Genomic DNA, 55,260 nt, shown 5'->3' with positions numbered 1-55,260 from the left:
ACGAACTGGGCCGCCCCGATCCGCTCCTCGCCGGTCTGAGGGTGCCCGGGACCGCCGCGGCCACCGGCATGCACAGCGGCGGCGCCGCTCCGCACGACCAGGGGCACGACCTCGCGGACGTCGTGGGACAGCGCTCGGCGCGCACGGCGGTGGAGGTGGCCGCGGCGGGCGGGCATCACCTGTTCCTGGAAGGCCCCCCAGGCGCCGGCAAGACCATGCTCGCGGAGCGGCTTCCGGCCGTGCTGCCCCGGCTGAGCCGGGAGGAGTCCCTCGAGGTCACGGCGATCCACTCGGTCGCCGGGCTCCTTCCGCCGGGCAAGCCCCTGATCGACGTTCCCCCGTACTGCGCCCCGCACCACTCGGCCACGATGCAGGCACTCGTCGGGGGCGGCGCGAACATCGCCCGTCCCGGGGCCGTGTCGATGGCTCACCGCGGGGTGCTCTTCCTGGACGAGACTCCCGAATTCAGCAGCCACGCCCTCGACGCCCTGCGGCAGCCCCTGGAGGCGGGGCACGTCATGATCGCGCGCAGTGCGGGTGTGGTGCGGTTCCCCGCACGGTTCCTGATGGTGCTGGCGGCCAACCCGTGCCCGTGCGGGCGCTTCTCGCAGCGGGACACCCTGTGCGAGTGCCCGCCCTCGGCGATCCGCCGCTACCAGGCCCGGCTCTCCGGGCCGCTGCTCGACCGGGTCGACCTGCGTGTCGAGGTGGACCCGGTCAGCAGGGCGGAGCTCGCCCACCGCGGGCCCGGGGGCGAGTCCACGGCGACCGTCGCCGACCGCGTCCGTGCGGCACGGGAACGTGCGTCGGCCCGGCTGGCCGGCACGCCGTGGCGGACCAACAGCGAAGTGCCGGGACGGGAGCTGCGCAGCCGCTGGCATCCCGTGATCGGCGCGATGGACGAGGCCGAGCGGAACCTGGAGCGGGGGGTGCTCACCGCCCGCGGTCTGGACCGCGTCCTGCGTGTCGCCTGGACCGTCGCCGACCTCCTCGGCCACGACCGGCCCGACGCGACGGACGTCGCCCTGGCGCTGCAACTGCGCACGGGAGTGCCGCGCGGTGTACCGATGGCGCTCGGGGCGCTGACATGACCGGCACCGACGGGCCGGACGGGGAACGGCCGGCCCGGGTCTTCCTCACCCGGGTCCTCGAGCCCGGTGACGAGGTCGGCGGGCAGTGGGTGCGCGAGCGCGGGGTCGCCGAGGTGGTGCGCCGGCTGCGGGACGACGGGGAGCCGTTGCCCGGGGTGACCGCCAAGCGGTGGGCCGGGCTCCTGGCGCGGGCCGAGGGGGCCGAACCCGAGCGGGACCTGGCCGTCGCACGGGAGGCGGGGGTGCGGTTCGTGTGCCCGGGGGACGCCGAATGGCCCCGGCCGCTGGACGACCTCGGGGACGCCCGCCCCCTGGGGCTGTGGGTCCGGGGCCGGCCCAGTCTGCGGATGTGGGCGCTGCGGTCGGTCGCGGTCGTCGGCGCCCGCGCCTGCACCGAGTACGGCGCGCACATGGCGGTCACCCTCGCCGCCGGCCTCGCCGAGCGCGGCTGGGTGGTGGTCTCGGGCGGTGCCTACGGCGTCGACGGCGCCGCCCACCGGGGCGCCCTCGGCGCGGGCGGCGCCACCGTCGCCGTCCTCGCCTGCGGGGTCGACCGGCCCTATCCGCGCGGCCACACGGAGTTGATCAACCGGATCGGGGAACAGGGGCTGGTCGTGGGGGAGCTGCCGCCGGGAGAGCACCCGACGCCGAGCAGGTTTGTCCTGCGCAACCGGGTGATCGCCGCGCTCACCCGGGGCACCGTGGTCGTCGAGGCGGCCCACCGCAGTGGCTCGCTGGTCACCGCGCGTGCGGCGCAGCGGCTGGGCCGGCACACGATGGGGGTGCCCGGTCCGGCCACCAGCGGCCTGTCGGCGGGGGTTCACGAACTTCTGCGGGGGGAGGCCGCGCTGGTCACGGACGCCGCGGAGGTCGTCGAGCTGGTCGGCGCCATGGGAGAGCTGGCCCCGGAGCGGCGCGGGCCGGTGCTGCCGCGTGACCTGCTGGAACCGGCCGCCCGACGCGTCCTGACCGCCCTCCCCGGCCGCCGGGCCGCGGTGGCCGGGGAGATCGCCCGCGAGGCCGGGACCAGCCCGGACGACGCGGTCGCGAGACTGTACGAACTCAGGGCACTCGGTTACGTCGAACGACATGGCGACAGCTGGAAGTTGACACGCCAGGCGATCGTCTCCGTGCGAAGGGGGCGACGCCCGTGTTGACCGAGGGGGTTCGGCCGTCCGGGGGAACGCCGAAGCCCTTGGAAATACCCGCAGTTGACGCGTCCCCGCGGTCACCCCGGGCGATCGCAGTGCCCCGGCGGGGCGGTCAGCGGAACGTATCTGCGCACAGGTCGGGCCACGCCCTTCGCGCACCGCGACACTCCAGTCACGCTACGCTCACGAGGATTCCCCCACAGAGAACAGCAACTCGACACCAGACCGACAGCCCACCCAGGCACCCCCAGTTCACGTACTTCACGGCAGAACGGCACAAGGCGACGAATGCCCCAGCACACCTCCGGGTCCGACCGGGCGGCGATCCCCCCAGCCGCCCGCGACGGTGGCAGCGTGCGGCCGCCCGCTCCCTCGACGCTCGACGAGCTGTGGCGGTCGTACAAGGCGACGGGGGACGAGCGGCTGCGGGAGCAGCTGATCCTGCACTACTCCCCGCTGGTGAAGTACGTGGCGGGCCGGGTGAGCGTGGGGCTGCCGCCCAATGTGGAGCAGGCGGACTTCGTGTCCTCGGGGGTGTTCGGGCTGATCGACGCGATCGAGAAGTTCGACATCGACCGGGAGATCAAGTTCGAGACGTACGCGATCACCCGGATCCGGGGCGCGATGATCGACGAGCTGCGGGCGCTCGACTGGATCCCGCGGTCCGTGCGGCAGAAGGCGCGGAACGTGGAGCGGGCCTACGCGACGCTGGAGGCGCGGCTGCGGCGGACGCCGTCGGAATGCGAGGTCGCCGCCGAGATGGGCATCCCGGTGGACGAGCTGCACTCGGTGTTCAGTCAGTTGTCGCTGGCCAACGTGGTGGCGCTGGAGGAGCTGCTGCACGTCGGGGGTGAGGGCGGGGACGGGCTCAGCGTCATGGACACGCTGGAGGACACCGCCGCGGACAACCCCGTCGAGGTGGCCGAGGACCGGGAGCTGCGGCGGTTCCTGGCACGGGCGATCAACACGCTGCCCGACCGGGAGAAGACGGTTGTGACGTTGTACTACTACGAGGGGCTGACCCTGGCGGAGATCGGGAACGTGCTGGGGGTGACCGAGAGCCGGGTCAGTCAGATCCACACCAAGTCCGTGCTGCAGTTGCGCGCGAAACTGGCGAGCTTCGCTCGGTGACCTGGCCGGATGCCGACCGTGCGGGCCGGGTCACTCCCGTCCGGGGTGCCGCGTCCGTACAGTGGTCGTCGTGCCAAGGATTCGAGCGGCCTCCGTGGCCGAGCACCGGTCGATGCAGCGAGCCGCCCTGCTGGACGCGGCTCGTTCGTTGCTGTCCGAGGGTGGGACGGAGGCGCTGACCTTCCCCGCCCTCGCCGAGCGGACGGGGCTTGCCCGGTCGTCCGTGTACGAGTACTTCCGGTCGCGGGCGGCCGTGGTCGAGGAGCTGTGCGCGGTCGACTTCCCCGTGTGGGCGGCGGAGGTCGAGGCGGCGATGGCCGCGGCGGAGGAGCCGGAGGCCAAGGTCGAGGCGTATGTGCGGCGGCAGCTGGCGCTGGTGGGGGACCGGCGACACCGGGCCGTCGTGGCGATCTCGGCGAGTGAGCTGGACGCCGGCGCGCGGGAGAGGATCCGGGCCGCGCACGGGGGGCTCGTGGCGATGATCGTCGAGGCGCTGGGCGAGATGGGGCACGCGGAGCCCCGGCTTGCGGCGATGTTGGTGCAGGGCGTTGTGGACGCGGCTGTGCGGAGGATCGAGCTGGGGGCGGAGGAGCCTTCGGCGGTGACGGAGGCGGCCGTGGGGATGGTGCTGCGGGGCGTTCGGGTGTAGGTCGCCGCCGGGCGGGGGTTGATCCGTCGCCCGGCGGCGGTGCTGGGGGTGGGGCGCGCAGCCCGGCGCTCGAGGGTGCCGTCCGCGCCCAACCTCCCCCCACTCTCGGCTTCGCTGGAGCGGGGGACCCGCATCGCCCCAGGCGGCACCATGGGCCGCGGCTCACGGGTGCGTACGACCCGCGCGACCCGGCGCGTGCGGGTGCCGCCCTGTGCCCTGACGGGCGCTGAGCGACGCGCCACCGAGCCCGCACGCTACGGCAGCGGTACCCCCAGCACCGGCAGCAGCCTCGACGGGGCTCTGCGCAGGAGCCACGGCGGGAGCAGCGACAGTGGGTCCAGGTAGGTCCCGCCTCTCAGCAGGCCCCAGTGCACGCACGTGACCGTGCAGTGGGAGCCCGTCGGTTCCACTTCGCCGATCACCTGGCCCGGGGTCACCTCCTCGTCCTTGGTGACCGTCGGCCGTACCGGCTCATAGGTCGTTCTCAGGGGTGGCTCACCCGTTCCTGTCAGTTCCACCGAGACGACCCCCTTGCCCGCCACCCGGCCCGCGAACGACACCCGGCCGGCCGCCACCGCGCGCACCGGGGCGCCCGCTGGCGCCGCGAGGTCCACGCCCCGGTGGCCGCGGGCGTACGTCGTCGCCGGGGGTTCCCAGGCGCGGACCACCGCCGGGCGGGTTCCCACCGGCCAGGTCCGGGCGATGGCCGGGGCTGGGAGCGGGGCCGGTGGCGCCGGGTCGGCAGGGGTCGGGGGCGTCGGAGTCGCCCGGGCGGCGGTGGCCGCCGCCATGAGGAGGAGGCCCGACAGCAGGGCCCCGTATCGCTGTCCACGCATGCCGGAAACCGTCCCGCACCTGCGTGGATGACGGCCGCGACCTGTGGACCACTCCCCGGTTGTGGACAGCGGCGTCACCCGCCGCCCCGCCGGTCCCGTACACTTCTTCTGGCGATCCGGGTCACCGGGTCGACTTCGCACGCCCCGGTACCGGGGCCGACACCGCTCGGTCTCCCGGTATCTGCGCCCCTCGGTCCTTCGTGGCTCGGCGCACCGCGGGCGTCAGGCGCGGGAGCCGTCCGGCCCCCGCGGCACAACCGAGAAACTCAAGGAGAACGGCCATGGCCGTCGTCACGATGCGGGAGCTGCTGGAGAGCGGCGTCCACTTCGGTCACCAGACCCGTCGCTGGAACCCGAAGATGAAGCGCTTCATCTTCACCGAGCGCAACGGCATCTACATCATCGACCTGCTCCAGTCGCTGTCGTACATCGACCGCGCCTACGAGTTCGTCAAGGAGACCGTCGCCCACGGCGGCACGGTCATGTTCGTCGGCACGAAGAAGCAGGCGCAGGAGGCCATCGCCGAGCAGGCCACCCGCGTCGGCATGCCCTACGTCAACCAGCGCTGGCTGGGCGGCATGCTCACCAACTTCTCCACCGTCTACAAGCGTCTGCAGCGCCTCAAGGAGCTCGAGCAGATCGACTTCGAGGACGTCGCCGCGTCGGGTCTGACCAAGAAGGAGCTCCTGGTCCTCTCCCGCGAGAAGGCCAAGCTGGAGAAGACCCTCGGCGGTATCCGCGAGATGTCCAAGGTCCCCAGCGCCGTCTGGATCGTGGACACCAAGAAGGAGCACATCGCGGTCGGTGAGGCCCGGAAGCTCAACATCCCGGTCGTCGCCATCCTCGACACCAACTGCGACCCCGACGAGGTCGACTACAAGATCCCGGGCAACGACGACGCGATCCGCTCCGTCACCCTGCTCACCCGCGTGATCGCCGACGCCGTCGCCGAGGGCCTCATCGCCCGCTCCGGCGTCGCCGCCGAGGGCAAGGGCGAGAAGGCCGCGGGCGAGCCGCTCGCCGAGTGGGAGCGCGACCTGCTCGAGGGTGAGAAGAAGGCCGAGGAGACCCCGGCTGCCGAGGCTCCGGCTGCTGCCGAGGCGCCCGCCGCTGAGGCGCCGGCCGCCGAGGCCCCCGCTGAGGCGCCGGCCGCCGAGGGCGAGCAGGCCTGACCGTCAGCGTCCGTGGGTGACGGCGGGAGCGCCGGCATGAAGTCCGCTCCCGCCGTTCACCCGTAGGTCAGCGGTGAGTCAGCGATCTACACGGATCCACCTCTACAAGTAGACCGCAGACCCCGGATCTCCGATCTCCCAGACTTCGAGAAAGACTCACAGACTCATGGCGAACTACACCGCCGCCGACGTCAAGAAGCTCCGCGAGCTCACCGGCGCCGGCATGATGGACTGCAAGAAGGCCCTGGACGAGGCCGAAGGTGACGTCGACAAGGCCGTCGAGGCGCTCCGTATCAAGGGCCAGAAGGGCGTCGCCAAGCGCGAGGGCCGCTCCGCCGAGAACGGTGCCGTCGTCTCGATCATCGCCGACGACAACTCCTCCGGCGTCCTCGTCGAGCTGAAGTGCGAGACGGACTTCGTCGCCAAGGGTGACAAGTTCCAGGCCGTGGCCAAGACCATCGCCGAGCACGTCGCCAAGACCTCCCCGGCCGACCTCGAGGCCCTGCTCGCCTCCGAGATCGAGCCCGGCAAGACCGTCCAGGCGTTCGTGGACGAGGCCAACGCCAACCTGGGCGAGAAGATCGTCCTGGACCGCTTCGCGCAGTTCGCCGACGGCTTCGTGCTCGCCTACATGCACCGCACGATGCCCGACCTGCCGCCGCAGATCGGTGTCCTCGTCGAGCTCGACAAGCCGAACACCGAGGTCGCCAAGGGCGTCGCTCAGCACATCGCCGCCTTCGCGCCGAAGTACCTCTCCAAGGAGGACGTGCCGGCCGAGGTCGTCGAGTCCGAGCGCCGCATCGCCGAGGAGACCACCCGCGCCGAGGGCAAGCCCGAGGCCGCGATCGCCAAGATCGTCGAGGGTCGTCTCAACGGCTTCTTCAAGGACGCCACGCTGCTCGGCCAGCCGTACGCGCTCGACAACAAGAAGTCGGTCCAGAAGATCCTGGACGAGGCCGGTGTCACCCTGAAGCGCTTCACGCGCATCAAGGTCGGCATCTGAGTCCGTACCGCGACGGACGCCCGGCCCCGATAGGGTCGGCAGCAGTCGTCCGGATACATCGTCACTGGACGTGTGACGGACGACAGCAGATCTGACGAGGAGGCCATTGCCGCGCATGGGATGCGAACGACACCCCACCGGCAATGGCCTTCTTCGCATGTGCACCACGTGAAAGAGGCGGGATCTCCCATGACCACCAAGGCCCAGAAGAGCGACGACGGCAAAGTACGCGGCCGGTTCCTGCTGAAGCTGTCCGGAGAGGCATTCTCCGGCGGTGGGGGCCTGGGCGTGGACCCCGACGTGGTGCACAAGATCGCCCGTGAGATCGCGGCCGTCGTGCGTGACGGGGCGCAGATCGCGGTCGTCATCGGCGGCGGCAACTTCTTCCGCGGCGCCGAACTCCAGGTACGCGGCATGGACCGGGCCCGCTCGGACTACATGGGCATGCTCGGCACCGTGATGAACTGCCTCGCCCTCCAGGACTTCCTGGAGAAGGAGGGCATCGACAGCCGGGTCCAGACCGCCATCACCATGGGGCAGGTCGCCGAGCCGTACATCCCGCTGCGCGCCGTGCGCCACCTGGAGAAGGGCCGCGTGGTCATCTTCGGCGCCGGTATGGGCATGCCGTACTTCTCCACCGACACGACCGCCGCGCAGCGCGCCCTGGAGATCGACGCCGAGGCGCTGCTGATGGGCAAGAACGGTGTGGACGGCGTCTACGACTCCGACCCCAAGACCAACCCGGAGGCGGTCAAGTTCGACTCGCTCGGCTACGGCGAGGTCATCACCCGCGAGCTGAAGGTCGCCGACGCCACCGCGATCACGCTGTGCCGCGACAACAAGCTCCCGATCCTCGTCTTCGAGCTTCTGGCCGAGGGCAATATCGCGCGGGCCGTCAAGGGTGAGAAGATCGGCACGCTTGTGGGTGACGAAGGCAGCCGGGCCTGACCGGCGACACCCCCGGTTCGACCGGTGAAAACCCGGGTTCGCACGACAAGACCTGACCGGGGGACGGACCCTGGTCGGGGGATGGACAATGTCCTGCCGGTCGGGAACCGTGCAGGAAGAAGACGCGACGCAGCCGGCCGCCGCCCCCGCAAGGAACCGCAGCCGGGCCTACTCAAGACACGCAGGAGCAAGTGGTGATCGAAGAGACCCTCCTCGAGGCCGAGGAGAAGATGGAGAAGGCCGTCGTGGTCGCCAAGGAGGACTTCGCCGCGATCCGCACCGGCCGTGCGCACCCGGCGATGTTCAACAAGATCGTGGCCGACTACTACGGCGCGCCGACGCCGATCAACCAGCTGGCTTCGTTCTCCGTGCCGGAGCCGCGCATGGCGGTCGTGACCCCGTTCGACAAGAGCGCGCTGCGCAACATCGAGCAGGCGATCCGCGACTCCGACCTGGGCGTCAACCCCAGCAACGACGGCAACATCATCCGGGTGGTGTTCCCCGAGCTCACCGAGGAGCGCCGCCGCGAGTACATCAAGGTCGCCAAGGGCAAGGGCGAGGACGCCAAGGTGTCCATCCGCTCCGTCCGCCGCAAGGCCAAGGACGCGATCGACAAGCTCGTCAAGGACGGCGAGGTCGGCGAGGACGAGGGCCGCCGTGCGGAGAAGGAGCTCGACGACACCACCGCGAAGTACGTCGCCCAGGTGGACGAGCTCCTGAAGCACAAGGAAGCGGAGCTGCTCGAGGTCTGATGAACGACTCTTCCTGGGGCGCTCCGCCGCATGCCGGTTCTCAGGCCGGGTACTGGGGCCCCACCGACCGGGGACCCGCCCAGGGGGTTGCCCCGGCGGGTCCCGCGTACGATGCGCCTGAGGCGCAGCAGACTCGCCCCATGCCCATCGTCCCCGACGTACCCGCTCCCGGCGGAAACCAGGATGACGACCGGGGGGCCGCTCGGCCGGGCGGCCCCCTGTTCCGAGACGAGACGTTCCACGGCGGGACGTCCCCGCACGAGATGTACCGCGACGAGACCCCGTCGGCGCAGCCCCATGCGGCGGTGCCGCAGAATCCGGATCCCATGCCCGACGCCTCACAGCCGGCTCCCGCACCGCAGAAGAAGAGCGCGGGCCGTGACCTGGGCGCGGCCATAGGAGTCGGGGTCGGGCTCGGTGCGGTGATCGTCGCCTCGCTGTTCGTCGTCAAGGCCGTGTTCGTCGGCGTCATAGCGATCGCCGTCGTCGTGGGCCTGTGGGAGCTGACCAGCCGGCTGCAGGAGCGCAAGAGCATCAAGGCGCCGCTCGTGCCGCTCGCGCTCGGCGGCGCGGCGATGGTCGTCGCCGGGTACGTCCGGGGCGCCGAGGGCGCGTGGGTCGCCATGGCCCTGACCGCGCTGGCCGTCCTGGTCTGGCGGATGACGGAACCGCCGGAGGGCTACCTCAAGGACGTCACGGCCGGTCTCTTCGCGGCCTTCTACGTCCCGTTCCTGGCCACCTTCGTCGCCATGATGCTCACGGCCGACGACGGAGCGCAGCGCGTACTGACGTTCCTGCTCCTGACGGTCGTCAGCGACACCGGTGCGTACGCCGTCGGCTGGCGCTTCGGCAAGCGCAAGCTCGCCCCGCGCATCAGCCCCGGCAAGACCCGCGAGGGCCTGCTCGGGGCGGTGTCGTTCGCGATGGTCGTGGGCGCGCTGTGCATGCAGTTCCTGATCGACGACGGCACCTGGTGGCAGGGCCTGCTGCTCGGCCTGGCGGTCGCGGCCAGCGCCACGCTCGGCGACCTCGGCGAGTCCATGATCAAGCGCGACCTGGGCATCAAGGACATGGGCACCCTGCTCCCCGGCCATGGGGGCATCATGGACCGGCTGGACTCGCTGCTGCCTACCGCTCCCGTGGTGTGGCTTCTGTTCGTCCTTTTCGTGGGATCCGGCTGACCAGCACCGGCTGACCAGCACGTATGCGGCTTGAGCGGGCCTCCGTCCCTTTCGGGACGGGGGCCCGTTGTCGTGGGCACGGTTGGTCTCCCGGGCGGACCAGTGGGACGATTCTGCTGCAACCTCTTACAGGGGGGATCTCCTGGAAGGGGGCGGGCATCATGTCCGACTTCCGTGAAACGATCGACGTCGACTGCACCCCCGACGAGGTCTGGACGTACGTCATCGAACCCTCTCACCTGCCCGAATGGCAGGCGAGCGCGGTCTCGGCCGAGCGGCTCGACGAAGGGCCGATCGGTGTCGGCTCCCGGGTCCGGGTCACCCGCCACGTCGGCAGCCGTGAGATACCGATGACCATGGAGATCACCGAGTGCGACCCTCCGCACGCCTGGGGCATGCAGGGCATCGACGGCCCGGTGCGCGGCCATGTCCACGGTGAGATCGACCCGCTCGACGACGGCCGCCGCTCCCGCGTGACGCTGGAACTCGACTTCGAGGGCCACGGCCTCGGCAAGGTCCTCGTGCCCCTCGTCGTCAAGCCCCAGACCCGCAAGGAACTGCCGCGCAACGAGCAGATGCTGAAGGAGCGCCTGGAGCAACAGGGCGGCGGCATCGGGGCACCCTAAACGATCTGCGACACTTGAAAGGCTATGCCTAAGCCCGGAGAACTGATGTACTCCGGGCACGAAGAAGCCCCCCACCAGCGATGTTGTCGCCAGTAGGGGGCTGTCTTGTGCCCGCTGGGCCGTCTCTGGGCCGTCAGGGCTCCTGGGCCGTGCCGAAGACGCCGTCCAGGGCCCGGCGGGCTCGTTCGCTGCTGGTGGGCATCAGGTGGGCGTACACCCGCAGCGTCATCGCCGGATCGGAGTGCCCGAGGTATTCGCTCACGGCCTTGATGCTCTCGCCCGCGTCCAGGAGGACCGAGGCGTAGAAGTGGCGAAGCGCGTGCATTCCATGCTGCCGGGCGGATGCGTACGGCTTGCCGGGTTCGGGTGTCGGGATGAGGCCGGCGGCCGCAAGGGCGGGCTTCCACTCCTGGACGTTGAAGTTGCTTCGCCAGACGATCCCGTCGGCTGTGTTGGTGAAGATCAGGCGCCGCTCGGTGAGCGGGCCATCCGGTCGGATCCACGGCAGCTTGATGGCCACGGGCGGGTGACTCTTCATGTGCCGCCGCAGGGCGGAGGCAACCGAGGACGGCAGCGGTACGTCCCGTTCCTTGTTGCCTTTGGGAGGAGCGAAGACGGCGACGCCCCGGATCAGCTTGACCTGAGTGGTGACCCGAAGGGTGTCGCTGCCGAGCTGCAAGGTGTCTTCGGCCAGACCGATGATCTCGCCCTGTCGGAGACCGCAGCCGCTGCCGACATCGACCATGGCTTGGTAGCGCTCGGGCAGGGCATCGCGGACCGCACGCACCTGGGAGGGGAGCCAGGGCACGACTCGGGCGGAGGAGGCGGCGGGCGGGCGGACCGACGCAGCCGAGCACGGGTTCCGGGCGAGGTGGCCGTCATCCACGGCGGCCGAGAGCACCGCGCGGACGTTGGCGTAGATGTTGCGGGCGTAGGTGCCGCCGATCGAGTCGTTCTCCAGGTCGCGCACGAACTCACGGATGTGGACCGGACGGAAGGACCCAAGCGGACGCGCCCCGATGCGAGGGAAGGCGTGCAGCCGAAGGCGGGTCTCCGCTCCGATGCGTGTGTTCAGGTCGGTCGTCAGCCCGGCGAGCCAGCGTTCCGCGTACTGCTGGAAGGTCGTTCGGGCGGCCCTGGGGTCGACGTACTGACCACGGGACATGTCGGCAGCAGTCTCGGCCAACCACTCTTCCGCCCGCCGCTTCTGACGGTCTGGGAAGGATCGGCTCTTCTCGGTGCCATCGGGACCGACGTACCGGGCTCGGTAGCGGAGACCATTGCCGTAGCGGTCGCTCTTGACCTTCACCGGCTTGCCGTCTGGGCCGGGAACGCTCTTGTACCAGCGGTCTTGGATGTGCCCAGCCATCAGGCAGCCTCCCCAAGCTGCGAATCCACCCAGGCCCGTATGTCGCTCGGGTCGAAGCGAAGGTGCCGGCCGACTCGGAAGCCGCGGGGGCCGGTGCGCTTGCGCCGCCACTGGTAGACGGTCTCGACGCTGGGAAGCTCGAACATCTCGACCAGGTCCTCAGGCGTCAGGAAGCGGTTGGGCAGCTGTGAGGCCATGGTCAGCACTCCCTTTCGCAGGCGAGCTGGTCGCGTAGGGCTTCGCGGGCGGTTTCGCGGTTGAGTTGGAGGTCGCGGGCGATGGTGGCGGCGAGGGCGGATTCGCCGGGGGTGTGGCCGTGTCCGGCGTACTGCCAGTCGGCCAGGACGAGGACGGTGTCCGGCTCCTGGTCCTCGAGGCCGAGGGCGGCGTGTTCCTGTGCGGCCCGGAAGTCGGCGCGGGCCTGGCGGAGTTCGCCGAGGGTGGTGGAGTAGCGGCGCGACTTGGAGGAGAAGTGGCCCCGGAAACCGAGCATGTGAGCCCAGGCCCACAGGCGCCGGTCCGGGTAGAGGGGGTCGAGTTCCTTGCAGGCCTTGATGAGGCGGCGGGTGTGGTCGGGCACGTGGTGGCGGTCGAGTTCGGAGAGTTCGCCGATGCGGCGGTCCAGGGTGCCGGTGGTCTCGGCGGCTTTGGTGGCGTACTTGGCGACGTAGGCGGCGACGGCCTGTTCGGTGATGTCGGAGCCGTCCCCGAAGGCCTTGACCGGGCGGACGTCGAGCTGGGTGCCCCAGCGGAAGGTCCGGGCGGGCTGGTCCTTGGCGGCCGGGACGGAGACTGAGGTGTAGGAGTGGGCGGCGGCGGCCTGGATGGCGTCGGTGAGGAGGTCGGCCGTTGCCCAGGCTGGGGGCGGGGTGGCCGGTCCGTCGGGGCCGTCGATGCGGATCACGGCGTGGAAGTGCAGGGCGCCGCGCTTCTGGAACTCGGCGACCTTGCCGTAGGACAGGCGGGCGGCTTCCTTCAGCTCTCGCTGGGACAGGTCGGCGCGGGCGGCGATCTCACGCCGGAGACGGTTGGTGAAGCGCTGCCAGAGCTGCCCGGCGTGGTTGTTGAACAGCACCGCGCCCGCGTAGTCGTAGATGACCGGGTCGAGGGCGGTGCCCAGGGCGGGGTCGTCGGCAGGGTGGCGGGTGCCGCAGCGGCAGGCGCCATGGTCGGGGCGGTTGTGGACGCGGCCGAAGGAGGGGGCGGTGAGGGTGGCGAAGACGCGGGGGTGGTCGCGAACGGTGGCGGGGATGTCGCGGCGGTCGTCTCCGGCGAGACCTGCGCGGATGAGGTGGTAGGTGTCGCCCGCGTACGTCCACGCGCAGGAGGGGCAGCGGGAGGCGCGCCGGTTGCCGCAGGCAAGGCGCAGGCGTCCGCCGGGCTCGTGTTCGGTGGAGTAGTGGTGCAGGGTCTCGCCGGTGGTCTTGTCCTTGGTGAGGGTCCAGCCGGTGAGGTGGATGGGGTCGGAGCAGCCGCCGGTGCGGCGGATCTGGTCTTCCCAGCGGGTGTAGTCGGACGCCGCAGCCACCCTCAGCAGATCGCCGAGGGTGGTCGGGTCGAGCAGCTGCTCAGGCACGGGCACCCTCCCGGTTGCGACGGGTGCGGGCGGTGCCGGTGCCCTGGCAGGCCGGGCAGTGCGCGGTGATGGTGCGCAGGTGGCCACGGGCGTCGCGGCCGCCGAGGGTGATGGCGACGGAGGCGAAGCCGTCGCAGGCCGGGCAGATCCTCGGCGAGGTGGGCGGGTGCTGGGCCATGATGGTGGTTCCTTTCGATTGCGGTTGGAAGGAACGGCCCCGGGTGGCGGCGTGCTTGGCGGCTTGTGCGCCACCCGGTGGCCTTTCAGTGAGAGGTTCGGGAGCCCCGGCGGGTGCGGCCCTTGGCCGCGTACATGGCCGCGTCGGCGGCGGTGAGCGCATCGGTGAGGGTGGGCACCGGGAGTTCGGCGATGCGGCAGGCACCGATCGAGGCAGCCAGCGGCAGCGAGACACCCTCGTAGAGCAGCGGCCGGTGGAGTGCGGTGGTCAGCGTGTCGAGGTCGGCGGCGGCCAGGTCCCGGACGACGGCGACGAATTCGTCTCCGCCCAGGCGGCCAGCGGTGCCGTTGCGTCCGCACCAGGTGCGCAGGCGGTCGGCGGTCTCGGCGAGCGCGGCGTCCCCGGCGGCGTGGCCGTGGGTGTCGTTCAGGGTCTTGAAGTGGTCGAGGTCGACCAGGAGGACGGCGGCGTGCGGGTGCCGGCGGAGGAGGTGTTCGGCGCGGGCGGTCCATCCGGCGCGGGTGTGCAGGCCGGTGAGCGGGTCGCGGCGGGCGGAGGCGAGGCGGCGGGTGAGGATGCCGCCGTGTACGGCCCAGCCGAGTAACGGCAGGATGCTCGCGGCTATGTGCGCTTCCATGGCGTTCTCCTTGGCGATGGCGGTTGGCTTGCGGAACCCGGCCCAGGAGCGGCGGCGTGCTTGGCGGCTTGTGCGTCGCCCTGGGAGCCGGTCAGCGTCGCTTGGCTTCGGCGGTGATCAGGGAGCGGATCACCAGGGCGCAGATGGCGATGGATGCGCCGGTGATGGCGACGGCCAGGAGCATGGAGACGAGGACGGCGCCGACGACCAGGACCACGGCCGTGCCACCGCCGACGAGGGCGAGAGCGGTGCCCGGGGTGAGCTGGACGGTGGGCCGCAACGGGGTCTGTGCGGCAGGAACCGGGGCCGGGGCGGGCGTGGTGGGGGTGTGCTGGACCACGGTGGTCGGCTCGACGACGGCGGGCGGAGAGACGAGCCCCGTCGGGGTGGGCATGGTGGGGATCTTCGGGCGGAACATGGCAGTTCTCCCTTCCGGGCTGGTTACTTCGTGATGGCGGTGTCGATGGCGGGGGCGAGGACGCTGTCGGCGAGGAGGTAGCCGCCGAGGAGGAGGACGGCGACGAGCCACCAGGGCGGGCGGAGGAACTTGACGCCGAGGTAGCCGACGACAGCGAGGGCGAACCAGAGCGGGACATCCATGGCGGGGTCTCCTAGCGGACGCGGCAGCGGTGGGTGCGAGCGGCGAGCTGGGCGGCGGAGGAGCTGGAGTAGTCGGCGGACCAGCCGCAGCGGTCGGCGGTGCACACGGCGGCGTGCTTGGTGCGGCCGTGGCGGTCGCGGTGGGTGCCGATCTGCACGGGGCCGATCCGCATCACGGAGTGGAAGTTGTCGCGGGAGGGCATCAGTGGTTCTCCTTCCGGGCGGTGGTGGGGTCGGGGAAGCTGGCACGGATACCGGCGGCGGTGGCCGGGGCGGCGGTGCGCCGGGCGGCTTCCTCGGCGAGCAGGTGAGCGAGGTAGGGCCGGTCGGCGGCGGCCATCTCGCGGGCGCCGTCGAGGTAGTCGGCAGCGGTCAGGTCGGCGGGGTCGGAGGTCATCTGTCCTGCCTTCCGGGTCAGGCGAGTTGGGCGGCGATGGCGTTGGCGAGGTGGGGCGGGACGCCGAGGCGGGTGCGCAGGGTGTCGGTGTCGATCGGGGCGCCGGTGCGGTCGCGGTACTCGGCGGCGACCTTGCGGGCGTGGTCGACGAGGACGGCGGGAACCGTGGGCGCCGGGTCGGCGGGCGGAAGCGCCGGGGGCTCTTCGGCCGGGACGGGTTCTGGCTCCGGTTCACGTGCGGGCTCAGGCTCAGGCTCGGGGTCGGTGGCGGAGTCGGGTTCCGGGGCCGGGGCGGGTGCCGGCGGGGCGGGGGTCGGGTGCTTGGCGGAGTGGGCGAGGAGGGTTCCGCCGAGGAAGGCGAGGGCGGGCCAACCGGCGATGCCGAGGCGGAGCAGGGCGGGCGGGTCGGCCAGGTCGAGGAACCCGGCGGTGGCGACGTTGGCGCCGAGGGAGGCGAACAAGGCGATCAGGAACCAGCACCAGGCCAGCCGCGACGGGCCCTCGCTGCGCAGCCGTCGCCAGGCGGCGACCAGGAGCAGGTCCACGCTGATCGGGTAGGCCCATGCCTTCCAGCCGTCCTGTCCGGCAGCGGCGGCCAGGTCGTGCAGGTGGGCGAAGGACAGGGCTCCGGCGATGACGGCCTGGACCAGGACGGCGTCCACACGCAGGCCGTGACGGGCGGCCATCAGGATCCCTCCGCGATCGGCGGTTCGGGGAGGGAAGCGGCCAGGGAGGGGCTGACGGCTTCGACGAAGTCGAGGTCGGCGCCGGTGGTGTCGGCGTAGAGGGCGAGCTGGCCGAGCAGCAGGACGGTGCGGGCGAAGTCCTCGCAGTCGGGGCACATGGCGGGTCAGTCCTCCGGGGTGTCGTCGGCGGGCGTGTCCTCGTACCAGGGGCAGTCGCGTTCGTCGTGGTCGATGCCGGTCTCAGCGCCGTCGAGGTCGCCGCAGTGCTCGCAGAACATCGGGGGTTCCTTCCTGTGATCAGGCATGGCGGGGGTAGGGACCTGGCGCGAAGGCGGTCGCGCCGACCGGGATGCGGGAGAGGTCAGGCCGTGGCTGCGGCCGTCTTGGACAGCGGCACCGGGGCCTCAGAAGGACTGGTCAGCTCGGGCCGGAAGGCGGCCAGCTCGGGCAAGGCCGGGGTTCGGTCGGCGTGCCGGTTGCAGGTGTTGACGGCCTGGCGCAGGGAGGTGTGCGGGGCGCGGATGCGGTGCCAGCCCCCGGTCGAGTCCCCAGCGATGGCGATGCCGCGCAGTTCGGCGGGGATCTGGATGGCGGCCAGAACGGCGTCCGGGGAGATGTCCCCGAAGGCCATGTTGGCGCTCGTTTCGTCGTTGACGCGGTGGGCGGTACGGCCGGTGAGCTGGGCGCGGAGCATGGTGATGCCCTTGCCGAGTTCCGAGCCGAAGCGCTGCCCGCAGATCTCCAGGTAGATGCCCGCTGCACGGCCGAGCTGGGCAAGGCGGACCAGGGCGGTGATGATGCGGTCCCGGCGCTTCTCCTCGTCCTTGCTGGCGAAGAGGGCGAGTTCGGCGACCTCGTCGACCAGGACCACGACCGGGGTCGGCCGCAGGTGTTCGGGCAGATCCCAGATGTCGGCGGCTATCTCCGCATCCGGCACGTCAGCGGTGATGCGCTGCTCGGCGCGGATGAGCTGATAGACACCCTCCATCCGGGACACCAGCGCATCCAGCAGCTCGGCGGCGGTGTCAGGGTTGTCGGCCAGCGCGGAGAACCGGCGCGCCAGGGGAAACAGCTCAACCCCCCGCTTGCAGTCGATCCCGACCAGGGCGACGTCCATCGGGGCGAGCCCGACAACCAGGTTGCGCTGGTACACGGACTTGCCCGACTCCGTGGCGCCCAGGGTGAGGGCGTGCGGGACGGCCCGGTAGTCGCGGTAGTGCACCGAGCCGTCCTCACGCAGGGCGACCGGCACGCGCATCGGGCGGGTGTCGAGCTTGGCGGGCATCTGCACCCGCTTGAGGACGTCGTAGCCGGTCATCCGCACTTCCACGACACCCGAGCGCACCTCACGCGAGGTGACCCCGTACATCGAGAAGGAGTGGCGCAGCCGGTCCGAGGCGGCGGCGATGTCGAAGGCGTCCTGTCCGGGGCGCAAGCCCAGCCGCAGGACCAGGCCGGTGCGGCTCGGGCGGAAGCGCAGGATGCGCGGCGGGCGGGACTCCGGGATGGGCCGGTTGGTTACCCGGGCTAAGGCCAGGCGCCAGCGCGAGGGCGGAACCGTCAGCCCGCAGGCGTCCATCACGGAGGCGTAGCGGATCAAAACCCGCAGGCTCGCCAGGGTGACGCCGAAGGTCATCCAGCACCAGGCGGGGCGCCGCCACCGCAGGAGACCCGCAGCGGCGACGACCAGCACCAGGCAGACCGTGAAAGCGGTCATGATCAGGCCGCCTTGGGCTTCGCGGCAGCCTCCACGAGCGAGGTGACGGCGACCGCGCGGAAGGCGATGCCGTGCCGCTTCTGGCCGTTGAAGTCGTTCTCCCACGGCCGGGCGATCAGGCCCGTGAGCGCGACCGGCGTGCCCATGGCCAGCTCGCCCGTGATGCCCGGCTCCGGGACGGTGATGGACAGGATCTCCACCTCATCGTTCGCCGCAAACATCACGTCCACGGTCATCAGCTTCGCGCCGCTTTCGACGTCCATGGCGATCTCACCCGTACGACGGTCCTTGACCTTGGGCTGCGGGGTCTTGGCGACCATCACGGTCGCGGAGGCAGTGTCCACGGGAATCTGACGCATCGTCTTGTCTCCTGCTGTGGTGGGTGTTTGACCGACGTCCCGTCGGCTAGACCAGGAGACCGCGAGAAGGGGTGGACGCATCACGGCCCGTCTGGACGTTTAGGGACGTCTGAGCTACCGTCAAAACGTCCCTACAGGTCCCGAGGAAGGGAACGCTATGGCGAACGAGCGTCTGCGCGCAGCGATTTCGGCGAAGGGCGAGACGATCCAGTCCGTCGCCGAGCACGTCGGAGTCGACCCCAAGAGCGTAGAGCGCTGGATCACCACGAACCGGACTCCGCACCGGGGACACCGTTGGAAGGCCGCGACCTTCCTCGGAGTCGACGAGGTTTACGTCTGGCCGTCAGTCGAGAAGCAGGCCGAGAAGGCGAGCGCGTCGGAGCTGATCACGTACTACCCGCACCGTGGTGCGGTCCCTGCCCCGTTGTGGTCCTCACTGATCGAGAAGGCGACGGACCAGGTCGACATCCTCGTGTACGCGGGGCTGTTCCTCTTCGACAGTCACCCGGATCTGCCGGACCAGTTGGCCGAGAAGGCGAAGGCCGGCGCTCAGGTCCGCATCCTGTTGGGCGACCCGGATTCCGCGGCTGTCCGCCAGCGTGGCGAGGAGGAGGGCATCGGCGACGACTTGGCGGCGCGAGCGCGGATCACTCGCCGGTATTTGCAGCCCGCAGTGTCGACGCCCGGCGTTGAGATCCGGCTGCACGACACGATCCTCTACAACTCGATCTACCGGTTCGACGACGACGTGCTGGTGAACCCTCACGTGCTGGGAGCTCCCGCAGGGCAGAACCCGGTGATGCACTTCAAGTACCTGCCGGGAGCGCGGACGTTCCGGCACTACATGCGGAGCTTCGACTTCGCGTGGGAGCAGGGCCGGAGGGCATGACAGGGTCCTGGCGTGCGACGCTGAACGCATGGCACGCGTCGACTACTTCAACGATCCGAACGCCCCGAAGGCAAACAGCCTCGTTCCCTCCGTGACAGCCGTGGCCCGCAACGAGGCCGGGGAAGTCCTGCTGATCCACAAGACCGACAACGACCTGTGGGCTCTGCCCGGAGGCGGCATCGACCTTGGCGAGTCGGCCCCCGACGCGGCTGTACGCGAGACCAAGGAAGAGACCGGGTTCGACGTCGAGGTGACCGGCCTGGTCGGGATCTACACGAACCCCGGGCACGTCATGGCGTACGACGACGGCGAGGTTCGCCAGCAGTTCTCGATCTGCTTCCACGCGCGCATCGTCGGCGGCCAGCTGCGGACGAGCAGCGAGAGCAAGGAAGTCGCGTTCGTCGATCCGAGCAGGCTGGACGAACTGACCATCCACCCGTCGATGCGCATGCGGATCGAGCACGGATTGGCCGGCCGGACCGAGCCCTACATCGGCTGATGCCCTCGGTATGGTCCCGCCATGAATGAAACCGACCCGTCGACGGAAGCGGCCAAGGGCCGAGTGCCCCTCTGGCTAGACCCCGACGACCTGCGATGGCTGTCTACCCACTGCTGCTGCTCAGCGGACGCGTCCGATGAAGAGAAGGACCGCTGCGGACGTCTGCGGTTCCGCGCCAGTGCGGCACTGCACAAGCACGGGCATTCTCGCTAACCAGGTGATCAGGAGCTGACACCAAGACGGCTGCGCGTCCGCTCGACAGCTGCACCGAGGTACGGTCGCGCTTTGCTGATCGCGTTGTGCACCTCACTGCCCGGTTCGTAGCGGACGAGGATCTCGTCAATACGCGTGTCGAAGTCGAAGGCCTGCCCGGCGGGGCCGGTCGTCATGTCGGCGAAGATCAGGGCATCGAGGACGGGGGAGTCCTCCCGCTCGAAGACGGCCAGCTCTGCAGAGAGACCGCGCTGCTCCGCTTCGTACATCGCCCCGGAGTGGTGGGCGACCAGCCGCACGAGGCGCGCCGGTGCGCCCAGCCCTTCCAGGTGACGGGCACCGTCGAGGGGGTGAAACCCGGTGTCCCGCAGTTCGGGGGCGTAACCGATGTCGTGCAGCCAGGCCGCGGCGACGAGGAGATCCCGGTCAGCCTCGGACACAGCCGCAGCGGCTTCCTGAGCTCGAGCAGCCACCGCCTGAGTGTGCAGCCAGCGGTTCCCGAGCTGGGGGAGCAGAGACTCGGCGAGTTCGGCCGCTCCCTGAGGCGTGTCCAGTGCAGAAGGCATGGATGGAACGGTAGCCGAGACGAGCGGTGAGCCGACAGGCCACGATCGAGCGGTTTCGATCATGGTGCGGTACAACTTTCCCTACATCATCAAGAGCCCGCGCACGGCGCGGGCGCGCGCCGCCTCTGCGGCGCGGCCTGCCTCCTGTCTGCGCCCCGGCTGGCCGCGCCCGGCGGCGCGCTCGGCGGCTGCGGGCATGGAGTGGGAGAAACCCTCTGTGGCTGGGGCGGTCGGCTCCACGGCTTTAGGCAGCCACTTTGGGGCGAGCCTCTAAGATCATGGCCCCAACGTCGTGCTTTAACGGGCAGGTCCACAGACTGCCCGACTCGCCGGAAGCTTACGGGGCCATGATCACTCGCCCCAAAGCAGCTCCAGCCCAAAGCCGCTCCGCCGACCGCTTCTCTAGCGATCCTCGGTCTGTGGTGGTTGCTGACCCGGCGGGTATAGCCAGTCGTATCCGTCTACCCAGCCAATGGCGGTGGGATTATTTGGATCAGATATCTCGCCGTGAGATTTATCAACCGTCAATCCTAGGGAGCGCACGTGATGGCGAAAGGTTATAGTGCACGGTTTGGAGAGGAATTGGTGATAGTGCTCGGGGAGTGGAGAAAAAGATTCGTGCCCTTCGCTCATGTCGGAAAAGGCTAATCCGCTAGCCACTTCTTTGGAATGCTGATGCAGTCTCTGGGCGACTTCATCGGCGTCGCGAGACAAAACTTCTAGGTACCTCGCGAGAAACGATTCATGTACGACGTCGAAGTAGCGAACTGCACCATTTAGATCTCTCTCGTTTTCGCCGCCTTCTGTAGGTTCCAAGTGGCCGACCCTTACCCATGGGAGCGCAATGAGTTCACTCTCTCCATTATGTTCAAAGGCGCAGATCATGGGAGCCCTGACTACGGCCAGGTTGATGACGATGCGCGGAAAGAGCAGCGGATGACCTTCGGTGGGCCTGCTGAGTGACTTGAGATGATCGGCGGCCTTCAGTAGCGGGAGAGTGAGGGACCTGTAGGCATCTTCACCCGTGAGCTCCAGCTTGGAACCGCGTCTGATGGCTTTGGCGAAGGAAATCGCATACAGCGTAGGCGCGCCAAAGAATGGGACTTCTGCGAATTCTAGGGCATCCCGGAGGTTCACCCACCATGAGAAGCCATCATCCTTGGCGCCTTCCTCCTTTGCTGCGTTCGTGAATACTCGTAGATCTTGTTTCTCAAGGCCGTAAATCTCGGGAAACGCATTGTGTGGCACGGGGGCAGACTTGCGCAGGAAGAAAATGTATGGCAAGTCGCTTTGCTTGCACTCAACCAGAAGATTCAGCCGGGTCCGGAGTTTCGACTCAGGCTTCTCGTAGTCGTGAGGAAATGCGAGGTCGATCAAGATGTCAATCGATCTAGCTTGCCCTGACTCCCGATCGATGAACGCCCATTCCTCTTGCATCTTGAAGTCTCGAACATTACCCAAGGGGGAGGAGCGAATGATGTCCGCTACTGCGGCTTGGAATGGGTACCCAGATTTTGCGATTACTTCTCGCAGGTCTTTCGCGGTGATACCTGCGTGCAGTTCCGCGAAAGGCGGAATATTGTCAATGCTCACGTTTCCCCCACTCCTGGATCATCTCTAGGCTAGCCAAAGAGTTTGTTCTGTGGGGTTCGATTGCAGAGGAGAGGTGCACGGGTTCCAGGTCGAAGGCACACCGGATGTGCCCTCGTGACGCAGCACCTGGGCCGTCCCTGGGCCGTCCGAGGCCGACCAACGCTGACAGGCGACGCCCGCGGGTGACCACCCCCACCCCGCTCTGGCCTGGGCTCCCCGAGTTGATCTGCGACACTGGAAGGGTTATGCCGAAGCCCGGAGAACTCACTTTCGTCGCCCCCCGCGGAGCCAAGAAGCCGCCGCGGCATCTCGCCGACCTCTCGCCCGCCGAGCGGAAGGAGGCGGTGGCGGAGATCGGTGAGAAGCCGTTCCGGGCGAAGCAGCTGTCGCAGCACTACTTCGCGCGGTACGCGCACGACCCGGCGGAGTGGACCGACATCCCCGCCGGGGCGCGCGACCGGCTGCGGGAGGCGCTGCTGCCCGATCTGATGACGGTCGTGCGGCATCTGTCGACCGACCAGGGCACCACGCGCAAGACGTTGTGGCGGCTGTTCGACGGCACGCTCGTGGAATCGGTGCTGATGCGCTACCCGGACCGGGTCACCATGTGCATCAGCTCCCAGGCGGGGTGCGGCATGAACTGCCCGTTCTGCGCGACCGGGCAGGCGGGGCTGGACCGGAACCTGTCCACCGCCGAGATCGTGCACCAGATCGTCGACGGCATGCGGGCGCTGCGCGACGGCGAGGTCCCGGGCGGCCCCGCCCGGCTGTCCAACATCGTGTTCATGGGCATGGGCGAGCCCCTCGCCAACTACAAGCGGGTCGTCGGCGCCATCCGCGCCCTCACCGACCCGACGCCGGACGGGCTCGGGCTGTCGCAGCGCGGGATCACCGTCTCGACCGTCGGGCTGGTGCCGGCCATCCACCGGTTCTCCGACGAGGGCTTCAAGTGCCGGCTCGCCATCTCGCTGCACGCACCGGACGACGAGCTGCGCGACACCCTCGTCCCCGTGAACACGCGGTGGAAGGTGCGTGAGGTGCTCGACGCCGGGTTCGAGTACGCCGAGAAGTCCGGGCGGCGGCTGTCCATCGAGTACGCGCTGATCCGCGACATCAACGACCAGGCCTGGCGCGGTGACCGTCTCGGGCGGCTGCTCAAGGGGCGGCCGGTGCACGTCAACCTGATCCCGCTCAACCCGACCCCCGGCTCCCAGTGGACCGCCTCCCGGCCCGAGGACGAGAAGGCGTTCGTCGAGGCCATCGCGGCACACGGTGTGCCCGTCACCATCCGGGACACCCGTGGCCAGGAGATCGACGGGGCGTGTGGTCAGCTCGCCGCCACCGAGCGGTAGTCTGACCGACGTAACACCATCCTGTTTTCAGACATCTTCATATTCCGACAGGGGAGCGCCACAGCGCTGAGAGTGCGGCAACCGGCCGCAGACCCTCTGAACCTCGCCCAGGTCATTCTGGGTAGGAAGTTCGGTCATCACTCGAGCTGTTGCGCCCTGCCCGGGCACCGGCGGAATCCCCGCGGGTCCCGGGCAGGGCCGCGTCTCTTCCTGGTCAACCCCAGGAGGAATCCAGTGCACACCAGGACGTTCGTGGCCGCGGTCGTCGGCCTCGGTCTCGTCACGCTGTCCGCGTGCGGTTCGTCGTCGTCCGACGACGCCGGATCGAGCGGCGGCTCCAAGACCGTCACCCTCGTCAGCCACGACTCGTGGGCCGTCTCCAAGACCGTGCTCGCGGACTTCGAGAAGCAGTCCGGGTACAAGGTGAAGGTCCTCAAGGACGGTGACGCCGGGCAGGCCGTCAACAAGGCCGTCCTCACCAAGGACAACCCGCAGGGCGACGTCTTCTTCGGCGTCGACAACACGCTGCTGTCACGGGCGCTCGACAACGGGCTGTTCCAGTCGTACGAGGCGAAGGGGCTCGACCAGGTCGACAGCCAGTACCAGCTCGACGCGGACAAGCACCGCGTCACGCCCGTCGACCACGGCGACATCTGCGTCAACTACGACAAGAAGTACTTCGCCGACCACAAGCTGGCCCCGCCCGCCTCCTTCGACGACCTGATCAAGCCCGCGTACAAGAACCTCCTCGTCACCGAGAACGCCTCCACCTCCTCGCCGGGGCTGGGATTCCTCCTCGGCACCGCCGCGAAGTACGGCGACAACGGCTGGCAGGACTACTGGAAGAAGCTGAAGGCGAACGGTGTGAAGGTCGTCGACGGCTGGGAGCAGGCCTACAACGAGGAGTTCTCCGGATCGGCGGGCGGCAGGAAGGCAGGGGCCGACCGGCCGCTGGTCGTCTCCTACGCCTCCTCGCCGCCCGCCGAGGTGATCTACGGCGACCCCAAGCCGGCCACCGCCCCGACCGGCGTCGCCACCGGCACCTGCTTCCGGCAGGTCGAGTTCGCGGGGCTGCTGAGCAACGCGCGCAACAGCGAGGGCGGCAAGGCGCTGATCGACTTCCTGATCTCGAAGAAGTTCCAGGAGGACATGCCCCTCAACATGTTCGTCTACCCGGTGGTGCGGGGCGCGGCCGTGCCCGCCGAGTTCACGAAGTACGGGCCCGCCGCCAAGGACCCCGAGACCATGGACCCGGCCGAGATCGCCGACCACCGCGACCAGTGGGTCAAGTCGTGGACCTCGCTCGTACTGAAGTAACCCCCCGGACGTCGCACGGGAGGCGTACCGGGAGCGCGGCGCGGCTCGGGCTCATGGTCCTGCCCGTCGCGTTCTTCGGGGTCTTCTTCGCCTACCCGGTCGCCGCGATCGTCTCGCGCGGGCTCAACGTCGACGGGGCCTGGCAGTTCGGGCGGCTCTGGGACGTGCTCGGGCAGTCCGACATCCGGCACGTCCTGTGGTTCACCACCTGGCAGGCGCTCGCCTCCACCGCCCTCACACTCCTGCTCGCCCTGCCCGCCGCATACGTGTTCGCCCGCTTCGCCTTCCCCGGCAAGCAGGTGCTGCGGGCGGTCGTGACCGTTCCGTTCGTGCTGCCGACGGTCGTCGTCGGTACGGCGTTCCTGGCGCTCGTCGGGCGCGGTGGGCTGCTCGACGAGCTGTGGGGCGTACGGCTGGACACGACCGTGTGGGCGATCCTGCTGGCGCACGTCTTCTTCAACTACGCGGTCGTCGTACGGACGGTGGGCGGGCTGTGGGCGCAGCTCGACCCGCGGCAGGAGGAGGCGGCGCGGATGCTGGGCGCGTCGCCGCTGCGGGCCTGGCGGCAGGTCACCCTGCCGGCGCTCGCGCCCGCCGTGGCCGCCGCGACGCTGATGGTCTTCCTCTTCACCTTCACCTCCTTCGGCGTGGTCCAGATTCTCGGCGGGCCCACCTTCTCGACCCTGGAGGTCGAGATCTACCGGCAGACCTCGGAGATCTTCGACCTGTCCACGGCCGCCGTCCTCACGCTCGTCCAGTTCGTCGCCGTGGCCGCGATCCTCGCCGTGCACGCCTGGACCGTACGGCGGCGGGAGACCGCGCTGCGGCTGGTGGACGCGTCGGTGACGGCACGGCGGCCGCGCGGGGCCGGGCAGTGGGCGCTGCTGGCCGGTGTCCTGGTGACCGTCGTCGTGCTGCTTCTGCTGCCGCTGGCGGTGCTGGTGCAACGGTCGCTGGACGCGCCGGACTTCGCCTACTACCGGGCGCTGACCAGCGATGACGGGAACGTCTTCCTCGTCCCGCCGATCGAGGCGATCGGCAACTCCCTGGAGTACGCCGTCGCCGCGACCGTGATCGCCGTGGTGATCGGCGGGCTGGCCGCGGCCGCCCTCACCCGTCGTGACGCCGGACGGTTCGTCCGCGGGTTCGACGCGCTGCTGATGCTGCCGCTGGGCGTCTCGGCGGTGACGGTCGGCTTCGGTTTCCTGATCGCTCTCGACGAGCCCCCGCTGGATCTGCGCGCCACCTGGATCCTGGTGCCGCTCGCGCAGGCGCTGGTCGGCGTCCCCTTCGTCGTGCGGACGATGCTGCCCGTGCTGCGCGCGGTGGACGTACGGCTGCGGGAGGCGGCTGCCGTGCTCGGGGCGTCGCCCTGGCGGGTGTGGCGGGAGGTGGACCTGCCGATGGTGCGGCGGGCGCTGCTGGTCGCGGCCGGGTTCGCCTTCGCGGTGTCGCTGGGGGAGTTCGGGGCGACGGTGTTCATCGCGCGGCCCGACAACCCGACGCTGCCCGTCGCGGTCGCGCGGCTCCTGGGGCGGGCCGGGGAGCTCAACTACGGTCAGGCGATGGCCCTTTCGACGATTCTGATGCTGGTGTGCGCGGTGGCCCTGCTGGTGCTGGAGCGGCTGCGCACCGACCGGACCGGGGAGTTCTGATGCTGCTGGAGCTGGAGCGCGCGACCGTGCGGTTCGGTGGGCGGGCCGTCCTCGACGGCGTCGATCTCGCCGTCGCCGAGCACGAGGTGGTGTGCGTGCTCGGGCCGAGCGGCAGCGGCAAGTCGACGCTGCTGCGGGCGGTGGCGGGGCTCCAGCCCCTCGACGCCGGGCGGGTGGTGCTCGACGGGCGGGACCAGGCCGGCGTGCCCGCGCACCGCCGTGAGCTGGGGCTGATGTTCCAGGACCATCAGCTGTTCCCGCAGCGGGACGTGGGCGGCAACGTGGCCTTCGGACTGCGGATGCACGGCACGCCGAAACGGCAACAGGAGGAGCGCGTACGGGAGCTGCTCGACCTTGTCGGTCTGCCGGGCGCCGCCCGCCGGGCCGTCGCCGCGCTCTCCGGCGGTGAGCAGCAGCGGGTGGCGCTCGCGCGCGCGCTCGCGCCCCGGCCCCGGCTGCTGATGCTCGACGAGCCGCTCGGCCAGCTCGACCGGTCGCTGCGGGAGCGGCTCGTCGTCGAACTGCGGGAGCTGTTCGGCCGGTTGGGCACCACGGTGCTCGCGGTCACCCACGACCAGGGCGAGGCGTTCGCGCTCGCCGACCGGGTCGTGGTGATGCGGGACGGGCGGATCGCCCAGTCCGGTTCGCCTCTCGAGGTGTGGCAGCGGCCAGCGGACGCGTTCGTCGCCCGCTTCCTCGGTTTCGACAACGTGGTGGAGGCGAGCGTCGTCGAGGAGGCCGCGGACACCCCGTGGGGCAAGGTGCCGGTCCCGGCGGGCTCCCCGCAGGGCACGCGCACGCTGCTGGTCCGGCCGGCCGGGGTACGGCTGGTCGGCGTGGACGAGGGCCTGCGCTGCACGGTCGCCGCCCGCACCTTCAAGGGCACCCATGTCGCCGTCCACCTCCAGCCGGAGGACGCGCCGCGTCTGGAAGCGGCGTGCGCGCTGCGGCGGGCGCCGGAGGTCGGGGAGACGGTCGGGGTGGCGTTCGACCCGTCCGAAATCATCGTGCTGCACTGACCGGCCCGCCCCGGGGGCGTTACGTATGACGTCACTCGCGCACGACCGGTACTGTGACGAAATCGCCCACCAGGTCCAGCAGTTGAGGGCCGTCGTGACCTCCGGAGCGGATCTTTCGGCCACCGTGCCGACCTGCCCGGACCGCTGGAGGTCCTCGGCGAGCGGGAGCTGCTGGAGTTCCGGCTGGAGAAGACGACGTTCGGCTGACAGGCGAGTGGCCCGCCCTTCGGGGACGGGCCACTGCGGTGAAGCCGGGGTCAGCGGTTGCTGGAGCCCTTGCGGCGCATGCCGAAGAACACCGCGCCGCCGCCGATCACGACCAGCGCGGCCGCGATGCCGACGATCAGACCGGTGTTCGAGCCGGCGCCGGTCTCGGCGAGGTTGGACTCACCGACCGCGGGCGACGGCTCGTTGCTCGCGGGGGTGTCCGCGGGCGCGGTGCTGTCGCTCTCGCCGGGCGACGGGGTCGGCGCCTGGGACTCGGTCCCGGCCGGGATCGAGGCGGAGTCCGAGGGAGACGTCGACGGCGACGGCGACGGCGACGTCGACGGGGTGGAGGGAGTGGTGGGCGTGTCGTCGGCCTGGCAGGCCCTGGCCGGGGTGGTCAGAAGCGGGATGTCGGCGTCGACCAGGGTCTTCTCGCCCTTGACGGCCGTGACATGGACCCGGTAGATGGCGTTCGGCTCCCAGTCCTCGGCGAAGGCGATGGTGACACCCTTCTGCGAGCCTTCGACCGTCTGTTCGCCGACCTTCCTCAGGTCGGCGCCGTTGTTCTCCAGGAAGACCGAGACGACAGCCGGGGTGCCTGTCGGGTCCGAGTCGGTGACGGTGATGACGCCCTTCGTGCCGTCACAGGCGGCCGCGGCGGAGAAGTCCGTGATTTTGCTGGCCAGAGCCGAGCCGGAGGCGCCGAGGACGAGGGCGGTCGAGGCGGCGGTGACACCGAGCATGCGCACCGAACGGGCGGCGGTACGGCGGGATGGGGACACGTTTGTCCTTTACGTGATGCGCAACTGAGGGGGGTGCAGGGGGAGGTGACGCCCCCGTTGCGGTGGGCGACAGCATCCCCGGGAGTCCCACAGGTTTATAAGCGTTCCATAAGTACTGTCAATGCAGGGACGGTACAGGACTCTTGGCTTTGCCCGCTCATTAACCGCCAAGACGTTTCAACGCCTCCGGAGCCTCCTCGATCCGGTCGACCAGGGCGATCCGGTCCTCCATCGACCGCTCCTTCGCCAGTGCCCGCAGCAACGGCCAGGTCGGCAGCCGCTCCGTCCAGTGCGCCCGGTCCACGAGCACCATCGGCGTGGGCTCACCGCGCGACTCGTAGTAGTTCGGCGTCGCGTTGTCGAAGATCTCCTGAACGGTCCCGGCGGCGCCGGGCAGGAAGACGACGCCCGCGGTGCAGCGGGCCAGCAGACCGTCCTCGCGGGTGGCGTTGGAGAAGTACTTGGCGATGTGCGCGGCGAACGGGTTCGGCGGCTCGTGGCCGTAGAACCAGGTGGGGATGCCGACCGAGGGGCCGCCCTGCGGCCAGCGGGCGCGGACCTCGAAGGCCGCCGTCGCCCAGTCGGTGATCGAGGGCGTGAACGCCGGTGCCTTGGCGAGGAGTTGGAGCGCCTCGGTGAGCATGCCGTCGGGCAGGGGGGCCGCGTAGGCGCCGAGGTTGGCCGCCTCCATCGCGCCCGGGCCGCCGCCGGTCGCCACCGTGAGTCCGGCGCGGGCGAGTTCCCGGCCGAGACGCGCGGCGCCGGTGTACGCCTCCGTGCCGCGGGCCATGGCGTGGCCGCCCATGACGCCCACCACGCGGGCGCCGACGAGGAGTTCGTCGAGGGCGTCGGAGACCGCGTCGTCGTGGATCGAGCGGAGCATGGAGGCGAAGATGTCGCCGTCCGCCTTCGTCTGCTGGAACCAGGCGTAGGTACGGGCGTCGGGTGTCGCCTCGTATCCCTCGTGCAGCGACTCGAACAGCTCGTCCGGGGAGTAGACGAAGCCGCGGTACGGATCGAAGGAGAGGCCCGGTACGGGCGGGAAGACCAGGGCGCCCGAGGCCCTTGCCTTCGCCGCCGCCTCCGGGTCCATCGGGCAGCCGAGGAAGACGGCGCCCGTGGTGTCCAGGGCCAGCAGGGCGGTCGTACGGTCCGTCAGGTCGACGGCCTGGACGCGGTAGTGGGAGAGGGTGCCCTCTGTGGAGACCACCTCGTCGAACTCGGCGAGGGACTCGATCTCGCGGTCGTGGGTACCGTCGAACGGCTGGGCGGGTGTCGTCGGATGCACCCGCCCATGCTAGGTGCCGCTGCCCGGCGGGCGGTTCAGCCCTCGATCGCCGACGGGTTCATCCAGACGACCTCCCAGGTGTGCCCGTCGAGGTCGTCGAAGGAACGGCCGTACATGAAGCCGTGGTCCTGCGTCTCGCCGGCGGGCGAGCCGCCCAACGCCAGGGCGCGGTCGACCAGTTCGTCCACCTTCTCGCGGCTCTCGGCGCTCAGCGCGATCAGGACCTCGCTGGTCCTGGCGGAGTCCGCGATCTCCTTCTTGGTGAAGGTCGAGTAGAACGGCTTGGTGAGCAGCATCGCGACGATGGTGTCGCTGATCACCACGGAGGCCGCGTTCTCGTCACTGAACTGGGGGTTGATCGAGTAGCCCAGCTCCGTGAAGAACTTCTTCGAGGCATCGAGGTCGTTCACGGGCAGGTTGACGAAGATCATCTGCTGGTAGGCGGGCGTGGTCATCGGGTCTCTCCCATCGGTCGGTACAGCTTGCGTGTGCTGTTCGTTGCGTTCGCTGGGGTAGACCGGGGGGTCGTGCGGAACTCATCGGCGTTCGAAGATTTTTTTCGCGCGGTTTTTCGTACGGGGTCAGGTGCGGGTCAGCCGGCCAGGGGGAGGGCCGCCAGCTCGGCCACGATCAGGGTGAGCGGGACGAAGAGTGCGGCGAGGGCGCCGGCACGGAGGGCGGCCGCGCTGCGCAGCGTCGTGGCCGGGGCGCCGAGGCGGAGCAGGGCGGCCGTGGTGTCGGCGCGGGCCTGGCGTGCCTCCACGGCCGCGGTGAGGAGGGTGGCGAGGGTGCAGCCGACGACCAGGAGGGCGCCGAGAGTGGTGAGGGGGCCGACGGTCGGGTCCGACGGGTCGTACAGGGCGGCCATGCCGTAGGCGCCGGAGGCCACCGCGCACAGGATGCCCAGGGGGCGGCCGATGCGGGATGCCTCCTGCATCAGGCCGCGGCCGGCCAGGAGGCGGAGGGCGCCGGGGCGGGCTGCCTGCAGCAGGCGGCCGCAGAGGTGGGTGAGGCCGGGGCCGGCCAGGGCCAGGCCTACGGCGGTGAGGGCCCAGCCGATGAGGACTGCGGCGGGGCCTGTGGGGCCGCCGGGGACGGTGAGGTTTGCGTTGCTTGTGGTGTGGCTTGCGTAGGCCTCCACGGCGAGGCCGGCGGCGAGGATGGCTGCGCCCCAGGGGAGGGCGGTGGGGTTGGGTACCTGGGCCTGTGATGCCGAGGTGCCGTCGGTCGGTGCCGGGGGGTTGGGTGAGTGGTCCGGGGTTTCTGGTGTGCCGTTGGCCGGTGCTGGGGGGTGGGTCGCGCTGCCCGGCGCCGGCGGGGTGCCGCCTGCGCCCACCCGTGCCGCCCCAGCGGCACGATTGCCCGCAGCCTGGCGAGATGGCTGAGTGCCGTCGTCGGTCCCGGGTGCGGACGGGCGTCCCGCGGGCTGATGCGGTGGTTGGGTGTCGTCGTCGTGGGCTGCTTTCTGCGTGGAGGACCGCCCGGCAGGGCCGATGGGCTGGGCGACTTGGCGGCCGAACCTGCCGTACGCCCCGAACGTCTCCCGTGCCCCCGTCCGCTTCCGTGCCCCGAACCCTCCGTAAGCCCCGGGCGTCTCCCTCCCCCTGAACCACCCCGGCGTGCGCCCCGTCCCCCGGGAGGTGGCTGCCAGTTGGGTGTCCCTCGGGCGCAGGGACAGGGCCACTGCCACTGATGCCGTTGCCGGGACCCAGGTCAGGAGGGTCAGGGCTGCCGGGAGGGGGAGAGGGATGTCCGCGGCCAGGAAGGTGGAGGCTGCTCCGTCGAAGGGCATGCCGGTGAGGTCGCCGCGGAGGTGGAGGAAGATCAGGAGGGCCAGGACGGAGCCGAGGGTGGTGGAGAGGGCGGTGGTGGTGGCCGAGACGGCCATCAGGCGGGCCGGGCCCAGGCCGATCGCCGCCAGGCCGGGACGGGGGCGGGTGCCGGGGTCGGTGCGGGCCACCGCGAGGGCGAACTGGACCGTCGCGGCCAGGGGGACGGTGCACCAGGCCAGCCGGAGTGCGGAGGCCGCCGGGGTCTCGGGGTGGGTGAGGGCGTGGCCGAGGGTGCCCAGGAGGAGGAAGCCGGTGCCCGCCGAGGCCGTCGCCACCAGGAGGCGGCGTACCTGGACGGCGGGGTGGGCGCTGCGGATCAGGCGGAGAGCGAGCACGCCGCCCGGCCTTCCGTCTCGGTGACCGGGGGGAGGTGGACCGTGTTCACCCGTCGCCCGTCCAGCAGTGGCACCGTGCGGTCGGCGAGGGCCGCCGTCTCCGCGTCGTGGGTGGCCAGGATGACCGTGATGCCGTGCGAGCGGGCCGCCGTCGTCAGTGTGCGGAGCACGTGGGCGCGGTCCGCGCGGTGCAGGGGGGCCGTCGGTTCGTCCGCGAAGAGGACCGACGGGGCGGGGGCCAGGGCGCGGGTGATGCACACGCGCTGGCGTTCCGCCTGGGTCAGTTCGTACGGCCGCTTGCGGGACTTGTCACCGATGTCGAGGCGCTCCAGCCACTCCAGGGCGGCGACCTTGGCGCGGCGGCGGCTGGTGCCGCGCAGCATCAGGGGGAGGGCCGCGTTCTCCCAGACGTTGAGCTCGGGGACGAGCACCGGTGCCGGATCGATCCAGCCGAAGCGGTCGCGGCGCAGCCGTTCGCGGGCTGGCGGGCCCATCGTGTGGACGGGGACGCTGTTGAACCAGACCTCGCCACGCTGGGTCGGCGTCAGGCCGGACAGGCAGTGCAGCAGGGTCGTCTTGCCGCTGCCGCGCGGGCCGGTGACGGCGAGGATCTCGCCCTCCCGGACGCCGAGCGAGACGCCGCCGAGCGCGGGGGAGCCGTCGTGGTGCGTGAAGTGCAGGGACCGTGCCCACAGCACGTCGTTGTCCGGCGGAGCCTCCATGGGCGTACACCTCGGTTCAGTTCCGTAGTTCGCGTGCCGATCCCCCGTGCCGTTCCCCCGTGCGGGGGAACGAAGACAGGGCCGATCGGTCACTCGCACGCTAGGCAGGCGATGGCCCGAGGCCGGACAGCACACGGCCCCGGGCCGCCGTTTCTCACTCGAACGGGCGGCACCGGGGCCGGTGTTGATCACCTCAGAGGAAGATCCACAAGAAGGATCTTCCGCAGGATCACAGCCTTGTCCACGCCTCCGTCAGCGTCGCGCGCAGGATCTGCTCGATCTCGTCGAACGTCCCCTGGTCGGAGATCAGTGGCGGGGCGAGCTGGACGACCGGGTCGCCGCGGTCGTCGGCACGGCAGTACAGGCCGTTGTCGAAGAGGGCCTTGGACAGGAAGCCGTACAGGACGCGCTCGGTCTCCTCGGCGTTGAAGGACTCCTTCGTCGCCTTGTCCTTGACGAGCTCGATGCCGTAGAAGAAGCCGTTGCCGCGCACGTCGCCGACGATCGGCAGGTCGTGGAGCTTCTGCAGGGTCCGCAGGAAGGCGCCCTCGTTGTCGAGGACGTGCTGGGTGAGGTTCTCGCGCTCGAACAGGTCGAGGTTCGCCAGACCCACCGCGGCCGACACCGGGTGGCCGCCGAAGGTGTAGCCGTGCAGGAAGGTGTTGTCGCCCTTGTAGAACGGCTCGGCCAGGCGGTCGGAGATGATGCAGGCGCCTATGGGGGAGTACCCGGACGTCATGCCCTTGGCGCAGGTGATCATGTCCGGCACGTAGCCGAACTTGTCGCAGGCGAACATCGTGCCCAGGCGGCCGAAGGCGCAGATGACCTCGTCCGAGACCAGCAGGACGTCGTACGTGTCGCAGATCTCGCGCACCCGCTGGAAGTAGCCGGGCGGGGGCGGGAAGCAGCCGCCGGCGTTCTGGACGGGCTCCAGGAAGACCGCGGCGACCGTGTCCGGGCCCTCGAAGAGGATCTGCTGCTCGATCTGGTCGGCGGCCCAGCGGCCGAAGGCCTCCGGGTCGTCGCCGAACAGGGGCGCCCGGTAGATGTTGGTGTTCGGAACCTTGTGCGCGCCCGGGACCAGCGGCTCGAACGGGGCCTTCAGGCCCGGCAGGCCGGTGATGGACAGGGCGCCCTGCGGGGTGCCGTGGTAGGCGACCGCACGGGAGATCACCTTGTGCTTGGTGGGCTTGCCGACCAGCTTGAAGTACTGCTTGGCGAGCTTCCAGGCGGTCTCGACCGCCTCACCGCCGCCGGTGGTGAAGAAGACCTTGTTCAGGTCGCCGGGCGCGTAGTCGGCGAGACGTTCCGCCAGCTCCACGGCCTTGGGGTGGGCGTAGGACCAGACCGGGAAGAACGCCAGCTCCTGCGCCTGCTTGAACGCGGTCTCCGCCAGTTCCGTGCGGCCGTGACCGGCCTGGACCACGAACAGCCCCGCGAGACCGTCGAGGTAGCGCCTGCCCTTGTCGTCGTATATGTAGGTGCCCTCGCCCCGGACGATGGTGGGGACGGGGGAGTTCTCGTACGAGGACATGCGGGTGAAGTGCATCCACAGGTGGTCGTACGCGGTGCGACTGAGGTCCTTGGTGCTCACGGTTATCGGGTCCTCACGGTTATCGGGTTCCCCACATGTAGGTCTGCTTCTTCAGCTTCAAGTAGACGAAGCTCTCGGTGGAGCGCACGCCGGGCAGGGCGCGGATGCGTTTGTTGATGACGTCCAGCAGGTGGTCGTCGTCCTCGCAGACGATCTCGGCGAGGATGTCGAAGGAGCCCGCGGTCATCACCACGTACTCGACCTCCGCCATGTCGGTCAGCGCCTCCGCGATCTTCTCCACGTCGCCCTCGACGTTGATCCCGACCATCGCCTGCCGGCGGAAGCCCACGGTGAGCGGGTCCGTGACGGCGACGATCTGCATCACGCCCTGGTCGAGCAGCTTCTGGACGCGCTGGCGCACGGCCGCCTCGGACAGGCCGACGGCCTTACCGATCGCGGCGTACGGCCGACGGCCGTCCTCCTGGAGCTGCTCGATGATGGCGAGGCTGACGGCATCCAGATGAGGGGTGCCGTTCTTGGACTCGCGGGAGTCCCGGTGCTCTGCGCTTCGACTGGCCACGAGCTCACTGTGCACGACGTCTCGACAGTTCCGCAAGGCCGATGCGATGAAATTCGTTGTTTACGTGACGGAGTCTTGCGGATTTCGCAGCCGTGGCGGGATCAGGGGTGTTGAAAACGTCGGGGCACGGACTAGTGTGGGTGTCTCAGTCAATGGACACCCAGGCCTGGACATCCGGGCGTGGGACACACGCGATTTTGGAGGGCCGGCAGTGAGCACCGAGCTGCGTCGTCTGCGCAACTACATCGACGGTGAGTTCCGGGACGCCGCCGACGGACGGACCACCGAGGTGGTCAACCCCGCGACGGGCGAGGCCTACGCGACCGCCCCGCTGTCCGGCCCGGCGGACGTGGACGCCGCGATGCAGGCCGCCGCGGCGGCCTTCCCGGGCTGGCGCGACACCACTCCGGCCGAGCGCCAGAAGGCCCTGCTGAAGATCGCGGACGCGTTCGAGGAGCGTGCCGAGGAGCTCATCGCGGCCGAGGTGGAGAACACGGGCAAGCCGGTCGGGCTGACGCGGACCGAGGAGATCCCGCCGATGGTCGACCAGATCCGTTTCTTCGCGGGCGCCGCCCGGATGCTCGAGGGCCGGTCGGCCGGTGAGTACATGGACGGGATGACCTCGATCATCCGCCGTGAGCCGGTCGGCGTCTGCGCGCAGGTCGCGCCGTGGAACTACCCGATGATGATGGCCGTGTGGAAGTTCGCCCCCGCGATCGCGGCGGGCAACACGGTGGTGCTGAAGCCGTCGGACACCACCCCGGCGTCGACGGTCCTGATCGCCGAGATCATCGGCTCGATCCTGCCCAAGGGCGTCTTCAACGTCATCACCGGCGACCGCGACACCGGCCGTCTGATGGTCGAGCACGAGATTCCGGCCATGGCCTCCATCACCGGTTCCGTGCGCGCGGGCATGTCCGTCGCCGAGTCCGCGTCCAAGGACCTCAAGCGTGTCCACCTGGAGCTGGGCGGCAAGGCGCCGGTCGTCGTCTTCGAGGACACCGACATCGCCAAGGCCGTCGAGGACATCTCGGTCGCGGGCTTCTTCAACGCCGGCCAGGACTGTACGGCCGCCACCCGCGTCCTCGTCCAGGAGGCCATCCACGACGAGTTCGTCGCGGCGCTCGCGAAGGCCGCCGCCGAGACGAAGACGGGCCGGCCGGACGACGAGGACGTGCTGTACGGGCCGCTGAACAACCCGAACCAGCTCAAGCAGGTCTCCGGCTTCATCGAGCGCCTCCCCGCCCACGCCAAGGTCGAGGCCGGCGGCCACCAGGTCGGCGAGAAGGGCTACTTCTACGCGCCGACCGTCGTGTCCGGGCTGAAGCAGGACGACGAGATCATCCAGAAGGAGGTCTTCGGCCCGGTCATCACCGTCCAGTCCTTCACGGACGAGGACCAGGCCGTCGAGTGGGCCAACGGCGTCGAGTACGCCCTCGCCTCCTCGGTGTGGACCAAGGACCACGGCCGCGCGATGCGCATGTCCAAGAAGCTCGACTTCGGCTGCGTGTGGATCAACACCCACATCCCGCTGGTCGCCGAGATGCCCCACGGCGGCTTCAAGAAGTCCGGCTACGGCAAGGACCTGTCGGCGTACGGCTTCGACGACTACACCCGGATCAAGCACGTGATGACGTCGCTCGACTCGTGACGTACCGAGACGTGTACTGAGCGGCATGACGCCCCGGACGGACGACGGTCCGACCGGGGCGTCGGTTCGTGGCGAGCACCTGCGCTTCTGGGAACTTCCTGAGAAGTGGGCCGGCACCTCGGTCGTGTGCGCCCCGTGACCTGCGTCGTCCTCTCGCCGACTCTCAGAAACCTCCCAGAACCTCTCGGGAACGTCGGACCCGCGACCGCCAGTGTGTGCGGGTCCCCACGGCACGCGGCGCCGTTTCTCCCCCGTTCGGCGCCGCGTGCTTCCCCGCGAGCGAAGCGGAGTGTTTCCCCCATGGCTGCCACCACGCCCCGTCTCCAGACCAGGCCCGGGTCCGGTCCGCGGCCCGGTACGAGTCCGCAGTCCCCACGCCGCACCGTGCCGCTGCAACTGATCGGCCCGTGGCAGAACGCTCTGGAAGGGGCGGCGGCCGCCCTGTGCGCGGTGGCCGCCATGGCGGCAGTGTCCGCGCTGGCGCTGATGCTGCTCGACGCGGGGTCCTTCGGATCGCTGTGGCCGCTGACCCTGGCTCTGACGGCCATGGCCGTCGGCGGCTCGGTCAGCGCGGGTTCGGATGTCTCCGGGGACACCGGGTCGATGGGTGGGCCGGCCGCCCTGTTCGGCGGTGGCGGTGGCATGGGGCCGTCGATGAGCGGGGCGGCCGATGTCGTACCGCTCGGGGTCACGCTGGTCGGTGCCGTCGTGCTGTGGATCGCGTTCTCCCGGCGGCTGCGTGCGGGGCAGCAGCGGCGGTTCACCGCCGGTGAACTGACCGTGCGGGCGGCCGGAGCGGCGAGCGCGGCGCTGTTCATCCTCATGATCGTCGCCGGCCTCGCGAAGGGATCGGCCACCCTGCCCGAGTCGGCGATGACCGGGATGGGCGGAAACGGCGGCGGCCGGACCGCCGAGGGCTTCGGCGGCGCGGGTGGCGGCCTGGGTGAGCTCATGGGCGGCGGGAGTGGGGGGCTCGGCGAGCTCATGGGCGGTGGGAGCGGCGGCCTGGGTGAGCTCATGGGCGGTGGTTCGGGGGCCCGGTCGGCGATGACGTACCACGTGAGTGCGGGGTCGGCCGGCTTCGGTGCGGTGCTGTGGGCGGCCGTCGTGATCGGCGTGGGATGTCTGATCAGCCGCCGGGTGCGGCTGCCGCTGGGCGGTGCGCTGGACGGGCTGCGCACCGGCTGGGGGCGGAGTCTGTCGGCTGTCGTGCGTACGGTTCTCGTCATGGCGGCCGTGCCGCTGGTGGTTCTTGCGGTCGTCGGGACGGCGGTCGGTGGCCGGGCCGGCTCGGCGGCGGGCGCCGCCCTGTTGCTGGCTCCGAACGCCGTGGCGGTGTTCCTGACACTGGGCGTCGGCTCCTCGTGGACGGCCACGGTGCACCCGGTGCAGAGCGACGGCGGCAGCAACCCGCTCGCCGCTCTGATGGGCGGCATGGGTGGGGGCACGGGTGCCATGGGCGGCGGTCAGCAGCCCGACCGTACCGAGCAGCTGCGGTCGCTGTCGGCGGGCGGATGGCCGCTGTGGCTCGCCGCTCTCACGGTGACCGGACTGATCCTGCTCGCCTGTGCCTACCGGGCGGCCCGGACCACGCACCCCGGACACAAGCTCCCGATGCTGCCCTACCGGGGTCCGCTGGCCGGGCACCTCGGCATGGCCGAGCGGTTCGGGGTCGTCACGGCCGTCGTGCTGGGCGTGGCGGCCTGGCTGGTGGGGGCGTCCGGGCACTTCGGGGTCAGTATGTTCGGCAGCGAGATGGGGGGAATGCGGGCCGAGCTGAGCGGCAGCGTGCTGCGGACCGTCGTCTTCGGGCTGCTCGTCGGCGCACTGGCCGGGTTCGCCGGAAGCCTGCTGTCCGCGCTGCGCGGTGCCCGTGGGGCGCGGTGACCTTGTGCTTTACGCGGTGAAGACAGCCCCTTTTCGTATTCTTCCCGGCAGGATCCCGGCTGCCGCGGGCTGCGCGCCCTTCTGCCGTGTCCCCGGATCTGTGGCGGGGCCGGGAGCGTGTTCCCGGTCGCGTGGAGGCCCCCTGTGACACCTGTTGAGCGTTCTGCCCTGCCGGGCACCGGCGTCGGGAGCGACGCCGGCGCCGTGGCTGCCCCGGGCGTGAATCTGCTGGTCGTGGACGACGAGCCCACTGTGCGCGAGCTGTTGTGCGCGGCGCTGCGGCACGCCGGGTTCACCGTTGCCGCGGCCGGGACGGGGCAGGAGGCGCTGGACCGGGCGCGGGAGGTCTCGCCGGATCTCGTCCTGCTGGATGTGATGCTTCCCGACCTGGACGGCTTCGAGGTGATCCGCCGGCTGCGCGAACAGCACCGCCCGGCCGCGGCACCCCGGACCGGGCACATCCCGGTCGTGTTCCTCACGGCCCGTGACGCGACCCAGGACAAGATCGAGGGGCTGGTGCTGGGCGGCGACGACTACGTGACCAAGCCGTTCGACCTCCAGGAGCTGATCGCCCGCATCCGTGCGGTGCTGCGCCGCACCAGCGGCGATCCCACCGCCCTCCTGCGCGTGGCCGACCTGGAACTCGACCCCGACGGCCTCCAGGCGGCCCGTTCGGGCCAGCCGCTGCGTCTGTCACCCACCGAGTTCCGGCTGCTGCACTACCTGATGACCAACGCCGGGCGCACGGTCTCGAAGCCGCAGATCCTCCAGCGGGTGTGGGACTACGACTTCAACGGCGACACCGGCATCGTCGACACCTACATCAGCTATCTGCGCCGCAAGATCGACAACGGCGGCCCGAAGCTCATCCACACCGTGCACGGCGTCGGGTACGTGCTGCGCGGACCGAAGTCATGACCCGGCCCCGGCGTGTCCGTGCGCTGTGGGCGCGCGCGTCCCTGCGCAGCCGGGTGCTGCTGTTGGCCGTCGCCCTGCTGACGGTCGGTTTCACGGCGTTCGCCCTGGTCACCGGCAACGCCCTGCGCGGTTACATGGAGGACCGCCTCGACGCCCAACTCCGTGCCACCGCCCAGGTGTTCGCCGTACTGCCGCCGACGGTGGCGGAGAGCGGGACCCAGCGCAAGCCGCCGGCGGGGCTGGCCGACTTCAGCACGGACATCCTCGGCAACCCCGTCGTCACCTACGTCGCGAAGGACGGCACCGTCGAGAGGAGCATCGACTCCCTCGCGGGGGCGAACCGGACGAGCAACGCGCGGGGCCCGGCCCTTCCCCGGCTGGACACGGCCGCGGTCGCCGCCCGCGAGGGCCGCCCGTTCACCGTCGGCAGCACTAAGGGCGACGCACGCTGGCGGGTGCTCTCCGTGCCCAGGGTGGCGCGTGCCGCACTGCCGGGGACCTCGGTGACGACGTCGTCCGGACCCGGCAGTGTGGTCGTGGCGACCTCGATGGACCAGGTGGACGGCACGGTGGGCCGCATGTGGCAGAACTACCGGACCACCGGCCTCGGTCTGCTCGCGGTCCTGGCCGTGGCGGGCTGGTTCGCGGTCCGCTCCGGGCTGCGTCCGCTGTCCCGCGTCGAGCAGACCGCCGCCGAGATCGCGGGCGGCGACCTCTCCCGCCGCGTACCCGAACTGGCCGGGCCGAGGACGGAGTTGGGCCGTCTGGCCGCCGCACTGAACGGCATGCTGGGGCAGTTGGAGAGCGCCTTCGCCGCCCGCGCCGAGTCCGAGGCGCGGATGAGCCGGTTCGTCGCCGACGCCAGCCACGAGCTGCGCACCCCGCTCGCCGGCATCAAGGGTCTGACCGATCTGCACCGCATGGGCGCCCTCGCCGAGCGTGAGGACGTCGACGCCACGATGGACCGCATCGCCCGCGAGTCCGAACGCCTCACCCGGCTCGTCGAGGACATGCTCCTGCTGGCCCGTCTCGACGAGCAGGCGCTGAAGACCACGGGCAAACCCGCCGGTTCCCGTGCGCCCGGCTGCCCGCCGGACCTCGACCTCACCCCCGCCGACCTGCGCACCCTCGCCGCGGACGCCCTCCACGACGTACGCGCCCTGGACCCCGCCCGCACCGTCACCCTCACCGGCCCGGTCGGCGACGGACCGCCCGCGCCCGCCCCGGCCCTCGCCGACGAGGCCCGGCTGCGCCAGGTCGTCACCAACCTGGTCGGCAACGCCGTCGCCCACACCCCGCCCGGCACACCCCTGCGGATCGGCGTCGGCACGGTCGGCGGCCACGCCGTCCTGGAGGTCGCCGACGAGGGCCCGGGGCTCACCCCGGAACAGAGCGGCCGTATCTTCGAGCGCTTCTACCGCGCCGACACCTCTCGCAACCGTGCCACCGGCGGCGCCGGCCTCGGCCTGTCCATCGTCCACTCCCTGGTCACCGCCCACGCGGGACACGTCGAGGTCGACTCGACCCCCGGCCGGGGCGCCACCTTCCGGGTCCTCCTCCCTCGGCTCCCTGACCGGCACATGCCGACAAGCCCGCCGGAAGCGGCAGCTCTCCAGCGGTGAGCTATGACTTGGCCCTGACCAGTCCGGCGTCGTACGCCGTGATCACGGCCTGGATGCGGTCGCGGGCGCCGATCTTGGCGAGGACGCGGCCGACGTGCTTCTTGACGGTGGACTCGGTGAGGACCAGGCGTTCGGCGATCTCGGTGTTGGTCCAGCCCTGGCCGATGGCGATGAGGACTTCGCGTTCGCGGTCACTGAGGGTCTGCAGCCGGGGGTCCTCCGGCGCGGGGGCGTCGGCCGGTGCGAGGACCTGGTGGGCGTAGGCGTCCAGCAGACGCCGGGTCAGGCTGGGGGCCACGACGGCGTCGCCCGTGGCCACCGCGTGGATGCCGGCCACGAGTTCCTCGGGCCGGGCGTCCTTGAGCAGGAAGCCGCTGGCTCCGGCCCGCAGGCCTTCGTACGCGTACTCGTCCAGGTCGAAGGTGGTCACGATGAGGACGCGGGTGCGGCCGCCGGTGGCGATGATGCGGCGGGTGGCCTCGAGGCCGTCCATGCCGGGCATGCGGATGTCCATGAGGACGACGTCGGGGCGCAGTCGGGAGGCCAGGCGGACGGCCTCGGCGCCGTGCTCGGCCTCGCCCACCGCGGTCAGGCCCGGGGTGCCCTCGAGGAGCATGCGGACGCCCATGCGCTGCAGGGGCTGGTCGTCGGCGATCAGCACGGTGGTCATGGCAGATGTTCTCCTGATGCCGACGGGGAAGGTACGGACGACGGGTCGAGGACGACGTCCACGACCCAGCCGTGCCCGGTGTCGCGAGGGCCGATGGCGACCGAGCCGCCGTACATGGCGGCCCGTTGACGGATGCCGACCAGGCCGTGCCCGGCGTCGTCCGAGCGGGTCGGTTGCTCCCGCTTCGTTCGCACGGGTGCCCCCGGCGGTGTTCCGGTGTCGACGACCCGAATCCGCACCCTGCCGGTGTCGGCGGCCACGGTGACTTCGGCGGCCGAGCCCGTACCCGCGTGCTTGAGCGTGTTGGTCAGGGCTTCCTGGACGATGCGGTAGACGGTGAGCTGCACGCCACTGCCCAGTGAGTCGAGGTCGCCGACGGTCCGATAGGTCACCGTCAGACCCGCTGCGCGGACCCGCGCCAGCAGGGGGTCCACATCACGGATCCCGGGCTGCGGGCTGAGCATCCGTACGTCGTCCTTCTCCTCGCGCAGGACGCCCAGCACCCGGCGCAGTTCGCTCATGGCCTGCCGGCCGGTGTCGCCGAGGATGCGCAGGGCCTCGGCGGACTGCTCGTTCCGGTTGGCGGCGAGGGTCGCGGCGCCGTCCGCGAGACTGACCATGACCGAGAGGTTGTGGCCGACGATGTCGTGCATCTCGCGCGCGACCCGGGAACGCTCGGCGGCGGCGGTGAGCCGGCCGCGTTGGTCGCGCTCGATCTCCAGGCGCCGGGCGCGTTCCTCCAGCGCCGCCAGATACATCCGGCGGATACGGAGTGTCAGGCCGACGGCGGCGGCGGCCGTCGCCGTCCCCAGCAGGAAGAACAGGCCGCGCAGCGGATTGCCGACATCCACCAGGACGCAGACCGCCACCGTCACTTCGGCGACCGTCACCGCGACGGCCCAGCCCAGCACCCGCAACGAACCGTGCCGGGCCAGGGAGTACAGGGCGACGAGCGTGCTGATGCCGGCCTGCTGCCACACGCCGAACGACCACTGGACCAGGGACACCAGCGCGATCACGAAGAACGTGACGGCCGGGGCCCGGCGACGCCACCACAGCGGCACGATGAGTGCGGCGGCGAAGAGGAACAGGACGCCGGACGGCACCTGACCGCGGTGGACCGCTTCCCCGAAGGGACCGTTGCGGCTGTGGGAGAACAGGTCGGGCAGGCTGATCAGGACGACGATCAGCACCACCGCGGTGTCGAGCAGCCACGGATGCCGGCGGTCCAGCCGCTGCCGGTCCCGCTGGCCGCGCCACAGACGGCCCAGGAGCGGGTGCGTCCAGGCGGCGTCGAGCCCGGGGGACGGCGGGAGCGCCGCCTCCCGGGCGGTGTCCGCAGCGGCTGCCGCGCGTTCCGCGCTCATGGACACCATTGTCCTCGTGCCGCGCTCAGACGTCGGTCCGGACGAGCCGGAAGGCCGCCCCGGCGAGTGTCAGCGCCACCCAGCCGGCGAAGACCGCGAGCCCCGCACCGGGCGAGAGAGCGTCCGAGGACTCGTGCAGGGCGTAGATGGCCGACCCCGCGTTGCTGGGGAAGTAGGGGCTGAGCGTGTCGTACCACGAGTCGGGAAGCAGCGAGGCCAGGCCGGGGAGGATGAGCAGGACGCCGACCAGGGCGGCGATGGCCCCGGCGGAGGAGCGCAACAGCACTCCCAGGGCGACACCGAAGACAGCCACCAGGCCGAGATAGACGCCGGCGCCGGCCAGGCTGCGCAGCACACCGTCGTCCCCCAGGGACAGCGCGATCTTCTCCCCGTCCAGGCCCGGAGTGCCCAGCTGGAACGCGGCCACCGCGCCGACGGTGGTGAGGATGAGGGCGATGGGCCCGATCACGGCGGCCTTGGACCACAGGACCGGCAGCCGTCGCGGAACCGCGGCGAGGGTGGAACGGATCATGCCGGTGCTGTACTCGCCCGCGGACAGCAGCACCCCGAGCACGCCGATGGCCAGCGAGGCGAAGGTCACGCCGGTCAGGGCCAGACCGACCGCGTCGCTGTCGCCGCTGGAGCCCGGCCCGGGCGGCCCGGCGGTCGCGACGGCGTCGGGACTGTAGGTGTAGGAGGCGACCGCCCCGAAGACGATCAGGAGAAACACGGCGACGCACAGGGTGATCCAACTGGAGCGCAGCGACCAGAACTTGGCCCACTCGGAACGCAGCACGCGGATGCCGGTCACCTTGTGGGTCGTCCTGTGCGTGGCAGGCGTCCGGGGATCGGGCGCCGCGGAAGGATTCGGGTTCTTGCCCGGGCGCTGGACGCCGCGGAGTGCGGTGGTGGGCATCAGGCGGCCTTTCGTACGGTGTCGGCCGGAGCACTCTGGTACTCGACGACGTCGCGGGTGAGGTCCATGAACGCCGCCTCCAGGGAGACGGCCTGCGGGGTGAGTTCGTACAGCGGCACGCCGTGCTGGGCGGCGATCGCCCCGATCTCGCGGGCGTCACGTCCGGCGACCAGCAGTTCCTCGGCGGAGGAGGAGCTGATCGTGACCTCCGGGCCGGCCAGCAACGAGCGCAGTCTCATCGGCTCGGTGGTGGAGACCTTCACGCCGCCGCCGGCCTCCCGGGTGAAGTCCTCGACCGTGGTGTCGGCGAGCAGCCGGCCGCGTCCGACGATCACCAGATGGTCGGCGATCAGCGCGGTCTCGCTCATCAGGTGCGAGGAGAGCATCACGGCCCGTCCCTCGTCGGCCAGCCCGCGCAGCAGGTTGCGCACCCACAGCACGCCCTCGGGGTCGAGGCCGTTGACCGGTTCGTCGAGCATGACGATCGCCGGGTCGCCGAGGAGGGCCGAGGCGATGCCGAGCCGCTGTCCCATGCCGAGGGAGAACGCGCCCACGCGCTTGCCGGCCACGCTGGTCAGCCCGGCCAGCTCGATGACCTCGTCCACCCGGCGGCGCGGAATGCCGTGGGTGTACGCGAGCGCCATCAGGTGGTGGAAGGCGCTGCGCCCCGGGTGGACGGACTTGGCCTCCAGCAGCGTGCCGATCTCGTGCAACGGCGCGGCGTGCTTGGCGTAGGAGCGTCCGTTGACGGTGACCGAACCCTTGGTGGGGGAGTCCAGGCCGACGATCATGCGCATGGTCGTGGACTTGCCGGCGCCGTTGGGTCCCAGGAAGCCGGTCACCTCACCGGGCTTCACGGTGAAGCTCAGGTTGTCGACGACCGTCTTGTCGCCGTACCGCTTCGTCAGCTCACGCGCTTCGATCATGGGAGTGGGCCTTTCCTGCCTCGAACCCGTCCGCGGACGCGCCGCGGTGTCCGCCTTCGAAGCTAGGAGCGCCACAGGCCTGGACCCTGGGACCCAGGGGGAATCTTCGGCGGGTGAGTGGTACCCCGGTACCACTCACCCGCCTGAGCCCGACGGCTCACTCACGCGCTCCGCTGCCCTTCCCGGGGGATCACCGTCGCGGACGACTCCGGCCGCACCCTGGCCGAGGCGCAGCTGGTGTCACCTGGCAACCGCGGTCACACTCGACGCCGTGGACGACTTCTCCTGGCTGGGCGAGCCGATCGACGCCCGCCCGCTGTTCGGGGCGGAACTGGCGTCGCTCCTCGAACTGCTCCGGGGTCTGCGGCGCGCCGAATGGGACAGGACCGCGGTCCCGGGGTGGAGCGTGCGCGATCTCGCCGTGCACGTCCTCGGTGACTACCGCGGCCGTCTCGGCCGGCGCGGAGACGGAATGCGGCGTGCGCCGGCGCCCGGGGAGACGCTGGAGGCGTTCATCCACCGTGTCAACCAGGAATGGGTCGACCTCCACGCCGGTCTCGGCCCGGCCGACCTCGTCGAGGCACTGGAACGGGACGGGGCCGAGGTCGCCCGCCGGTTCGAGGGCGCGGACCCCACCGCGACGGCCCTGGGGGTGTCCTGGGCCGGAGCGGACCCGGCGCCCCAGTGGCTGGACGTGGCACGGGAGTTCACCGAGTACTGGACGCACCGTCAGCAGATCCGCCACGCCACCGGCCGGGACACCGACCCGGAGCCCCGGGCCCTGTCCACGGTCCTGGACACCTTCATGCGGGCCCTGCCCCACACCCTGCGCCACACGACCGCGCCCGTCGGGACACAACTCCAGGTGCTCGTCGACGAGCCGGCCGGCGGCACCTGGACCGTGACCGCCCTTGCCGGCCGCTGGTCGCTGGCCGAGGCGCCCGGCGGCCGTCCGGCCGCCTCCGTGAGGCTGGACCCGGAGACCGCCTGGCGACTGTGCACGCGGGGCATCGATCCCGGCACCGCCCTCACCCGCGCCCGCGTCGACGGAGAGCGCCGGCTGGCCGAAGCCGCCTGCCGGATCGTGTCCGTCGTCCACTGACGGTCGTCCAGTGACGGTCGTCCGCTGACGGCCGCTACTGCGGCCCTCCGGGCAACTCCCCCTGGTTCACCACCCCGAACGGAATATGGACGCTCGGCGTCGTCCGGGAGGTGCCTTCGAGGTGGCTCTCCTGGTCGTCGAAGAAGATGTGGGGCTTCAGCACGTCCATGATCGAGCTCTTGTCGACGCCGCCGAGGAAGAAGGCGTCGTTGACGGTCACGCCCCAGTTGTTGAGGCTCAGTACGGCTCGTTCGTGGGCGGGCGCGTTGCGGGCCGTGACGATGGAGACGTGGACGCGGATCGCGTAGTCCTCGTCCTCCCGGCGCCGTTCCTCCTCCCTCCGTTGCAGCTTGTTGACCTCGCTCAGGAAGTCCCGGAGCGGGCCGGCGTCATGAGGGGTGGTCACGTTGAGGGCTTCATGGGCGCGGAAGCCCTCCAGGCCGTCCTGCTGGTACACGCGCTCCGACTCGTCGCCGGCGAGGACGCCGTCGAAGTCGAAGGCGATCCGCAGCTCTCTGTCCGCGGGGTCGTCGGCCACCGCGGAGCCGAGGACCCGGCCCGCCGGCAGGCCCGAGGCCACGGCCTCCCGGACGTCGTTCTCGTCCGCGGACAGGAACAGGGACATGTGCAGTGCGCGCATGAACCGGTACGGCGCCCGGCCCTGCATGAAGACGGCACGACTTATGGGGAGTTCATGGGCCTTGATGGACCGCATGACCCGGAGTCCCGTGTCGGGGTCGTTGCGGGAGAGGATGATCACTTCGACCAGCGGGTCGCCCGCGGGGTTCAGGTCGTTCAGCGACAGGATGCGGCGAATGAAGGGAAACGCGACTCCGGGTCGGAGGGTGTTGTCCAGGTTCTCCCGCTGGTAGGCGCGGTAGCTCTCCTCGCCTTCCCTCCGGAAGACGGCATCGGACTCCTTCAGGTCGAACAGGGCGCTGGAGGCGATTCCGATGACCAACCGGTTCGCGAGGCTGTAGGACGGCATGGCGGCTCCCCTCGGGTGTCACCTTGGACGTCACCGCGGGCCGGCGACGTCGACGGGCGCCGACTGTAGCCGTCGGCCGCCGGCAGGATCCCCCGGCCTCGGCTTTGCCATCTCTTTACAACCCGCCCCCACGCCCGGTCGTCTCTTCGCTCGATCCGTCACACAGCCCGTGGAGTTCCCCCGGGCGGGCGGACCGACAGAGCGAAAGAGAGCGATTCATGCGCCGAACTGTCCTCAGTGCCCTGGCACTTGCCTGCACCGCCGTGCTGGCGGCCACGGTGCCCGCCTCCGCCGACGAGGCGACGCCGGTCCCGTCCCCGACCCTGCCCGCGGAGTCGGCGCCGACCGCCGTCGCCGAGGCGACGCCGGTGCCCAGCACCGCCCCGACCAGCGTTCCGGCTCCGGAGGACCAGGTCACCGTCGTGCCGAGCGGGGCGCCCGACACGGGCGAGGCGGCCGAGTCCGGGAACGACGGCGCGATGATCGGCGGGGGAGCCGCCGCGGTGTTCGGCGCGGCCGGCGTGGCGATCGTCCTCGTCCGCCGTCGGCGGGCGGCGACCGGGGCATGACCTCGCTCTCCAGGCGCGCGTTCGTCACCGCGGCCACGGCGGCCACGGCGGCACTGCTCGCGGGGTGCGGGGGCTCGTCGGCCGGGCAGGACGGGAATGCCCGGCCGGCCGGTACGCCTGGTACGCCCGGTTCGCCCTCCACGGCCTCGCCCGGCTCCGCGCCCTCCGCGGCGGCGGCGCCTTCGGTGCCCGTCCGGTTGGAGATCCCGGCCATCGGTGTCGACACGCCCGTCATGCAGCTCGGGCTCGCCCCGGACGGCAGCGTGGAGGTGCCCCCGATCGCGGCCGACGACCGTGCGGGCTGGTACCGGCACTCGCCGGCACCGGGGCGGACCGGGCCGTCGGTGATCCTCGGTCATGTCACGGTCGGCCGGTACGGCGACGGCGTCTTCCGCCGCCTCGACCGGCTGCGTCGGGGCGACCGGGTCGTCGCGCGCCTGGAGAACGGCACGGCGGAGGAGTTCGCCGTCACCGAGGTCCGTACGGTCGCCAAGGCCGACTTCCCGACGGAGGCCGTCTACGGGAACGTGGACCGGCCCGAGCTGCGTCTCATCACGTGCGGCGGTCCCCGTGACGGCGAGGAGTACCGCGACAACGTGATCGTCTTCGCCGCGTCGGCCTCGGCGCAGAGCTCTGCAGGAGAACGGTGAAACGATCCCGCGAGCGGGCGGCGGCCGAGCTGTTCGCCGCCCTCTATCCGCGCCTCGCCGGCTGGTGCCGCCGTCTCGTCGACGACGACGAGACGGCCCACGAGATCGCCTCGGAGGCGTTCACCCGCCTGTGGGCCCGCTGGACGGCGGTGGCCGAACCGCGTGGTTTCCTCTATGTCACCGCGGCCAACCTCGTCCGCGACCACTGGCGCAAGACGGAGCGCGAGCGCAACGCCGTGCGCCGGGCCACCGTCGAGGCCGCCGTGAGCCCGCCCGCCGAACCGGCCGACCCCTCGGTCCGGCTGCTCGTGCAGTCGCTGCCGGAACGGCTGCGCGTGCCCATCCTGCTGCACTACTACGCCGACATGCCGATCCGGGAGGTGTCCGTGCTGACCGGACGCAGGGAAGGCACCGTCAAGGCCGACCTCCACGCGGCCCGTGAACTGCTCCGTGCCCACCTGAGGAGAAGCCTTGACCACACCCGCTGACGACTTCGACGACGGCCCGGACCTCGCCCCCGACGACCCCCTCGCCGTCATCCTGCGGCCCCCCTCCGACTACCTAGGCCCGCCGGCCGGCCGGTACGAACAGATCCGCCGTGGTGCGGCCCGCCGCCGGCTGCTGCGCACCGCCGCCGGTGTCGGCGCGGCGTGCGCCGTCGTCGTGGCCGTCGCCCTCGTCCTGCCACTGCGGCCGGCATCGGAGACACCGGTCTCCCCGACGGTTCCGCTGGCTCCACCGCCCGTGAGCGGCCCGTCGACCTCGCCGACTCCGCCGGCAACGCCCACCCCCGCCACACCGGGCCCTACGGAGGGCGCCCGGACGCCCGTCCCCGAGGCCTCGACCCCCGCCGGCCCCACCGGCACCGCGGCACCCCGCCCCAGCCCCAGCGACAGCGCGTCGACGGCGCCCACGGCGGTGCCCGCCGCGCCGAGCGCCGAGCCGAGTACGCCCCCGCTCACGCCGTCCGAGGCCACTACAAGCCGTTGAGGCCGATTCACGCCCCGTAGCTGCGGACACGTGGTTGCTCCTACCCTGGACTTTCGCCGTCGGGGGAGGGTGAACGTGACGAGCAGAACGCCTCAGCAGTCGTCCGGGCGTCGGCTGGAGGACTCGATCGCGTGGGCGGTCAGGAACGCGGACGGTGTCGTCGCGATCGGGGTCGCGCTGGTCATCGGCCTGATGGACATCCTGGACGAGAAGTTCGACGACCACATCGTCACCGGTTCCATCCTGCTGGTCCTGGCGGCGCTGGTGTACGGCTCGCTGACGGAGCGTCGGCGGCGGCTGGCCGACATCCGGACCGCGACCGAGGGCACGAGCCGGGCGATCGAGGACCTGTCCATGGTGCGCACGCTGGCCGGGCCCGAGGTACGCCTCGCCCACGAACAGGCCCGGCGCAGCACCGCCCGCTGGGTGTTCAAGGGCGGCACCGGCACCTATCTGCGGGCCGTCACCCTGCCGGAGTGCGTCCTGGAGGCACAGCGGCAGCGGCGCTCCCTCAGCATGAAGATCGACATCGTCAATCCGGCCGACGACCGGGTGTGCGCCGCCTACGCGCGCTTCCGGCGCACCTTCAGCCACCGGCAGGAGGGCGGCGCCTTCGCGGAGTGGACCACCGAACGCACCCGCAAGGAGTCCTACGCCACCGTGGTCGCCGCCAGTTGGCACCGGCAGCGGCTGGACACCCTGGAGATCGACGTCCACCTGTCCTCGGTGGCCCCGACGCTGCGCTTCGACCTGTCCGACACCTGCCTGATCATCACCCAGGACGACCCGCGCCGCGTCAGCCTGTGCGTGGAGCAGGGCAGGCCGCTGTACGACTACTACGTCACCGAGTTGCACCAGAGCCGGGAGCAGGCGGTCAAACTCGATCTGCGGGAGGCCACCCCGCTGAGCGACGAGCCGACCGTCGACGAGGTCAGACGCCTGCTCGACCGGCTCGGACTGCCCCTGCCGGCGAGTTTCACCGACGGGGATGTCGGCGACATCATCGACAAGGCGCTGCGGGCGGAGGATCCGTACCGCAGGTAGCCACGTTCGGCCGAGGGGGAGACGATGGACTACCCGGCCCTGGAACGGGCCGCCCGGCGGGGGGCCGCCGGCGAGGTGATGCGGCAGGCCGCATCGGAGTTGGAACAGGTGGTGGCGGGCCGTCGCGGTCTGCGCGCGGTGCGCCATCCGCTCGGGTTCGTCTGCCTGCCCGTCCTGCGGGACGGGCCGCAGGGCGTGTGCGTGCACGTCTTCGGGCCGGCCGAGCCCGCCCTGACGGCGCATCAAGTGCACTGTCACAGCTGGGACTTGACCAGTACCGTGCTGTACGGACGGTTGGGCAACCGGCGTATGGGCGTCCACGAGGAGACCGAGCGGCCGACCCACCGGGTGTTCGAGGTGCACAGCGACCCCTCGGGCGTGGACGACCTACGGCCCACCGAGCGGCTGGTGCGCTGTCTGCCGGGTGGCGAGCAGACCAGCGCGCGCGGCCAGACGTACGACCTTCCGGCGGGCGAGTTCCACACCACCGTGGTGCCGGACGGCCGTCCGGCCGCCACCCTGGTGCTGGGGCGGACGCTGCCCGGCCGGGCGGACCTCTCCCTGGGCCCGTTACGGGCCCCGGGCCGCCGGGTGGTCCGCAGCATGTGCGACGCGGCCCAGACCGCCCGGATCGCCCAGGCCGCCCTCAGGAGGATCCATGAGCCCGAACCCGAACCGCCCGTCTGACCCGTCGGCCCGTTTCACCTCCGAGTGCCGTACGGCGGTGGCCGCCGCCGAGGAGGCCGGGGCGCTGCTGCGGTCCCGCTTCCCGGACGGTTTCGCCGTCCGTCCCAAGGGCGAACTCGGCGATGTCGTCACCGACCTGGACCTGCTGGCCGAGCGGCTCGTGGTGGACCGGATCCTGGAGCGCTTCCCGCACGACCGGATCCTCGCCGAGGAGTCCGGGGAGCTGGGCGGGGACGGCGGCGGCCGGACCTGGCTCGTGGACCCCCTCGACGGCAGCAACAACGTGGTGATCGGGCTGCCCGTCTGTGTCGTGGGTGTCGCCCTGTGCGTCGACGGGGCGCCGGTGGTGGGGGTGGTGCACGAACCGCTGAGCGGGCGGACCTGGTCGGCGCGACGGGGCGGCGGCGCGTACGGGCCCGGCGGGCGGCTCGCGGCCGACGGCCGTGCGCCGTCGCCGGCGGGGCCGCTGCTGGCCTGGACCCAGGGCCACGCGGTCCGCCGCGACGACCGCACCGCCCGCGCCCTGCGGCACACCGTGGAGCTCGGCTCCCGACGCCTGCTCCAGCTGTGGGCACCGCTGCTGGCCTGGGCGATGCTGGCCCGCGGGGACATCGACGGCTTCGTCGGCTACCGCGCCGAGGCGATCGACCTGCCGGCGGGGGCACTGCTGGCCCGCGAGGCGGGGGTGGCCGTGCGCCACCTGGACGGGCGGGAGTTCACCGGCGGTTTCACCGGACCGGACACGGAGCGCTCCTTCGTCGCGGCGCGGCCGGAGACGCTGCCGTATCTGCTGGAGCTGGCGGCGGGTGCGGGTGCGGGCGTGCCGGAGCCGACTCCGTCGTACGTTCCGCCCTGGTCCGGGGTGTAGGGGCGGGGCCTGAGAGCCGGGGTGGCGGGTCGGCCTGGGCACCGCTGCACCACGCTGCCTCGTCGGTGGGCCGCGCCACGCCGGGTCGGTGGGCGGCGCCGTCCAGGGTTGGTGGGCGGCGCCGCGGGCGGGACGGTGGCCGACGTCCCGCGGACGCCCCGGCGCGAGCCGGCCACGTGATGACCGGGCGCGAACCGCCCGGGCATCCCTGCCCGGGGTCAGGGTCCTGCCGTGCCAGGCGCGCAGCCGGCCCGGCCGTCCTGGGCCGGGCCGCCCGGGCCGCAGGCCCCTCGGGCAGGCCTGCGCGAGCACGGCCTCCTGCCCCTGGGGCGCCCGCGCCGACGGCGGGGTGGCCGGTGCGGCCGTCGGACGTCACCGTCGCCGCCCCTCATCCGTCACCGTGGCCGTCGCCGTCCCCTCATCCCGTCACCGCCAGCACCGCCACCGACGTCGTGACCGCAGTCACCGCCAGGACCGCGCCCGTTGCCATCAGGCGGGCTACCGGGACACGCACGCCGTACGCGTGGCATCGCTCGTACCAGAGCAGGGTTGCCAGGGAGGCCCAGGGGGTGATCACCGGGCCCGCGTTGGTGCCCACGAGCAGGGCGAGCAGTTGGGCGTGGTTGCCGGAGGGGACGGCCGCCTCGCCGGCCAGGTAGACGGGGAGGTTGTTGAGGACGTTCGACAGGCCCGCGCCGACCGCCGCCGCGCGGAACATGCCGCCGATGCCGCCGTCGTGGCCCACCGCGGCGGCCAGCAGGTCGTGCAGACCGTTGGCGTTGACCGTCTCGACCACCAGGAACATGCCGGGGACCATGATCAGCAGCCGCCAGGGGATCAGCGACGGCCGCAGCGCGGAGCGGTCGCGGGCCGCGAAGGCCACGACGGCGACGGCCGCGGCCGTCGCGGACGCGATCCACAGCTCGACGTCCGCGACCAGGATCGCCAGCAGGAACCCGCCGCAGGCCAGGGCGCAGGCCCGGAACAGCACCGGGTCGGTGGGGCGGTGCGGGGCGGGGAGGTCGTAGCGGTCGGCGCTCCCCGGTCGCAGGTCCTCCGCGCGGGTCGCGCCGGGGCCGCCCGTCGGCACGGCGGTGCGTTCGGCGGGGGCCTCGGGGCCCTGGTCGGCCGTACGCCGCCCCCGGCGCCAGTAGAACCCCCACAGGCACGCCATCGTCACCGCGATCGCCGCCAGCTGCGGTGCCCACATCCGGCCCGCCAGGCCCAGCGGCGACAGGGCCACCCGGTCCGCGGCCAGCAGGTTCGTCAGGTTGGAGACCGGCAGCAGCAGGCTCGCCGTGTTGGCCAGCCAGACCGTGGTCATGGCCAGGGGGACCGCCGCGATGCGCAGGCGGGAGGCCAGGGCCAGCATCACGGGCGTGAGGAGGACGGCCGTGGTGTCCAGGTTGAGGGCGATCGTGGTGACGGAGGCGAAGGCCACGCAGAGCAGGAAGAGAAGCGGGTAGCTGCCCCGGCCGGCCCGGGCGACACGGGCCGCGACCACGTCGAACACCTCGGCCCGGCTGGTGAGTTCGGCCAGCACGATCACCGTGCCGAGGAACGCCAGCAGCGGGGCGATACGGGTCATCGCGTCGCCGGCCTGGCCGGAGGGCAGCACCCCCGTGGCCCAGCACACCAGTCCGGTCGCGAGCAGACCGATCGCCACCCGGTCCAGCACGTGCAGACGTCGTAACCCACCCACGATCGGAAGGGTCGCACATCTGTGCGCCGCTGTAATCGGGAGGGGCTGCTTTCCGACAGATTCGCCGCCGGGGTCCTCCAGCCGGGTTCCTGGTCGCGAAACCGGTGCATATCGACGCTCGCTCATTGCATCATGAATATATGGGGGAGCGTCAGATCACTGGTGAAACAGGGCCGTTGGACTTCTTCGTCAGCTACTCACCGGCCGACGAACGCTGGGCGTCATGGATCGCCTGGACCCTGGAGGAGGCGGGCTACCGCACGGTTCTCCAGGCGTGGGACTTCGTCCCCGGCACCAACTTCGTGGACTTCATGGACCGGGGCGTGAGCGAGTCGGCCGCCGTCATCGCCGTCCTCTCGCGCAACTACGAGCGGTCCCGCTACGGCCGGATGGAGTGGCAGGCGGCCCTGCGCGCCGACCCGGACGCCCCGGAGCGCCGGCTGCTCACCGTGCGGGTCGAGGACATCCCGGTGGAGGGGCTCCTCGCCACCATCACCTACGTCGACCTGGTCCCCGTCACCGATCCGGCGGCCGCCCGCGACCTGCTGCTGACCCGGGTCCGCCAGGCCCTCGACGGCCGTGCCCGGCCCAGTCTGCGGCCCGACTACCCGGGCGGGGGCGGCCCGTCGACCCCGCCCGCTCCGCCGGCGGCGGTCCCGCCCGCTCCCGGACGGCCCCTCGGGCAGCCCGGCTGGGCCGGGCGGCGCAGACCCGCGGCGCCACCGGCGTATCCGCCGGCGTCCGCAGGCCCGCGGGGGCGCGAGGCGGTCACCGTGCTCCAGCTCGCCGGGCCCACCTTCGGGCGGGGGCAGGATCCCGCGGAGTTGCAGGCGGCGATCTGGGGGGACCTCGTCGAGCTGACCGACGCCGGCGCCCCGGCCCCCGACCTGCTGGTGGTCACCGGCGATCTGACCGCCTCCGGCAGCCCCCGCGAGGTCGACCAGGCCCTCACCTTCCTCACCGGGCTGCGCGCCCTGCTCGGCCTCGAACCGCACCGGGTCGCCCTCGTCCCCGGCGGCCGGGACGTCAACCAGGCCGCCTGCCGGGCCTACTTCAGCATCTGCGAGGCCGACGAGATCCCGCCCCGGCCGCCGTACTGGCCCAAGTGGCGGCACTTCGCCCGGCTCTTCCAGGAGCTGTACCAGGGCCTCGACGTCGTCTTCGACAGCGACCAGCCGTGGACCCTCTTCCCCGTGCCCGAACTGCACACCGTGGTCGCGGGCCTGAACTCCTCGATGGCCTACAGCCACCGGCTCGACGACCGGTACGGCCTGGTCGGACCCGAGCAGGCCGCCTGGTTCGCCCAGGCGCTGCGGCCGTACGAGGAGGAGGGATGGCTGCGGATCGGGGCACTGCGGCATCCGCCCGGGAGCAGGCAGGGCGGTGCCCCGGACGGGGGCGGGCCGCTGCGCGACACCGACGTCCTCGCCCGCCTCACCGCGCCCCGGCTGCACCTGCTCCTGCACGGCCCCACGGGCCCGGGGGCTCGCCCGCGCCTGGTCACCGCCTCCGGCGAGCTGCCGCTGCTCGGCACCGCCGGTCCCGGCCGGCACCGGCTGCTGCGCATCAGCGGCGACGGGCTCGCGACCTGGCAGGGGCCCGGGGAGCCGGAGCGACGGCAGGTGGAATGGCAGCGGGCCCATCGCGCCTTCGACCGCGAGGAGCCGGACGGCCCGGGCCCGACCGCCCCGGACGTGGACAACCCGCCGGAGCCGGAACCGCGTGGCGTCCCGTCCCCGGCCGAGGTGCTCCGCGAACGTGTCGCCGAGGTCTGCCGCACCCGGCACGAGGGCGCCCAGATCCGCGAGGTGGCCGGACCGGTGCCGCAACTGCTCGTCACCTGGAGGGAGGGGGACTTCGTCCGCCAGCAGCGGGTGTTCGTGCTCATCGGCACCCCGACCGCCGAGGACATCGACCAGGTCGTCGCCCTTGTGCACGCCGCCGACTCCGAGACCGAGGCCGAACTCGTCCACGACGGCCCGCCGCCCGCCCGCGAACTGCGCGACCTGGCCCGCCGCAGAGGCGTCCGGGTGCGCAGCTTCACCGAGTTCCAGGGCCTGCTCGACCTGCGCGGATACGTCGCCGCCCAGAGCGAGCGGCTGCGCACCGACCCCCGCTACCTCCCGGGCATGTACCTGCCGCAGCGGTACCGGGAGGTGGAGCGCCTCGGCGCCGAGGACCGCGACGGCCTCGTCGACGACATGCTCCGCCTCCTCGACTCCGACCAGGGCCGCTTCCTGCTGCTGCTCGGCGACTTCGGA

The 55,260-nt window shown here is 71.3% G+C and carries 58 protein-coding genes (2 of these 58 running past the window's edge); 29 read left to right on the top strand and 29 right to left on the bottom strand.

What is annotated here, in order from left to right:
- From IE263_RS17165 to IE263_RS17150, 4 genes are all read left to right on the top strand, one after another.
- On the top strand, positions 1 to 1,091 hold the 3' portion of the coding sequence (locus tag IE263_RS17165) for a YifB family Mg chelatase-like AAA ATPase (protein WP_189937302.1). 535 nt of this gene lie to the left of the window's left edge; only the last 1,091 of its 1,626 coding nucleotides appear in the window; the start codon falls outside the window, past its left edge; its stop codon occupies positions 1,089 to 1,091.
- A complete protein-coding gene (gene dprA, locus IE263_RS17160) occupies positions 1,088 to 2,248 on the top strand; it encodes a DNA-processing protein DprA (protein WP_189937300.1) in 1,161 nt (386 codons plus the stop codon). Before IE263_RS17165 ends, dprA begins: the two co-directional genes overlap by 4 nt.
- 282 nt (positions 2,249 to 2,530) lie before the next feature.
- Positions 2,531 to 3,373: an RNA polymerase sigma factor WhiG gene (whiG, locus tag IE263_RS17155; RefSeq protein WP_189937292.1), complete on the top strand. Its 843-nt coding sequence runs from the start codon at positions 2,531 to 2,533 to the stop codon at positions 3,371 to 3,373.
- 94 nt (positions 3,374 to 3,467) lie between these two features.
- Entirely contained in the window at positions 3,468 to 4,022 is a 555-nt protein-coding gene (locus IE263_RS17150) for a TetR/AcrR family transcriptional regulator (protein ID WP_189937668.1), read from the top strand.
- A 254-nt stretch (positions 4,023 to 4,276) separates the two neighbouring features.
- Here the strand turns inward: IE263_RS17150 and IE263_RS17145 are convergent, their stop codons facing one another.
- Positions 4,277 to 4,858, bottom strand: a complete 582-nt coding sequence (locus IE263_RS17145; protein WP_189937290.1) for a M23 family metallopeptidase — start codon at positions 4,856 to 4,858, stop codon at positions 4,277 to 4,279.
- Positions 4,859 to 5,139: 281 nt separating this feature from the next.
- Here IE263_RS17145 and rpsB point away from each other — a divergent pair, with 281 nt between their 5' ends.
- The 6 genes from rpsB to IE263_RS17115 all read left to right on the top strand — a co-directional run bounded on the left by rpsB (position 5,140) and on the right by IE263_RS17115 (position 10,540).
- Positions 5,140 to 6,030, top strand: a complete 891-nt coding sequence (rpsB, locus tag IE263_RS17140) for a 30S ribosomal protein S2 (RefSeq protein ID WP_189937288.1) — start codon at positions 5,140 to 5,142, stop codon at positions 6,028 to 6,030.
- A gap of 166 nt (positions 6,031 to 6,196) precedes the next feature.
- Positions 6,197 to 7,033, top strand: coding sequence for a translation elongation factor Ts (tsf, locus tag IE263_RS17135; protein ID WP_189937286.1), 837 nt, complete (start codon positions 6,197 to 6,199; stop codon positions 7,031 to 7,033).
- A 189-nt stretch (positions 7,034 to 7,222) separates the two neighbouring features.
- A complete protein-coding gene (gene pyrH / locus IE263_RS17130) occupies positions 7,223 to 7,981 on the top strand; it encodes a UMP kinase (RefSeq protein ID WP_189937284.1) in 759 nt (252 codons plus the stop codon).
- Between the two features lie 194 nt (positions 7,982 to 8,175).
- On the top strand, positions 8,176 to 8,733 hold the full coding sequence (gene frr / locus IE263_RS17125; protein WP_044388432.1) for a ribosome recycling factor: 558 nt from the start codon (positions 8,176 to 8,178) through the stop codon (positions 8,731 to 8,733).
- Positions 8,733 to 9,914, top strand: coding sequence for a phosphatidate cytidylyltransferase (locus IE263_RS17120; RefSeq protein ID WP_189937282.1), 1,182 nt, complete (start codon positions 8,733 to 8,735; stop codon positions 9,912 to 9,914). The genes frr and IE263_RS17120 overlap by 1 nt, the downstream gene beginning before the upstream one ends.
- 161 nt (positions 9,915 to 10,075) lie before the next feature.
- Entirely contained in the window at positions 10,076 to 10,540 is a 465-nt protein-coding gene (locus IE263_RS17115) for an SRPBCC family protein (protein WP_189937279.1), read from the top strand.
- A gap of 133 nt (positions 10,541 to 10,673) precedes the next feature.
- Here the strand turns inward: IE263_RS17115 and IE263_RS17110 are convergent, their stop codons facing one another.
- From IE263_RS17110 to IE263_RS17050, 13 genes are all read right to left on the bottom strand, one after another.
- A complete protein-coding gene (locus IE263_RS17110) occupies positions 10,674 to 11,909 on the bottom strand; it encodes a tyrosine-type recombinase/integrase (RefSeq protein ID WP_189937277.1) in 1,236 nt (411 codons plus the stop codon).
- Complete coding sequence (locus IE263_RS17105) at positions 11,909 to 12,106, bottom strand: helix-turn-helix transcriptional regulator (RefSeq protein ID WP_189937276.1); 198 nt, start codon at positions 12,104 to 12,106, stop codon at positions 11,909 to 11,911. The genes IE263_RS17110 and IE263_RS17105 overlap by 1 nt, the downstream gene beginning before the upstream one ends.
- 2 nt (positions 12,107 to 12,108) lie before the next feature.
- Positions 12,109 to 13,485, bottom strand: a complete 1,377-nt coding sequence (gene repSA, locus IE263_RS17100) for a replication initiator protein RepSA (protein WP_189937274.1) — start codon at positions 13,483 to 13,485, stop codon at positions 12,109 to 12,111.
- Positions 13,478 to 13,663 (bottom strand): hypothetical protein, encoded by a 186-nt coding sequence (locus IE263_RS17095; protein ID WP_189937272.1) that lies wholly within the window; start codon positions 13,661 to 13,663, stop codon positions 13,478 to 13,480. The genes repSA and IE263_RS17095 overlap by 8 nt, the downstream gene beginning before the upstream one ends.
- Positions 13,664 to 13,748: 85 nt before the next feature.
- A complete protein-coding gene (locus IE263_RS17090) occupies positions 13,749 to 14,300 on the bottom strand; it encodes a GGDEF domain-containing protein (RefSeq protein ID WP_189937270.1) in 552 nt (183 codons plus the stop codon).
- Positions 14,301 to 14,391: 91 nt separating this feature from the next.
- Positions 14,392 to 14,718, bottom strand: a complete 327-nt coding sequence (locus tag IE263_RS17085) for a SpdD-like protein (protein WP_189937267.1) — start codon at positions 14,716 to 14,718, stop codon at positions 14,392 to 14,394.
- A 23-nt stretch (positions 14,719 to 14,741) separates the two neighbouring features.
- A complete protein-coding gene (locus IE263_RS17080; protein ID WP_189937266.1) occupies positions 14,742 to 14,900 on the bottom strand; it encodes a hypothetical protein in 159 nt (52 codons plus the stop codon).
- An 11-nt stretch (positions 14,901 to 14,911) separates the two neighbouring features.
- Positions 14,912 to 15,103 (bottom strand): mobile element transfer protein, encoded by a 192-nt coding sequence (locus tag IE263_RS17075; RefSeq protein ID WP_189937264.1) that lies wholly within the window; start codon positions 15,101 to 15,103, stop codon positions 14,912 to 14,914.
- The gene (locus tag IE263_RS17070; protein WP_189937262.1) at positions 15,103 to 15,297 is read right to left on the bottom strand and encodes a hypothetical protein; all 195 of its coding nucleotides are present in this window, start codon (positions 15,295 to 15,297) and stop codon (positions 15,103 to 15,105) included. Before IE263_RS17070 ends, IE263_RS17075 begins: the two co-directional genes overlap by 1 nt.
- A gap of 17 nt (positions 15,298 to 15,314) precedes the next feature.
- Positions 15,315 to 15,983: a DUF2637 domain-containing protein gene (locus IE263_RS17065; protein WP_189937260.1), complete on the bottom strand. Its 669-nt coding sequence runs from the start codon at positions 15,981 to 15,983 to the stop codon at positions 15,315 to 15,317.
- Entirely contained in the window at positions 15,983 to 16,141 is a 159-nt protein-coding gene (locus tag IE263_RS17060; RefSeq protein WP_189937258.1) for a hypothetical protein, read from the bottom strand. The genes IE263_RS17065 and IE263_RS17060 overlap by 1 nt, the downstream gene beginning before the upstream one ends.
- Positions 16,142 to 16,344: 203 nt before the next feature.
- Positions 16,345 to 17,700 carry an FtsK/SpoIIIE domain-containing protein gene (locus tag IE263_RS17055; RefSeq protein WP_189937256.1) on the bottom strand — a complete coding sequence of 452 codons (1,356 nt, stop codon included), beginning with the start codon at positions 17,698 to 17,700 and terminating at the stop codon, positions 16,345 to 16,347.
- 2 nt (positions 17,701 to 17,702) lie between these two features.
- Entirely contained in the window at positions 17,703 to 18,059 is a 357-nt protein-coding gene (locus tag IE263_RS17050; RefSeq protein WP_189937254.1) for an SCO3933 family regulatory protein, read from the bottom strand.
- 157 nt (positions 18,060 to 18,216) lie between these two features.
- Here IE263_RS17050 and IE263_RS17045 point away from each other — a divergent pair, with 157 nt between their 5' ends.
- Complete coding sequence (locus IE263_RS17045) at positions 18,217 to 18,948, top strand: XRE family transcriptional regulator (protein WP_189937251.1); 732 nt, start codon at positions 18,217 to 18,219, stop codon at positions 18,946 to 18,948.
- Between the two features lie 28 nt (positions 18,949 to 18,976).
- A complete protein-coding gene (locus IE263_RS17040; RefSeq protein ID WP_030347950.1) occupies positions 18,977 to 19,447 on the top strand; it encodes an NUDIX hydrolase in 471 nt (156 codons plus the stop codon).
- 221 nt (positions 19,448 to 19,668) lie between these two features.
- Here IE263_RS17040 and IE263_RS17035 read toward each other — a convergent pair whose 3' ends face one another.
- Positions 19,669 to 20,226: an HDIG domain-containing metalloprotein gene (locus IE263_RS17035; RefSeq protein ID WP_189937249.1), complete on the bottom strand. Its 558-nt coding sequence runs from the start codon at positions 20,224 to 20,226 to the stop codon at positions 19,669 to 19,671.
- Positions 20,227 to 20,628: 402 nt separating this feature from the next.
- Positions 20,629 to 21,819, bottom strand: coding sequence for a hypothetical protein (locus IE263_RS50345; protein ID WP_229911022.1), 1,191 nt, complete (start codon positions 21,817 to 21,819; stop codon positions 20,629 to 20,631).
- Positions 21,820 to 22,064: 245 nt separating this feature from the next.
- Here IE263_RS50345 and rlmN point away from each other — a divergent pair, with 245 nt between their 5' ends.
- From rlmN to IE263_RS17010, 4 genes are all read left to right on the top strand, one after another.
- Complete coding sequence (gene rlmN, locus IE263_RS17025; protein ID WP_189937247.1) at positions 22,065 to 23,171, top strand: dual-specificity RNA methyltransferase RlmN; 1,107 nt, start codon at positions 22,065 to 22,067, stop codon at positions 23,169 to 23,171.
- Between the two features lie 234 nt (positions 23,172 to 23,405).
- The gene (locus IE263_RS17020) at positions 23,406 to 24,488 is read left to right on the top strand and encodes a thiamine ABC transporter substrate-binding protein (protein ID WP_189937245.1); all 1,083 of its coding nucleotides are present in this window, start codon (positions 23,406 to 23,408) and stop codon (positions 24,486 to 24,488) included.
- A 53-nt stretch (positions 24,489 to 24,541) separates the two neighbouring features.
- Positions 24,542 to 26,143 carry an ABC transporter permease gene (locus tag IE263_RS17015; protein ID WP_189937243.1) on the top strand — a complete coding sequence of 534 codons (1,602 nt, stop codon included), beginning with the start codon at positions 24,542 to 24,544 and terminating at the stop codon, positions 26,141 to 26,143.
- Positions 26,143 to 27,162, top strand: a complete 1,020-nt coding sequence (locus IE263_RS17010; RefSeq protein WP_189937241.1) for an ABC transporter ATP-binding protein — start codon at positions 26,143 to 26,145, stop codon at positions 27,160 to 27,162. The genes IE263_RS17015 and IE263_RS17010 overlap by 1 nt, the downstream gene beginning before the upstream one ends.
- A 257-nt stretch (positions 27,163 to 27,419) precedes the next feature.
- On the opposite strand, the gene IE263_RS17005 is transcribed toward IE263_RS17010, so the two are convergent.
- From IE263_RS17005 to IE263_RS16975, 7 genes are all read right to left on the bottom strand, one after another.
- Positions 27,420 to 28,151 carry an LAETG motif-containing sortase-dependent surface protein gene (locus IE263_RS17005; protein ID WP_229911021.1) on the bottom strand — a complete coding sequence of 244 codons (732 nt, stop codon included), beginning with the start codon at positions 28,149 to 28,151 and terminating at the stop codon, positions 27,420 to 27,422.
- A 160-nt stretch (positions 28,152 to 28,311) separates the two neighbouring features.
- Positions 28,312 to 29,439, bottom strand: a complete 1,128-nt coding sequence (locus IE263_RS17000; protein WP_189937239.1) for an LOG family protein — start codon at positions 29,437 to 29,439, stop codon at positions 28,312 to 28,314.
- A 35-nt stretch (positions 29,440 to 29,474) separates the two neighbouring features.
- A complete protein-coding gene (locus IE263_RS16995; RefSeq protein ID WP_189937237.1) occupies positions 29,475 to 29,894 on the bottom strand; it encodes a VOC family protein in 420 nt (139 codons plus the stop codon).
- A gap of 137 nt (positions 29,895 to 30,031) precedes the next feature.
- Complete coding sequence (locus IE263_RS16990; protein WP_189937236.1) at positions 30,032 to 31,606, bottom strand: hypothetical protein; 1,575 nt, start codon at positions 31,604 to 31,606, stop codon at positions 30,032 to 30,034.
- Entirely contained in the window at positions 31,588 to 32,328 is a 741-nt protein-coding gene (locus IE263_RS16985) for an ABC transporter ATP-binding protein (RefSeq protein WP_189937234.1), read from the bottom strand. The genes IE263_RS16990 and IE263_RS16985 overlap by 19 nt, the downstream gene beginning before the upstream one ends.
- Before the next feature lie 229 nt (positions 32,329 to 32,557).
- Positions 32,558 to 33,922, bottom strand: coding sequence for an aspartate aminotransferase family protein (locus IE263_RS16980; protein ID WP_189937232.1), 1,365 nt, complete (start codon positions 33,920 to 33,922; stop codon positions 32,558 to 32,560).
- Positions 33,923 to 33,941: 19 nt separating this feature from the next.
- Positions 33,942 to 34,457 carry an Lrp/AsnC family transcriptional regulator gene (locus IE263_RS16975; protein WP_189937230.1) on the bottom strand — a complete coding sequence of 172 codons (516 nt, stop codon included), beginning with the start codon at positions 34,455 to 34,457 and terminating at the stop codon, positions 33,942 to 33,944.
- 196 nt (positions 34,458 to 34,653) lie between these two features.
- On the opposite strand from IE263_RS16975, the gene IE263_RS16970 reads away from it, so the two are divergent.
- From IE263_RS16970 to IE263_RS16955, 4 genes are all read left to right on the top strand, one after another.
- Positions 34,654 to 36,093 carry a gamma-aminobutyraldehyde dehydrogenase gene (locus IE263_RS16970; protein ID WP_189937228.1) on the top strand — a complete coding sequence of 480 codons (1,440 nt, stop codon included), beginning with the start codon at positions 34,654 to 34,656 and terminating at the stop codon, positions 36,091 to 36,093.
- Between the two features lie 300 nt (positions 36,094 to 36,393).
- The gene (locus IE263_RS16965; protein WP_229911020.1) at positions 36,394 to 37,980 is read left to right on the top strand and encodes a streptophobe family protein; all 1,587 of its coding nucleotides are present in this window, start codon (positions 36,394 to 36,396) and stop codon (positions 37,978 to 37,980) included.
- A 204-nt stretch (positions 37,981 to 38,184) separates the two neighbouring features.
- Positions 38,185 to 38,898, top strand: a complete 714-nt coding sequence (locus IE263_RS16960) for a response regulator transcription factor (RefSeq protein ID WP_189937663.1) — start codon at positions 38,185 to 38,187, stop codon at positions 38,896 to 38,898.
- Positions 38,895 to 40,520, top strand: a complete 1,626-nt coding sequence (locus IE263_RS16955; RefSeq protein ID WP_189937226.1) for a HAMP domain-containing sensor histidine kinase — start codon at positions 38,895 to 38,897, stop codon at positions 40,518 to 40,520. Before IE263_RS16960 ends, IE263_RS16955 begins: the two co-directional genes overlap by 4 nt.
- Position 40,521: 1 nt before the next feature.
- Here IE263_RS16955 and IE263_RS16950 read toward each other — a convergent pair whose 3' ends face one another.
- Genes IE263_RS16950 through IE263_RS16935 form a run of 4 tightly spaced genes read right to left on the bottom strand, consistent with a single transcriptional unit; the run spans position 40,522 to position 44,399 of the window.
- Entirely contained in the window at positions 40,522 to 41,190 is a 669-nt protein-coding gene (locus IE263_RS16950) for a response regulator (protein ID WP_189937225.1), read from the bottom strand.
- Positions 41,187 to 42,557 (bottom strand): sensor histidine kinase, encoded by a 1,371-nt coding sequence (locus IE263_RS16945; protein WP_189937223.1) that lies wholly within the window; start codon positions 42,555 to 42,557, stop codon positions 41,187 to 41,189. The genes IE263_RS16950 and IE263_RS16945 overlap by 4 nt, the downstream gene beginning before the upstream one ends.
- A 25-nt stretch (positions 42,558 to 42,582) precedes the next feature.
- Positions 42,583 to 43,473, bottom strand: a complete 891-nt coding sequence (locus IE263_RS16940) for an ABC transporter permease (protein WP_189937220.1) — start codon at positions 43,471 to 43,473, stop codon at positions 42,583 to 42,585.
- On the bottom strand, positions 43,473 to 44,399 hold the full coding sequence (locus IE263_RS16935; protein WP_189937218.1) for an ABC transporter ATP-binding protein: 927 nt from the start codon (positions 44,397 to 44,399) through the stop codon (positions 43,473 to 43,475). The genes IE263_RS16940 and IE263_RS16935 overlap by 1 nt, the downstream gene beginning before the upstream one ends.
- Positions 44,400 to 44,670: 271 nt before the next feature.
- On the opposite strand from IE263_RS16935, the gene IE263_RS16930 reads away from it, so the two are divergent.
- Positions 44,671 to 45,501, top strand: a complete 831-nt coding sequence (locus IE263_RS16930) for a maleylpyruvate isomerase family mycothiol-dependent enzyme (protein ID WP_229911019.1) — start codon at positions 44,671 to 44,673, stop codon at positions 45,499 to 45,501.
- 34 nt (positions 45,502 to 45,535) lie between these two features.
- On the opposite strand, the gene IE263_RS16925 is transcribed toward IE263_RS16930, so the two are convergent.
- Complete coding sequence (locus tag IE263_RS16925) at positions 45,536 to 46,489, bottom strand: 5'-nucleotidase (RefSeq protein ID WP_189937214.1); 954 nt, start codon at positions 46,487 to 46,489, stop codon at positions 45,536 to 45,538.
- Positions 46,490 to 46,707: 218 nt separating this feature from the next.
- Between IE263_RS16925 and IE263_RS16920 the strand changes: the two genes are divergently transcribed.
- From IE263_RS16920 to IE263_RS16890, 7 genes are all read left to right on the top strand, one after another.
- Positions 46,708 to 47,058 (top strand): Tat pathway signal sequence domain protein, encoded by a 351-nt coding sequence (locus tag IE263_RS16920; RefSeq protein WP_189937212.1) that lies wholly within the window; start codon positions 46,708 to 46,710, stop codon positions 47,056 to 47,058.
- Entirely contained in the window at positions 47,055 to 47,708 is a 654-nt protein-coding gene (locus IE263_RS16915; protein WP_189937210.1) for a class F sortase, read from the top strand. Before IE263_RS16920 ends, IE263_RS16915 begins: the two co-directional genes overlap by 4 nt.
- On the top strand, positions 47,705 to 48,196 hold the full coding sequence (locus IE263_RS16910; RefSeq protein WP_189937208.1) for an RNA polymerase sigma factor: 492 nt from the start codon (positions 47,705 to 47,707) through the stop codon (positions 48,194 to 48,196). Before IE263_RS16915 ends, IE263_RS16910 begins: the two co-directional genes overlap by 4 nt.
- Entirely contained in the window at positions 48,180 to 48,698 is a 519-nt protein-coding gene (locus IE263_RS16905) for a hypothetical protein (protein WP_189937206.1), read from the top strand. Before IE263_RS16910 ends, IE263_RS16905 begins: the two co-directional genes overlap by 17 nt.
- 75 nt (positions 48,699 to 48,773) lie before the next feature.
- Entirely contained in the window at positions 48,774 to 49,742 is a 969-nt protein-coding gene (locus tag IE263_RS16900) for a hypothetical protein (protein WP_229911018.1), read from the top strand.
- Between the two features lie 24 nt (positions 49,743 to 49,766).
- A complete protein-coding gene (locus IE263_RS16895) occupies positions 49,767 to 50,429 on the top strand; it encodes a hypothetical protein (protein ID WP_189937204.1) in 663 nt (220 codons plus the stop codon).
- Positions 50,401 to 51,297 carry an inositol monophosphatase family protein gene (locus IE263_RS16890; protein ID WP_189937202.1) on the top strand — a complete coding sequence of 299 codons (897 nt, stop codon included), beginning with the start codon at positions 50,401 to 50,403 and terminating at the stop codon, positions 51,295 to 51,297. The genes IE263_RS16895 and IE263_RS16890 overlap by 29 nt, the downstream gene beginning before the upstream one ends.
- Before the next feature lie 418 nt (positions 51,298 to 51,715).
- On the opposite strand, the gene IE263_RS16885 is transcribed toward IE263_RS16890, so the two are convergent.
- The gene (locus tag IE263_RS16885; protein ID WP_229911017.1) at positions 51,716 to 52,999 is read right to left on the bottom strand and encodes an ArsB/NhaD family transporter; all 1,284 of its coding nucleotides are present in this window, start codon (positions 52,997 to 52,999) and stop codon (positions 51,716 to 51,718) included.
- Positions 53,000 to 53,139: 140 nt separating this feature from the next.
- Here IE263_RS16885 and IE263_RS16880 point away from each other — a divergent pair, with 140 nt between their 5' ends.
- A protein-coding gene (locus IE263_RS16880) for a WD40 domain-containing protein (RefSeq protein ID WP_189937198.1) crosses the window boundary here: on the top strand, positions 53,140 to 55,260 show its start. It continues 3,681 nt past the right edge of the window; 2,121 of the gene's 5,802 nt are visible here — the first part of the coding sequence; it begins with the start codon at positions 53,140 to 53,142; its stop codon lies beyond the right edge, outside the window.

This window comes from Streptomyces aurantiogriseus (genome assembly GCF_014649375.1).
Taxonomy (GTDB): Bacteria; Actinomycetota; Actinomycetes; order Streptomycetales; family Streptomycetaceae; genus Streptomyces; species Streptomyces aurantiogriseus.
Note: the sequence above shows the minus strand (reverse complement) of the source record. Positions and strands in the feature narration are given on the sequence as shown.

Excerpts from the sequence above, each read along its gene's own strand:
- dprA (WP_189937300.1), top strand. The coding sequence starts at position 1,088 with ATGACCGGCACCGACGGGCCGGACGGGGAACGGCCGGCCCGGGTCTTC.
- whiG (WP_189937292.1), top strand. The coding sequence starts at position 2,531 with ATGCCCCAGCACACCTCCGGGTCCGACCGGGCGGCGATCCCCCCAGCC.
- IE263_RS17145 (WP_189937290.1), bottom strand. The coding sequence starts at position 4,858 with ATGCGTGGACAGCGATACGGGGCCCTGCTGTCGGGCCTCCTCCTCATG.
- rpsB (WP_189937288.1), top strand. The coding sequence starts at position 5,140 with ATGGCCGTCGTCACGATGCGGGAGCTGCTGGAGAGCGGCGTCCACTTC.
- tsf (WP_189937286.1), top strand. The coding sequence starts at position 6,197 with ATGGCGAACTACACCGCCGCCGACGTCAAGAAGCTCCGCGAGCTCACC.
- pyrH (WP_189937284.1), top strand. The coding sequence starts at position 7,223 with ATGACCACCAAGGCCCAGAAGAGCGACGACGGCAAAGTACGCGGCCGG.
- IE263_RS17120 (WP_189937282.1), top strand. The coding sequence starts at position 8,733 with ATGAACGACTCTTCCTGGGGCGCTCCGCCGCATGCCGGTTCTCAGGCC.
- IE263_RS17115 (WP_189937279.1), top strand. The coding sequence starts at position 10,076 with ATGTCCGACTTCCGTGAAACGATCGACGTCGACTGCACCCCCGACGAG.
- IE263_RS17110 (WP_189937277.1), bottom strand. The coding sequence starts at position 11,909 with ATGGCTGGGCACATCCAAGACCGCTGGTACAAGAGCGTTCCCGGCCCA.
- IE263_RS17105 (WP_189937276.1), bottom strand. The coding sequence starts at position 12,106 with ATGGCCTCACAGCTGCCCAACCGCTTCCTGACGCCTGAGGACCTGGTC.
- IE263_RS17095 (WP_189937272.1), bottom strand. The coding sequence starts at position 13,663 with ATGGCCCAGCACCCGCCCACCTCGCCGAGGATCTGCCCGGCCTGCGAC.
- IE263_RS17090 (WP_189937270.1), bottom strand. The coding sequence starts at position 14,300 with ATGGAAGCGCACATAGCCGCGAGCATCCTGCCGTTACTCGGCTGGGCC.
- IE263_RS17085 (WP_189937267.1), bottom strand. The coding sequence starts at position 14,718 with ATGTTCCGCCCGAAGATCCCCACCATGCCCACCCCGACGGGGCTCGTC.
- IE263_RS17080 (WP_189937266.1), bottom strand. The coding sequence starts at position 14,900 with ATGGATGTCCCGCTCTGGTTCGCCCTCGCTGTCGTCGGCTACCTCGGC.
- IE263_RS17075 (WP_189937264.1), bottom strand. The coding sequence starts at position 15,103 with ATGCCCTCCCGCGACAACTTCCACTCCGTGATGCGGATCGGCCCCGTG.
- IE263_RS17070 (WP_189937262.1), bottom strand. The coding sequence starts at position 15,297 with ATGACCTCCGACCCCGCCGACCTGACCGCTGCCGACTACCTCGACGGC.
- IE263_RS17065 (WP_189937260.1), bottom strand. The coding sequence starts at position 15,983 with ATGGCCGCCCGTCACGGCCTGCGTGTGGACGCCGTCCTGGTCCAGGCC.
- IE263_RS17060 (WP_189937258.1), bottom strand. The coding sequence starts at position 16,141 with ATGTGCCCCGACTGCGAGGACTTCGCCCGCACCGTCCTGCTGCTCGGC.
- IE263_RS17055 (WP_189937256.1), bottom strand. The coding sequence starts at position 17,700 with ATGACCGCTTTCACGGTCTGCCTGGTGCTGGTCGTCGCCGCTGCGGGT.
- IE263_RS17050 (WP_189937254.1), bottom strand. The coding sequence starts at position 18,059 with ATGCGTCAGATTCCCGTGGACACTGCCTCCGCGACCGTGATGGTCGCC.
- IE263_RS17045 (WP_189937251.1), top strand. The coding sequence starts at position 18,217 with ATGGCGAACGAGCGTCTGCGCGCAGCGATTTCGGCGAAGGGCGAGACG.
- IE263_RS17040 (WP_030347950.1), top strand. The coding sequence starts at position 18,977 with ATGGCACGCGTCGACTACTTCAACGATCCGAACGCCCCGAAGGCAAAC.
- IE263_RS17035 (WP_189937249.1), bottom strand. The coding sequence starts at position 20,226 with ATGCCTTCTGCACTGGACACGCCTCAGGGAGCGGCCGAACTCGCCGAG.
- rlmN (WP_189937247.1), top strand. The coding sequence starts at position 22,065 with ATGCCGAAGCCCGGAGAACTCACTTTCGTCGCCCCCCGCGGAGCCAAG.
- IE263_RS17015 (WP_189937243.1), top strand. The coding sequence starts at position 24,542 with ATGGTCCTGCCCGTCGCGTTCTTCGGGGTCTTCTTCGCCTACCCGGTC.
- IE263_RS17010 (WP_189937241.1), top strand. The coding sequence starts at position 26,143 with ATGCTGCTGGAGCTGGAGCGCGCGACCGTGCGGTTCGGTGGGCGGGCC.
- IE263_RS16995 (WP_189937237.1), bottom strand. The coding sequence starts at position 29,894 with ATGACCACGCCCGCCTACCAGCAGATGATCTTCGTCAACCTGCCCGTG.
- IE263_RS16985 (WP_189937234.1), bottom strand. The coding sequence starts at position 32,328 with ATGGAGGCTCCGCCGGACAACGACGTGCTGTGGGCACGGTCCCTGCAC.
- IE263_RS16965 (WP_229911020.1), top strand. The coding sequence starts at position 36,394 with ATGGCTGCCACCACGCCCCGTCTCCAGACCAGGCCCGGGTCCGGTCCG.
- IE263_RS16955 (WP_189937226.1), top strand. The coding sequence starts at position 38,895 with ATGACCCGGCCCCGGCGTGTCCGTGCGCTGTGGGCGCGCGCGTCCCTG.
- IE263_RS16950 (WP_189937225.1), bottom strand. The coding sequence starts at position 41,190 with ATGACCACCGTGCTGATCGCCGACGACCAGCCCCTGCAGCGCATGGGC.
- IE263_RS16945 (WP_189937223.1), bottom strand. The coding sequence starts at position 42,557 with ATGAGCGCGGAACGCGCGGCAGCCGCTGCGGACACCGCCCGGGAGGCG.
- IE263_RS16940 (WP_189937220.1), bottom strand. The coding sequence starts at position 43,473 with ATGCCCACCACCGCACTCCGCGGCGTCCAGCGCCCGGGCAAGAACCCG.
- IE263_RS16935 (WP_189937218.1), bottom strand. The coding sequence starts at position 44,399 with ATGATCGAAGCGCGTGAGCTGACGAAGCGGTACGGCGACAAGACGGTC.
- IE263_RS16925 (WP_189937214.1), bottom strand. The coding sequence starts at position 46,489 with ATGCCGTCCTACAGCCTCGCGAACCGGTTGGTCATCGGAATCGCCTCC.
- IE263_RS16920 (WP_189937212.1), top strand. The coding sequence starts at position 46,708 with ATGCGCCGAACTGTCCTCAGTGCCCTGGCACTTGCCTGCACCGCCGTG.
- IE263_RS16915 (WP_189937210.1), top strand. The coding sequence starts at position 47,055 with ATGACCTCGCTCTCCAGGCGCGCGTTCGTCACCGCGGCCACGGCGGCC.
- IE263_RS16895 (WP_189937204.1), top strand. The coding sequence starts at position 49,767 with ATGGACTACCCGGCCCTGGAACGGGCCGCCCGGCGGGGGGCCGCCGGC.
- IE263_RS16890 (WP_189937202.1), top strand. The coding sequence starts at position 50,401 with ATGAGCCCGAACCCGAACCGCCCGTCTGACCCGTCGGCCCGTTTCACC.